This is a genomic window from Microcoleus sp. Pol12B5 (genome assembly GCF_036701335.1).
Classification (GTDB): domain Bacteria; phylum Cyanobacteriota; class Cyanobacteriia; order Cyanobacteriales; family Microcoleaceae; genus Microcoleus.
Genome location: NZ_JAUBQQ010000010.1, coordinates 1 through 52,356, shown reverse-complemented (window position 1 = coordinate 52,356; position 52,356 = coordinate 1). Strand labels below are relative to the sequence as shown.

32 protein-coding genes and 1 pseudogene are annotated in these 52,356 nt (G+C 46.5%); 19 read left to right on the top strand and 14 right to left on the bottom strand.

The genetic code is table 11. The features are described from left to right. From QUA24_RS07910 to QUA24_RS07900, 3 genes are all read right to left on the bottom strand, one after another. Positions 1-1,529 (bottom strand): calcium-binding protein (locus QUA24_RS07910; protein WP_333228636.1); only part of this gene is annotated, 1,529 nt, incomplete at its 3' end. 34 nt (positions 1,530-1,563) lie between these two features. Further along, positions 1,564-4,791: an Ig-like domain-containing protein gene (locus tag QUA24_RS07905; RefSeq protein WP_333228634.1), complete on the bottom strand. Its 3,228-nt coding sequence runs from the start codon at positions 4,789-4,791 to the stop codon at positions 1,564-1,566. 377 nt (positions 4,792-5,168) lie between these two features. After that, positions 5,169-7,376, bottom strand: coding sequence for a recombinase family protein (locus QUA24_RS07900; RefSeq protein WP_333228632.1), 2,208 nt, complete (start codon positions 7,374-7,376; stop codon positions 5,169-5,171). A gap of 52 nt (positions 7,377-7,428) precedes the next feature. Here QUA24_RS07900 and QUA24_RS07895 point away from each other — a divergent pair, with 52 nt between their 5' ends. Continuing rightward, positions 7,429-8,793 carry a proton extrusion protein PcxA gene (locus QUA24_RS07895; RefSeq protein ID WP_333228630.1) on the top strand — a complete coding sequence of 455 codons (1,365 nt, stop codon included), beginning with the start codon at positions 7,429-7,431 and terminating at the stop codon, positions 8,791-8,793. A gap of 506 nt (positions 8,794-9,299) precedes the next feature. Here the strand turns inward: QUA24_RS07895 and rodA are convergent. The 3 genes from rodA to QUA24_RS07880 form a co-directional block, all read right to left on the bottom strand. Further along, positions 9,300-10,559 (bottom strand): rod shape-determining protein RodA, encoded by a 1,260-nt coding sequence (gene rodA / locus QUA24_RS07890; protein ID WP_333228628.1) that lies wholly within the window; start codon positions 10,557-10,559, stop codon positions 9,300-9,302. A 332-nt stretch (positions 10,560-10,891) separates the two neighbouring features. Next, positions 10,892-11,239 (bottom strand): VOC family protein, encoded by a 348-nt coding sequence (locus QUA24_RS07885; RefSeq protein ID WP_190661613.1) that lies wholly within the window; start codon positions 11,237-11,239, stop codon positions 10,892-10,894. 69 nt (positions 11,240-11,308) lie between these two features. Next, the gene (locus QUA24_RS07880; protein ID WP_333228626.1) at positions 11,309-13,711 is read right to left on the bottom strand and encodes a tetratricopeptide repeat protein; all 2,403 of its coding nucleotides are present in this window, start codon (positions 13,709-13,711) and stop codon (positions 11,309-11,311) included. 214 nt (positions 13,712-13,925) lie between these two features. Between QUA24_RS07880 and QUA24_RS07875 the strand changes: the two genes are divergently transcribed. The 3 genes from QUA24_RS07875 (at position 13,926) to QUA24_RS07865 (ending at position 15,570) form a co-directional block, all read left to right on the top strand. After that, positions 13,926-14,132 (top strand): NfeD family protein, encoded by a 207-nt coding sequence (locus QUA24_RS07875; RefSeq protein ID WP_333212178.1) that lies wholly within the window; start codon positions 13,926-13,928, stop codon positions 14,130-14,132. Between the two features lie 29 nt (positions 14,133-14,161). Continuing rightward, positions 14,162-14,344: an NfeD family protein gene (locus tag QUA24_RS07870; RefSeq protein WP_333212176.1), complete on the top strand. Its 183-nt coding sequence runs from the start codon at positions 14,162-14,164 to the stop codon at positions 14,342-14,344. 593 nt (positions 14,345-14,937) lie between these two features. Then, on the top strand, positions 14,938-15,570 hold the full coding sequence (locus tag QUA24_RS07865) for a polysaccharide deacetylase family protein (RefSeq protein ID WP_333228624.1): 633 nt from the start codon (positions 14,938-14,940) through the stop codon (positions 15,568-15,570). 282 nt (positions 15,571-15,852) lie between these two features. Here the strand turns inward: QUA24_RS07865 and QUA24_RS07860 are convergent, their stop codons facing one another. Further along, the gene (locus QUA24_RS07860) at positions 15,853-17,061 is read right to left on the bottom strand and encodes a lipid-A-disaccharide synthase-related protein (RefSeq protein ID WP_333228622.1); all 1,209 of its coding nucleotides are present in this window, start codon (positions 17,059-17,061) and stop codon (positions 15,853-15,855) included. 122 nt (positions 17,062-17,183) lie between these two features. Here QUA24_RS07860 and QUA24_RS07855 point away from each other — a divergent pair, with 122 nt between their 5' ends. The 9 genes from QUA24_RS07855 (at position 17,184) to QUA24_RS07815 (ending at position 36,550) form a co-directional block, all read left to right on the top strand. After that, the gene (locus QUA24_RS07855; RefSeq protein WP_333228620.1) at positions 17,184-18,347 is read left to right on the top strand and encodes a GuaB3 family IMP dehydrogenase-related protein; all 1,164 of its coding nucleotides are present in this window, start codon (positions 17,184-17,186) and stop codon (positions 18,345-18,347) included. 501 nt (positions 18,348-18,848) lie between these two features. Then, positions 18,849-19,172: a thioredoxin gene (gene trxA, locus QUA24_RS07850; protein WP_006631199.1), complete on the top strand. Its 324-nt coding sequence runs from the start codon at positions 18,849-18,851 to the stop codon at positions 19,170-19,172. Between the two features lie 189 nt (positions 19,173-19,361). Further along, positions 19,362-20,429 (top strand): LOG family protein, encoded by a 1,068-nt coding sequence (locus QUA24_RS07845; protein ID WP_333228618.1) that lies wholly within the window; start codon positions 19,362-19,364, stop codon positions 20,427-20,429. A 372-nt stretch (positions 20,430-20,801) separates the two neighbouring features. Further along, on the top strand, positions 20,802-22,007 hold the full coding sequence (locus QUA24_RS07840; protein WP_333228616.1) for an urease accessory protein UreH domain-containing protein: 1,206 nt from the start codon (positions 20,802-20,804) through the stop codon (positions 22,005-22,007). Next, positions 21,982-22,455 (top strand): hypothetical protein, encoded by a 474-nt coding sequence (locus QUA24_RS07835; RefSeq protein WP_333228614.1) that lies wholly within the window; start codon positions 21,982-21,984, stop codon positions 22,453-22,455. The genes QUA24_RS07840 and QUA24_RS07835 overlap by 26 nt, the downstream gene beginning before the upstream one ends. Positions 22,456-22,728: 273 nt before the next feature. Next, on the top strand, positions 22,729-24,171 hold the full coding sequence (locus tag QUA24_RS07830) for a cytochrome ubiquinol oxidase subunit I (protein WP_333228612.1): 1,443 nt from the start codon (positions 22,729-22,731) through the stop codon (positions 24,169-24,171). Between the two features lie 8 nt (positions 24,172-24,179). Further along, positions 24,180-25,193 carry a cytochrome d ubiquinol oxidase subunit II gene (cydB, locus tag QUA24_RS07825; protein ID WP_333228610.1) on the top strand — a complete coding sequence of 338 codons (1,014 nt, stop codon included), beginning with the start codon at positions 24,180-24,182 and terminating at the stop codon, positions 25,191-25,193. 435 nt (positions 25,194-25,628) lie between these two features. After that, a complete protein-coding gene (locus tag QUA24_RS07820) occupies positions 25,629-31,010 on the top strand; it encodes an AAA family ATPase (protein ID WP_333228608.1) in 5,382 nt (1,793 codons plus the stop codon). A gap of 164 nt (positions 31,011-31,174) precedes the next feature. Beyond that, positions 31,175-36,550: an AAA family ATPase gene (locus QUA24_RS07815; RefSeq protein WP_333228606.1), complete on the top strand. Its 5,376-nt coding sequence runs from the start codon at positions 31,175-31,177 to the stop codon at positions 36,548-36,550. Positions 36,551-36,636: 86 nt separating this feature from the next. On the opposite strand, the gene QUA24_RS07810 is transcribed toward QUA24_RS07815, so the two are convergent. After that, positions 36,637-38,859 (bottom strand): PAS domain S-box protein, encoded by a 2,223-nt coding sequence (locus tag QUA24_RS07810; protein WP_333228604.1) that lies wholly within the window; start codon positions 38,857-38,859, stop codon positions 36,637-36,639. 412 nt (positions 38,860-39,271) lie between these two features. After that, positions 39,272-40,750: a leucyl aminopeptidase gene (locus QUA24_RS07805; protein WP_333228602.1), complete on the bottom strand. Its 1,479-nt coding sequence runs from the start codon at positions 40,748-40,750 to the stop codon at positions 39,272-39,274. Between the two features lie 338 nt (positions 40,751-41,088). On the opposite strand from QUA24_RS07805, the gene QUA24_RS07800 reads away from it, so the two are divergent. Further along, the gene (locus tag QUA24_RS07800; RefSeq protein WP_333228600.1) at positions 41,089-43,290 is read left to right on the top strand and encodes a transglycosylase SLT domain-containing protein; all 2,202 of its coding nucleotides are present in this window, start codon (positions 41,089-41,091) and stop codon (positions 43,288-43,290) included. 231 nt (positions 43,291-43,521) lie between these two features. Here the strand turns inward: QUA24_RS07800 and QUA24_RS07795 are convergent, their stop codons facing one another. Further along, complete coding sequence (locus tag QUA24_RS07795) at positions 43,522-44,019, bottom strand: pentapeptide repeat-containing protein (RefSeq protein ID WP_333228598.1); 498 nt, start codon at positions 44,017-44,019, stop codon at positions 43,522-43,524. A gap of 109 nt (positions 44,020-44,128) precedes the next feature. Here QUA24_RS07795 and QUA24_RS07790 point away from each other — a divergent pair, with 109 nt between their 5' ends. After that, on the top strand, positions 44,129-44,497 hold the full coding sequence (locus QUA24_RS07790; RefSeq protein ID WP_333228596.1) for a phage holin family protein: 369 nt from the start codon (positions 44,129-44,131) through the stop codon (positions 44,495-44,497). 4 nt (positions 44,498-44,501) lie between these two features. On the opposite strand, the gene QUA24_RS07785 is transcribed toward QUA24_RS07790, so the two are convergent. Further along, positions 44,502-45,299 carry a cobalamin biosynthesis protein gene (locus QUA24_RS07785; RefSeq protein WP_333228594.1) on the bottom strand — a complete coding sequence of 266 codons (798 nt, stop codon included), beginning with the start codon at positions 45,297-45,299 and terminating at the stop codon, positions 44,502-44,504. Between the two features lie 120 nt (positions 45,300-45,419). Between QUA24_RS07785 and QUA24_RS07780 the strand changes: the two genes are divergently transcribed. Continuing rightward, positions 45,420-45,782 (top strand): hypothetical protein, encoded by a 363-nt coding sequence (locus QUA24_RS07780; protein WP_333228592.1) that lies wholly within the window; start codon positions 45,420-45,422, stop codon positions 45,780-45,782. 50 nt (positions 45,783-45,832) lie between these two features. On the opposite strand, the pseudogene QUA24_RS07775 reads toward QUA24_RS07780, so the two are convergent. Continuing rightward, positions 45,833-46,075, bottom strand: a pseudogene (locus QUA24_RS07775) (TetR/AcrR family transcriptional regulator); the annotation flags it as partial. A gap of 75 nt (positions 46,076-46,150) precedes the next feature. On the opposite strand from QUA24_RS07775, the gene QUA24_RS07770 reads away from it, so the two are divergent. Further along, on the top strand, positions 46,151-46,513 hold the full coding sequence (locus QUA24_RS07770) for a hypothetical protein (protein WP_333083391.1): 363 nt from the start codon (positions 46,151-46,153) through the stop codon (positions 46,511-46,513). Between the two features lie 84 nt (positions 46,514-46,597). Here QUA24_RS07770 and QUA24_RS07765 read toward each other — a convergent pair whose 3' ends face one another. Further along, positions 46,598-47,215, bottom strand: a complete 618-nt coding sequence (locus tag QUA24_RS07765; protein WP_333083393.1) for a TetR/AcrR family transcriptional regulator — start codon at positions 47,213-47,215, stop codon at positions 46,598-46,600. 282 nt (positions 47,216-47,497) lie between these two features. Between QUA24_RS07765 and QUA24_RS07760 the strand changes: the two genes are divergently transcribed. Beyond that, positions 47,498-49,093, top strand: coding sequence for a pitrilysin family protein (locus QUA24_RS07760; protein ID WP_333228590.1), 1,596 nt, complete (start codon positions 47,498-47,500; stop codon positions 49,091-49,093). Positions 49,094-49,251: 158 nt separating this feature from the next. After that, positions 49,252-50,733, top strand: coding sequence for a pitrilysin family protein (locus tag QUA24_RS07755; RefSeq protein WP_333228588.1), 1,482 nt, complete (start codon positions 49,252-49,254; stop codon positions 50,731-50,733). A gap of 726 nt (positions 50,734-51,459) precedes the next feature. On the opposite strand, the gene asnS is transcribed toward QUA24_RS07755, so the two are convergent. Beyond that, the coding region (asnS, locus tag QUA24_RS07750) for an asparagine--tRNA ligase (protein ID WP_333228586.1) at positions 51,460-52,356 on the bottom strand (897 nt) is incomplete at its 5' end.

Below are 52,356 nucleotides of genomic sequence, written 5' to 3'. Positions count from 1 at the left end.
GTGGTTGCTGGTGTAGGAGTTGTGGTTGCTGGTGTAGGAGTTGTGGTTGCTGGTGTAGGAGTTGTGGTTGCTGGTGTAGGAGTTGTGGTTGCTGGTGTGGGACTTGTGGTTGCTGGTGTGGGACTTGTGGTTGTCCCGGTTGTGGGACTTGTGGTTGTTCCGGTTGTGGGACTTGTGGTTGTTCCGGTTGTGGGACTTGTGGTTGTTCCGGTTGTGGGACTTGTGGTTGTCCCGGTTGTGGGACTTGTGGTTGTCCCCTCAATGGTGAAGGGATTGTCGTTTACGCGCGGTATTTGAGCTGTAGTGAACCTAGATTCATCTAGCGAGTTCGATCGAACATCAATCAACACCGCCAAAAATTCCCCAGTTCGCCTGTCCCTAATAATCGTGTTGCTTGAATTCGAGCCTTGGCCCTGGAAAATTTCTAACTCTGTAAAGTTGAGACCTCCAGCTAGACCGATCGAATCTCCCGCATTAAAATCTCTAATTACATCAGCATCGCCGACTTCGCGGCCGCCAGTAGTAAGAAACCCGTTGCCACCAGGCGACGTGCCCACCCTACCGAGAACAAAGATATCCGATCCGTCGCCTCCTGTCAGAGTATCCGAGCCGCGATCGCCCGAAAGAATATCATCCCCAGCATCTCCAGACAAAGAATCATTGCCGTCGCCCCCGAAGATCAGGTCATCACCCTCGCCGCCATCACCAGTATCGTTACCAACACCGCCGGTGATGACATCCCCGCCCTCCTGGCCCAACAAAATATCATTGCCCGCAGCGCCGATCAGGCAGTCATTACCCGTGTCGCCAAAAACAGTGTCACTGCCCTTGTCGCCCAAAATCAGGTCGTCCTCCCCACCACCGCGCAGACAGTCATTGCCTTTACCGCCGTACAGCGAGTCGTTGCCTTCAGCACCCAAGACAAGATCGTTGCCCTGGTCGCCAAAAGCTACGTCACCGCCCTCGTCGCCAGAAACCAAGTCATCGCCTTTGCCGCCCCGCGCCGTGTCATTGCCACGCCCGCCCTCAACAATATCTTTACCAGCGCCGCCGTTGAGAGAATCGTTACCGTCTTCGCCCCTGAGTAGATCGTCTCCGTCCCGACTCAGAAGCGTGTCGTCGCCGGCCCCCCCGGAAATCGTGTCATTGAACAAGCTGCCGATTAAATAGTTACTGCCGTCATTTGCGACAACTAAGCCATCGACAAAAAGTGGCTCTGGGGGAGGCGTGGGAACTGTCACAGGTGGCCGCGGCACAGGCGTGACCGAAATGTCCGGGCCCGTCCCCATCATCATCGGCGGCTCCGTCCCCGTCATCATCGGCGGCTCCGTCCCCGTCATCATCGGCGGCTCCGTCCCCGTCATCATCGGTGGCTCCGTCCCCGTCATCATCGGTGGCTCCGTCCCCGTCATCATCGGCTCCGTGCCCGACGACGGCGTAGGCTGCGGCACCGTCCCGCTATCCAAACTATCCTCGTTCTCATCGGGTAGCCGCCCTTCGAGAAAAATTAGTGGTACTGCACCTGGCATTGTTCCGCCTCCTTGCGACGCTACTCAAAAACTACTAAATAAACTTAAAGTCAGATGCAGTAATGACGGTGCTGAGTGCTCCCGGCACTGTAGGAATAGAATTCAACACTGCCAAATCGAAAGCTGGGAGACTGTCATCTGCCACATTCGGGTCGAAGCCGAGAACGTACTTGTTAAAAGTATTGTTCAGGTACACAAAGAAAGCTCCCGTTTGGCTCGAACCGTTTTGATTCTTCAACACTGCATTTATTGCTTGAGCGTTGTCAAATTTAGATTCAAACAAAATGACTGATTGCTTGCTAATGTTGTCGCCGCTAGACCCGATATTCCTGACGATAAAACTGGTGAAATCGAGAGTAGTTCCTGAGTTGGTTAAACCTGCGAAATTTGATGACCTGAACAGAAATCTGTCGGTTTCGCTGCCGTTAGCGTTAAAGTCAGCAATCACGTCCACGCCTTCGCTGGGAGTTTCGTAGTAGAAGAAATCATTGCCAGCATCGCCCGTGAGCAAGTCAGAACCGTTGCCACCGCCCAAAATGTCATTGCCTGCACCGCCGGAAAGCGAGTCGTTGTCATCGCCTCCCAATACCAAGTCATTGCCGAAGGCGCCGCTGAGACAGTCGCTGCCGGCACCGCCGTCGAGAGTGTCGTCGCCCGCTTGGCCGTCGAGGGAGTCGCTGCCGGCCTCGCCCAACACGTAGTCATTGCCGGAACCTCCTAGTCCCGTGTCGTTGCCTTCTCCACCCAAAATCGTGTCATCGTTGTCGCCGCCCAAGATGGAATCGTTATTGATACCGCCGTCGAGCAAGTTTCTGCCCAATCCACCGTCTAGGATGTCGTCGCCGGCACCGCCGTCGAGGGAGTCGTCGCCAATGCCACCAAGTAAGGTGTCAATCCCGGCGCCACCAAGTATCGAGTCCTCGCCGGATTCTCCCAATATCGAGTCATTGCCTGTTCCGCCGTCAATGGTGTCGTTGTTGTCACCGCCCAAGAGGTTGTCATTGTCTATGCCGCCGAACATCACGTCGTTGCCGAGTCCGCCGATCAGCGAGTCTATGCCGTCTTCGCCGTCGAGGGTGTCGTTGCCGAGTCCGCCGTCAACGGTGTCGTTGCCGATCGCACCCACCAGCGAGTCGTTGCCTGCTTCACCGAATAAGAGGTCGTTGCCACCACTGCCGTCCATGATATCGTTGCCCTCGCCCCCAGAGAGGGTATCGTCGCCGGCCCCGCCGAGGATGAAGTCGCTGAGGTTGCTGCCTGTAAAGCTGCTGGCCGGGAGTGCGCTGCGATCGACAATATTATCTACCACCGTGATGCTGAAGGATGCCGGCCCGATAGTTGCAGACCCGTCGGAGGCTGTAAACGTGAAAGTGTCGCTGCCACCTGCTGCCAGCAAGTTGTATTTGACGATGTTGTTGTTGATATCGTCTTGGGTGAATTTGCCGCCCACGTTGAGAAAGGTGCTACCCCTTTGGACAAAACCTCTGGTAGCATCGGGGGCTTTAGTAATCGTGTAAACGATTTCCAAGGGGCTGTTGTCAGGATCTGTGATTAACAAATCGGCGGCAGTAATTGTCTGGGTAGGATTACTTTTGGCAACCACCACACCGTCGTTAATTATTAGCTGCGGGGGGCTACTGACGTTGATGGTTACTACCGCCTTACTTGTGCCGCCGCTGCCGTCTGAGATCGAGTAGCTGAAGCTGTCAGTACCCGAGAAGCCCGGATTCGGGGTGTATTTGAATACGCCGCCGCCCACGGGAACCAGGCTCCCTTTGTTTGCTGGAGCAAAAGTCGTGACAGTCAGAGCGCTTTGTTCCTGGTCAGTGTCGTTCAACAGAACGTTGAAACTGAGTTCTTGACCCGCAACCGTAGTGAAGTTATCGTCAACTGCTCTTGGAGGTTGGTTAAAGATGGGCGTCGGGAACGTCGGCGGCGGACTTCCTGTCGGCGTCGGACTTCCTGTCGGCGTCGGCAAATTCGGCGTCGGGAACGTCGGCACCGGCTCGTCTGGCGTCGGACTGGTTGTCGGTGTCGGACTGGTTGTCGGTGTCGGACTGGTTGTCGGTGTCGGACTGGTTGTCGGTGTCGGTAGGGGAAGCGGAGTTGCGCTGCCGGGAACTGTGGGGGCAATTACAAATGAGCTTCGCCCTAGGGTTCTGCTGTCTACTCCGGGCAATACTGCTAAAAAGTCGCCGCTGACGCCGTTGCGAATAATCGTACTGCCGGCTTTGGTCTCAGTGCTTTGGAAGATTACCAAATCTTCAAACTTGAGGTCGCCACTTAACCCGATTAAATCTTCACCTTGGCGAAAGTCTGTGAAAATGTCGGCATCAGCGAGATCGGGGCCGCCTGTGGTGATAAATGCCGCGTTAGTGCCGTCGCTGCTGCCGCTGGGGGAACTGAATGCACCGATGACGAAGACATCTCTGCCTTCGCCTCCTGCCACTACGTCTTTGCCTGCTTCGCCCCAAATAACGTCGTTGCCAGCACCGGCGTCCACGATGTCGTCGCCGTCACCGCCGAATACTATGTCATCGCCGTCGCCGGCAAAAATTGTGTCCCCGCCGGCGTTTCCGTAGAGCCAGTCGCCTCCTTCGTTGCCAAATAGCAAGTCTTCGCCGTCACCACCGAAGAGCGAGTCGTTGCCTTGGTCGCCCCACAGAATGTCGTCGCCTCGATCGCCCAAAAAGCTATCGTCGCCAGAACCGCCACGCAAGCTGTCGCTGCCTTTGCCGCCGTAAGCCGTGTCTCTGCCTTCGCCTCCGATTACCGTGTCGTTGGCGTCATTGCCATAAAGCAGGTCAGGGTTATTTCCCCCATCGAGGGAGTCGTTATCTTTGCCTCCGTACAGGGTATCGAGTCCTGAACCGCCATCAAGAACGTCGTTGCCTTCATTGCCGAACAGCACGTCGTCATCGTCGTTGCCAAATAGTAAATCGTCGCCTCCGACTCCTTGCAAGGTGTCGTTGCCTTGCAGCCCGGAAATCACGTCTGGGCCGGGACTGCCAGCTAAGGAGTCGTTGCTTTCAGTGCCGCGGACTACGCCGCCGATGATTCCGGGCGAGGTACCTTGGCCTCCGCCCAATGTGTCGTCTATGCCACCAAAGGTGTCGTCCCCGGAGGGAGGTGTTGGAGTCGGAGTCGGAGTTGGTTCTGGCGTCTCTGGTTCTGGCGTCTCTGGTTCTGGCGTTTCTGGTTCTGGCGTCTCTGGTTCTGGTGTTGGAGGTGGTATAATTACTAATGGCACTGCACTTGGCATTATTTTGGCTCCTTTAAACGACGATCCCGATTTACTTTAAGAACTGATTAGTATCAGTTTGTTGCCACCAATCTGGCTTAAAATTGATTAATAACCCCATCATTTCTAACATACTAAATCAAAACTGCCACGGCTATATATATTTTTTAAGCGGGACATCTTTTGATCTCAAAATATTAATGATTGCACGTTTTGATGCCTATGTTGGGTATACTTTAATATCGCGCCAGTTCGAGAGAACCTAGAAGTCGGGCTTGGAGTGAGCCCGGTGTATTTATCCAGAATCAGAAAAAATAAAAATCTTCGCCGTCATAATTTTTTCTTTCCGAATGTCGAATGCTGAATACAGATTTGCCTTTTGCCTGCAGAACCGAAGGTTATGCTGACTGCTGACAAGAAACAGAGCTGTTAATTAGGGGCAGAAGCGGCCCGGTTTGTTCTTGTCCACTGACGGATAGTTCACTGTGGCAAAGGTAAAGCAGGGAACAGCGACTTAACAAATCTAGCAGAATTCGCCGCAGTCGCTGTTGGTCGGCCGCCGTTTCCTCTTCGGTTTCCCAGGGACGCCCCTGTTGCGATCGCAAAAATAAGGGAGCGCCAAACAATGTCGCCGCACCGCCGCTCAGCCACAGGGGCGAGCCAGCATCCAGCCAAAAGTGCCATTTGTGGGCGCGGCGGCTGCTGCGGTACTGGAAGATGTTGGCGAGGGTGACGGCTCTGGCTGCTGGGCCTTCTGGACGCACTGGAAAGGGGTTGGCGGTGACGGTTCCTTGGCGCAACAACTGGATGAACCGGGCGATGGTTTCTGAGTCGCCGCCGTTTGTTGGTTCTACGCGCTGCATTCGCCCGTTGATTTCCCAGTAGTGGGTGGCGGTTTCCATTAACTCGCGCAGGGCTGCTAGCCGATCGTAGGGGAGGTATCTGTCGTTCATGAGAAATTTCTGGATGGCTCGATCGAGCAGGGCAATTGGGCTCGGCAACAGCCGCTCCTGCTGTTGCGATCGCTGTTGTTCGATCCACTCGACAATGTGCTTGTAGGCCCCGGCTGCTCGGTGTCCCAGTCTGTCCCACCGGGGAAAAGCTGTAATTTCCAGCAATTTAGGTTGATCGCTATGTGGACAAAAACAGTGATCGGCGATTAAACCTGCTCTCACTTGGTCGATCGATTTTTGATGGTGAATTTGAGATGTTAGATTGAAAGTCGAGTTAGAATCTTCTGTTTCTAATGAACGGTGTTTCTGGCTGCCCAACACTACTAGCATTTCGGCGGCGCCGTCTCGATCGACTAAACGGCCGAGTCCCGGATAAACTAAGGCTAACAAAGTGAGTAAAGCTCGAATCTCTGGGGTAGTCGAGAGGGGACGCTGATCGTTGAGAGATACGGCGGCGATACCATCTCGCGCGAGAATTTCCGTTAAACTGTAACGGGCGATCGCATCCATCCCAGGGGCAATTACAGCGATTTCCTGCGGTTCCACGGCTTGTGACTTCACCGCATCCACGATGATTTCGGCGGTTTCTCGCAGCAGTTGAGCCCTGGAAGTGGTTTGGAGCGATCGAACTGATCCGGGCAAACTCAAGCCTAGAGGATAAAAACCCTCAGAATTAACTGCTAAACTTACCGCTAAATCTCCAATCTCTGGGGCTAAACCGGCTTTTTCGTCCAAATTTACCACGCTTTGACAGCGGTCTTCGAGTCTGGCTAGGTATTCCGTGTCAGCCCCCAAGCCCAAACGCACTCCTCCCTCTGGATTGTAGGAGAACGCCCCCGCTGCACCTTGGTCGAGCATTCGATCGAACAAATGGCGACTTATCGCCGGATAATCGTCAACATCGTCTGCGATCACAGCTTGATATCTAGAGGCCAAATGCTGCTGATAAGTCGCATCCGGCAACAAATCGCGCCAGTAGAGTTCGCAAACAATCCCGTAAGTCAGGAACCCCCGCGTCAAGCACCATTCCCGCCACCTTTCCAGCAACTCTCTCATGCTAGTCCACAGGTTGGTCGAGCCACCGTCACCAGCAAATCCCTGTTCTAGAATGCTGGGAATCTCTTCTCTCGGCGTACCGCTGACAGCAGCAAGTTGTAATAAGTCTAGTGTTCGACGCACCATTCGGTTTGGACTTACCCCTGTTTTTTGCAAAATCCCTTCGTCTTCGCGACGCCAGAGTCTCGCGGCAAGTTCCAGTTCTGTTTCAGGTTGCAGCCGTAGGGGAAATTGAGCCCTCAAATTCAGCGACTGAACTAGCAGGGGCCAAAATAACAATACCTCCTGCTCAAAAAAACCGAAGGGCGTTGTGGAGTGAAAGGTATATTTTCCTTCGGTAGCGACGGCGATGCGATCGGCCAATTCTAGCCGGTTGTCTCCGTTAGCTGCTAAGACTAAAATTGCTGGGGCAGTTTGTCCAGCCCGCCGCCGCCCGGAACTCGATCGCCCTGAAACTGTTGCAGGAAGAGGCTTGACAGTTTTGCTCCAAATGCAGAACTGCTCGACTAAACGAGTGGTTTTGCCGCTTCGGGCAGATCCGACAATCCAAATTGAATCTTCGGTGACCGTTCTCAATTTATGTAAATTTGTTACCATACCGTGAATACTTTAATCACTAATGTCTACAGCCAACTAACCAGCTTTAGCTATGAATACTTCTCCGTGGAACAGGATTGTAAAATATCTCTACAGCCTTCACCAATGGTATCGAGAAACCCCTGAGAGGGCTCTAGAACAGGCCTACGATGCTGCGTTAGCAATTAAGGCGATCGAAGATGAGCATTTTGGCGGCCAAGGAATCTCTGAGCGATCGGGAGATTACGGACAAAGCACCCTGTCTTACTTTAAATCCGAACTGGAAAAATACCTCAAGGTCATCCAAACCCGGATGGTTGAGTTTAATGCTAGCCGTTCTTTTTTGGAACTGCCGGAGCGAGTGGGGGCTAAACCCAAAACGGGGCGCAGCGCTGATTATTACCAGCACGGATTACATCTCAACAATAAAGATAGAGCCTCCCTTATATTTGAGAAGCTAGAGTTTATTGATGGAGTCATCGACAAGTATATTAATAATAGTAGATCAACGGCAATTGTTCCGGTTGTCAGTTCGGTAAATTTGCAGGCAAAATCTACAAATAGCAGTTCTCCACCTGACCCCAAAAATAAAGGTTCAGCTAATTCTGTTCAAATTCACGATGGTGAGGTTGACACTAACTATGAAGAAGTCAATTTATTACCGCGATCGCTTTTGGGAACTTTGAATCGAATCACTAAAGATTTAGACCCTGGAGCTGAAAAAGAAGTAGTCAAGAATTTTCGCAATTCCAAAGTCAAAACAATTATTTCTCTCAGATTTATTTTGCTTTTGATTTTGGTTCCGCTGTTGACAAATCAAATTTCAAAAAACTTTCTAGTCGGTCCGATCGTTGATCATTTTAGAGGTCAAGAAAATGCTTCACTTTTCATAAATGTTAACCTGGAAGAAGAAGCATTCCAAGAACTGGAGAGATTTGAGCAGCGCCTCAAATTTGAAAGGTTAATAGGCACGGCTCCCTCGCTTTCTTTAGAGGAAACGGAAAATAAGATTGCTGAAAAAGCAGTTGAACTAGCGGAGGAATACCGCGCTGAAAGTGGGGGAGCTATTAAAAATATTTTTGCCGATTTGATTTCCTTGATTGCCTTCGCTGCGATTATCGTCACTAACAAGAAAGAGATTGAGATTTTAAAGTCTTTCATGGACGATGTGATTTACGGTCTCAGCGACAGTGCGAAAGCTTTCGTAATTATTTTGTTTACAGATGTGTTTGTCGGATTTCACTCGCCACACGGTTGGGAAGTAATTCTCGAAGGTTTATCGAGGCATTTGGGACTGCCAGAAAATAGGCAGTTCATATTTTTGTTCATTGCAACGTTTCCAGTGATATTGGATACGGTATTTAAGTATTGGATATTCCGCTACTTAAACCGGAGTTCGCCTTCGGCTGTTGCTACGTACAAGAATATGAACGAATAATTAGAGGCGAAGGAAGTTCGGCAACTGATTATGTAACGGATGTAACGGATGTAACGGATGTAACGGATGTCAGGAAGCAGAAAGTTCGGCAACGGATTCGCTCCACGGATGTAACGGATGTCAGGAAGCAGGAAGAAGGAAGAAGAAAAAAAGATGTAATAATAGCAATGGTTTCAGGCATTGATAAGGTCCTCAGTAGGGCATTCACTGCACACATATTTGCTGACCCATAGCGCATAAAACCATTTATTGTTTGCGTCACGAGTGGTTGAATTAAGTCGATATACTTAAGCTGTTGGGTCTCTAAATTTTATTTGGGGGCGGGTTCTTGCGCTCACCCCACAAGAATTTTATCAAACTTGACTTTCCTAAAGGCTCGGCTCAGGAAGCGTAAAGTTTAGATGTGGCTAGGTCGATCGACAAAAAATGCGATCGCCCGCAGAATTTCTCGAAAGAAATCAAAAGGGCGATCGCATTCCCAAAACTCATTAGCCATTACCAATGACCTAATTCCAACGCTTCTTGCGCTGTCGCTGGCTGGCCACCGCCTCCACCAGCCCCAGGGCGAGAAAATTACTCAGCAGCGACGCATTCCCGTAACTTAGGAAAGGCAGCGGAATGCCCGTAACCGGAGCCAAGCCAATGTTCATCCCAATATTGACGAATACCTGAAAAATCAACATTGACAGTACGCCGATTGCCAGCAAAGAACCAAAATTATCGTTAGCAGTTTGAGCGATCGTCACCAACCGGAAACAAATTATCCAGAACACCAATAACACGCCAATACAGCCAATAAAGCCCAATTCTTCGCCAATAGCTGAAAAGATAAAGTCCGTATGCTGTTCGGGAATAAAGTTAAGCTGAGTTTGCGTTCCCTGAAACAAACCCCGGCCCTTCAGTTCCCCAGCGCCAATAGCAATCCGAGATTGAATCAAGTGATATCCGCTGCCTAAAGGGTCTTTCTCGGGGTTTAAAAACCCTGTTAGACGCATTTTTTGATAATCCTTGAGCACATTCCAAAAAATATGTCCGAGGTGTCCAGAAACAACGTTCACCAACACAGCACCGAAAGTCCCCAACCAGGGCCAAGGCAGGGTTCGCCAAGCAATAATACCCGCAACAACTACCCAGGCTATCCAAATCGGTGTAGACAGGTTATTGAAGAGAACTGAGATGAGAGGAGAGAATAGCAATATTAGCCAGCCGGGATTGACATTACCCCAGTAGAACATCCCCATTGTGATTGCGCCGAAGACTAAGGAAGTACCTAAATTTGGTTCAGCAAAGATCAATCCCCAGGGTACAGCCATAATCGCCAGCATCCTCAACATATCCCGGACTGTGGGGACATTCTTCTCGTGCAGGAGAGCTGCTAAAGTGATAATCATGCCTACTTTGGCAAATTCTGAGGGTTGCAGGTAGAAGCCGCCGATGTTGATCCACCGCTGGGCACCGAGCCCTGTAGTACCGATAAAACGCACTGCGATCAGCGACAAATTGATTAATATGTAAATCGGCCATTTCCACTCAAGCAGTATTTGGTAGCGACAGCGGGAAATGATGATGGCAAGGAACAAACCGACTGCCCCAGTTACCCAGTGTCGCCACCAGTCGATCAGCCCCTGGTTGATTTCGACGCTGCGGATCATGATTCCCCCGAAGATGGTGAGGGCGATGCAAGTGCCAAACAGCCAAGGGTCTGCTTCTTCCCAGGGTTTGAAGATTGATTTCCAGCGGTTTCTGACTTGTATTCTCTGCAACATGAGGATTTTAGATTTTAGATTTTAGATTTTAGATTATCGAGCCGATTTTCGGAAGTTGTGGATATATTTCGGATTCACAGCCTGCACCTTACTTGAGAAGCCTCGGTGTTAGTACCTCAGATTATTCGGGGAGTTGTAGGGATGTTCCGGGAACGGAAGAAGGAACGCCAAACCGGGTATCTGGGTATTCTATTTTTTCTGTGCGCTTACTTAATTTAGTTCGCCATCGCACGTGGTCAGAAACCGGGTTTTTGTCGAGAAGACGGGTTACAACTCCCCGAAACCGCTAAAAACCCGGTTTCTTGGGTTTTGATTCGTAAGCCCTAGAATCGTCAGGCCGGTTCGTAAAGGTACTCAAAGCCGTTCCCATCTGGATCTCTGCCGTAGAAGGATGCAGTACCGTCGCGGTGTTCGTGAATGTGGGTGACGGAAACACCATCGGCTTTGAGTTGTTCGTAGGCGGATTCCATTTCGGTACGATCATCAAATACAAACCCAAAATGCGGCCCTGCTTGGTCGTAACTCGGACTCAACAGCGCCAATCCATCCTCTCCTGCTTTCAAATAAGCCCAGTCTGCATCTTTCCAAACTAACTCCATACCCAAGTTGCGGTAGAATTCAGCAGACTTCTCTATGTCTTGCACGCAGACGGCTACGTGTCCCAATCGTTTTAGTTTCATATCTACAAAGTTTATGGTTGTTCTTTCATTTATTGTATCTATTTTCTGATTTTTTGCTCGATTAATTAGCTATTTTTTCTGTTTTTTTGTTACGGCTAACTGTACTTTTTCTACTTGTTTGCTGGCGTCCATTTCGCTGAACAGTTGAATGGCGCGCTCAAAATTTTCTTGACTTTTCTCGATGTTACCAAGTTTTTGTTCTGTTAGTGCTAGTTGATAGCAAGCTTCGGCTCGGTCTAATTTAGCGCTGGTTCGATCGAGTATTTCTATTGCTTCTGTATGGTGCTGCAGGGCTTGGTCAAATTCTCCCTGTTCTCGGTACAGTGCTGCTATACCGCTGAGAGCCTTGGCTTTTATGGTGGTGTACTGGTTTTGGTCGGCTTGGGCGATCGCTTGGCGGTACAAGCTCAAAGCTTTCTCTGTCTCTCCCAGGTTTTGATAGGTGGCGGCGAGAAAAACTAACTTGTATCCCGTACCCACTAACTGACTGTTTTCCCGATCGGCATAAAGTTTTTCTGCGAGCTCTTCCGCCTCTTTTTTGGCTCCGATACAGGAGTTGAGGAAAGCTAACCCGACATTGATCGAACAGCTATTAATCTCGATTTCGTCCCGCGAAGTTTTCAGCTTAACAAATATCTCCATAGCTGATTCTAATTCGCCCATTTCTATTTGACAAAAACCTATATTAATTGCAGCGTTAACTTTCCAGAATTCGAGATTAGCTTGTTTGCCGTTTTCAGGCTCGCTGCTTTTCGCTATAATTTGCAAAGATTTAGTTGCTTTTATTTCTGATATTTGATGGCATTCTATGGCTTGATTTATTTCGCCTAAAATCCGGTAGCAAATGCCTAAAATACTGTATAAGCCGCTCAAATAGTAATCAGAAGTCACATTGTTGACGATGCGAGTAGTTGCTGAAATTATTGGCTGCAAGAAACCTAATTTGTAGAGCGCTCTACCGAGCTTGTAATCTTGGGCAAACTGGATATTGATTTTTTTGAGGATGACGCTCGCGGCCTGCTCGAAACAGCTAATTGCCACATAATGATAGTAAGCTTCAAAAGCTTTCAGGGCATCTTCTACAGTTTCAATATCTTCAACACTCTCTGTCCAGAAATCGGCTGCTTTGCGATTGGCACTTTCCCAGTCTCCGGGCGAGAGCCGATCGACCGCTTCTTCCCGAATTGCTGGATGCAGCCAGTATTCGCCCTTCTGAGACTCAACTAGCGATCGGTGCAACAGCGATTTAATGATTTGTCGGCGTCCGGCTTCGGGCACGTCCCACAGCAAACACAAAAGTCCGTCAGTAGGGACTGTCGGCACGTCTTGATAGCGGTAACAGCCCAAGCGACACAGGAGTTGATAGGCTTCGGCATCGAGTTCTTGCAGGCGGTTAAACTGACTGGTAACTAAATTTTTTAAGTCTGTTTCAAGGAGCGGATCTTCGCTGTTTTCTAGCCAGTAAGCTGCCATATCTCCGTCAAAATCTTCTCGGATCGTGCCGCAAATAATGCCCATTGCTTTGGCATTACCCCCGTAAACTTTGTGCATTTCCTTGAGGGCGACATCATCTATATTGATATTGCGGGCGCTAAAAAACTGCCGCCAAACTTCAACTTCCAATCCAGGAAGCAGGTAGTGTTCGACGGTGACATCCGAATCGCACAGTCGATCGCGACTGGTAATCAGCGTTACCGACTGCACCGCTGCGTCAGCCAAAACTCGCAACAGTTCCACGTAAAGCCGATGGGGTTCAATAAACTTACCTTGTCCGTCGAGTGCGGCTTCCAAATTGTCAATCAATACGCCGACTTTGTGAGTCTGAAGCTGCCGCTTCAGTCGCCCCAGGGTGACTCCAAAGTCTGGCCCTGGTTCTTCCTGAAAGTCTTGCTTGAGCCATTCTTCGATCGCGCTTTCCAAAGCTGTAATATTCTCTGTCTCTTTTGCCATCAACAGTTCAATTACTCGATCAAACCCTTGAGATTTGAGATACTGTCTGGCCAAAGTCGTTTTGCCGATACCGCCGGCACTTTGGATGACAATCACTTTTGCACCTTGGGCGACAAGAGTATTGAGATCTTCGATCGCCCCGAATCGGCCCAAAAAATTCGGGTTTTCGATTTCCAAATCCGCATCAAGTCCGAGAGATACTTGTGCCGGAACAGTTTGTCCCGACTGCGGTTCTACTTTCGAGTAGCTACGCCAATAGCGCTCTACAACCGCTTGAAGGTTGTCTCTTTTGATTTTTTCTCCTTCTCCAAACAGCGCTGAAAGTCGCTTCCACAAATTAGAGGCAGCATCCTTAACAGTCCCTACTCCATACCCTTCACTATCTGCAACCTGTTGGTACGTCCTGCCTTGCACGCCTTGCCAAGCTTCGCGAAAGATCGCGCTGTCAAGGTTGTCGAGAGTTTTCAGGTTTCGAGCCACAAGTAACGAGTTGGTAAAATCCAGTGCACGATCGGCTTCCATTTAGTCACCAGGTTTAGCGTTACCCATCTGACACAACTTTAACAGACTTTTTCCGACTCGCTTACACGCTCAAACAGTGGACTTGTATAGACTTTTACCGACTGACACGGCCGAGGTTGGCCGGGGATACTGTTGAGTGTGGAGGGGAAGTTGACAGACAAGCTTCTGACATCCGCACCGATCGAGTCGAGTTTATATTTGGGAGCAAGCAGCGATGTCTATTAACGATGTTGAAACAGCGATCGTAGATGAACAAATTCGCCCTCAAGAATGCGGCCGGGTTCGTTTCCAAAACAGTTGGTGGCCGGCGAAGTGCGATCGAGACATGACTTTTGAACCCGGTGAGGTGGTTCGCGTCGTGGGGATTGAAAATATTACTTTGATCGTTGCAGCGTCGTTTGCGATCAATGCTGAAAGTTAAGGCAAATCTACAATCGGGAGAAAGTAATCATGACTGTCAGCCATTTAGAAAGAGCGATCGTTGAAGAAGAAATTAAACCCAATCAGTCCGGCAGTGTGCGATTTCAAAGCAGTTGGTGGCCTGCCAAATGCGTTCGAGAAATAACTTTGCAACCCGGTGAAATAGTTCGCGTCGTGAGACTTGAGAACATTACTCTGATAGTTGAAGCGTAGTGGGGAAGTAAGGAGTTAGCGAGTCGAGCTATAAGTTGCTCGCATCTCCAAGTTCCGCCAAACTTGGTAGTATGAACCCAAAATCATGATTTTCGACTATTTGGAAAAAGCGATCGTAGAAGAAATTCCGTCTGACAAATGCGGATTCTTCCGCTTTTAAAGCAGTTGGTGGCTTGATTGGGTGCGATCGAGGCATAATTTTTACACTGGCGAAACTCGTTTAGGTGGTGGGAATTTACAAGATTACTTTGCTGCTGGAGGGTATGGCTTGAAGTATCGGAATTTGCGATTGCGCTGCCATTTAGGTGGATATCTCTTCAAATCTCTTCACAGGCGCGATCGCTCTTCTCACCTCTGTTTGCTTCGATATTTTAGCGTAGAAACTCAACAATAAATCTCCGTCGGTAGTAGTGCTGATTTTTTTTTGCAGACGGGACAAGCACGATCGATATTAATGCCATCCGCCGCAAATTGTGGTAATCTAACAACAATCCACTTTCATTCTCTATCGAGTGCGTGCAGCTATGCGAATCGCTAAAAAAATACAAAAGTTTCTGCTTTTCATAATAGCGTTATTTTTCGCAGTATCGCTGTTGATTAAAGTTACTAAATTTCACAATTATTTCGGCATCAACCGCGCCGATACCGACGTGAAAGTTGTTGCCCTCACCTACGATGACGGGCCCTATCCTCCCTATACAAATCAGCTTTTAGATATCTTAGACAGCTATCAAGTTAAAGCAACTTTTTTTGAAATCGGTCGCAATATTGAGAAACATCCAGAAATCGTGAAAATGATTGTCGCGAGGGGAGATGAGTTAGCCAACCATTCCTACTCTCACAAAGATATGATGTTTAAACCCCAGGAATTTTTGCTGTCTGAGATTGAAAAAACAGACAAACTTTTGCAGGAAGTTGGGGTTAAGCAAGACAGTATTAGTTTTCGGCCACCTTGGGGTCGGCGATTTGTAGTTTTGTCTTACTTGCTATCCCAAATGCACAAAAAACTGATTATGTGGGATGTGGATTCCCACGATTATGAAAAAACACTCACGGCGGAAGATATCGCAAATCGGGTGATTGACAATGTGCGATCGGGTTCGATTGTGGTGATGCACGATGGCGGGGGAGATCGCTCGAAAACCCTAGCAGCAACTGAGATGATTGTCAAGGATTTGCAGTCGAAAGGTTACGAATTTAAAACTGTTTCTGAGTTGTTGAAATAGCAGTAGGGTGCGTCAGCCACAATTATTTTTGCGAGAAATCAACAATCTCGTACTGACGCACCAGGAAATAAATGGTGCGTCAGAATTAGACTTTTCGTGGCGCTTGAAAATTTTAAACCTGACCGAAAGCATCCAGGATATAAGCCTCCGGATTCATTCCGAAAGCAGACTCAGGATCCAGAAATAAAAAACCTGTATCCGATGAAACTTGCCCCCCGAATTTATCCCTGGGGTCAATGCTTCAATCTAAAATCTAAAATCGATTGACGCACCCTACTACAATCAATAGCCAAGATAGTTTGCCACATAATTAGCAATTTTTATGCTGCCGCCCGATCGCCCCATTCTCTCTAAACCATTTTGAATGCAACTGGCTAAATATTTATCATCTTGTAAAGTGCGATCGACTGCCAAAGCAGCTTCCTTGATAATATCAGAATTCGCTGGTTGTGTGCCAATAACCTGCACCGAATCACCTAAAAGCCGATTTTGAGCCTCCGCAAATCTATAGGTAAAGGCAGGGCCGTTTCCCGGTACTGCAATTACAGGTTTTCCCAAGCCCACAGCTTGTTCGACAGCAGTTCCCGTCATCCCAATTACTAAACTCGACTGCTGCAAAATATCGGCAAAAGCATCGGCTGAACACATCACTTCGACTAATTTTTGTTCAGAAAAAGACCGTTTGATTGCTGGAAACATGAGCTTGCCCGATCGCATTTGCCATGCAGATAGCGCCGCAATATCATCTAATTCAGGCATCAAAGCTGGAACTAAAGCAGCCCGAAACTGCACCGGTACAGTAGAGTTACTAGCAATTTCTTTAACCAGTTCCAGCAGCAAAACGAGGTTGTCGGTGGCTTCCGGGAGGCGAGAACCGGGGAGAAGGGCGATCGTCCGAACTCCGGGCGTTAACTGCAAATCTTTGCCCGTAGAATTGAGGTTGTCCATGACAGGATTGCCAACAAACTGAGCTTTCTTTAAACCCTGTCGGTTTAAGTCAGCAGCAGTCAAAGCATCTCTAGTAAAAACTGCCAGACATTTCTCTGAGCAAAGCAACTGCCACAAGATTAAACCCAAATTGACTCGCCCCTCGTAATAACTAGAATGGGCAGATAGAAAAATTATATAGGGGCGGTTGCTGGCATGGGCGATCGCCCCGGCGACAATATCTCCAGTCGCCACCACCAAATCGCAGCGGCGCGAATGCGTCCAAACAGCTTGCAATTGCTGCCAAGTCAAAGCAATCAGCCCCGCCCCAATATCTTTGAGGAAAAACAGGGGATTCATGTAAAAAACTCCCCCAGACGGCATTTGACTGGTGGGCCCAATAATTGGCACGGTCGATCGGCGGTAAGCAGCCCCGTCACCGACAATCGGTATCGCCGAAACATCAACATCCGCGCCAGATACTCTCAAAGCTTTAAGAATTTGACAGTTAATCGCGTCTTCCCCGTGCCCGTTGCTGAGGAAAAGTATCCCCTTCGATTTCATATAATCAGAATACAATCAGAATCAGTGCCGAGCTTTTTTGAAAGACAGCCGTGCGATAGCTAAACTCGGGCGGGCTAACTTTTTGTTAGTCTAATTTAAATACATTGTGGAAGTGAAACAGCGTGAATATTGAAATTGGGCGGGGCAAAAGCGCTCGCCGAGCTTACGGCATAGATGAAATTGCGCTTGTACCCGGACAGCGCACCCTCGATCCGAGTTTGGCAGATACCAAGTGGCAGATTGGCGGGATCGATCGAGAAATCCCGATCATCGCCAGCGCCATGGATGGAGTAGTCGATGTCCGCATGGCCATTTTGCTGTCGGAATTAGGAGCAATGGGCGTGCTCAACCTAGAAGGAATTCAAACCCGCTATGCCGACCCACAGCCAATATTAGAGCGCATCGCCAGTGTGGGGAACCACGAATTTGTTTCCCTGATGCAGCAACTCTATGCCGAACCCATCAAGCCAGAATTAATCGACCTGAGAATTAAAGAAATTAAAGCAGGAGGAGGGATTGCCGCCGTCAGCGGTACACCAGCCGGCGCGAGCAAATACGGCCGGGCGGTTGCTGAATCTGGAGCCGATATATTTTTTGTGCAAGCAACAGTAGTCTCGACAGCTTTCCTTTCCCCTGAAGCGATCACGCCTCTAGACTTAACTCAATTCTGTCAAGAGATGCCGATCCCAGTAATTTTGGGCAACTGCGTGACCTACGAAGTCGCCCTGAATTTAATGAAAACTGGCGCTGCGGGCATTCTCGTGGGCATTGGGCCGGGGGCTGCTTGCACATCTAGGGGCGTATTGGGTGTCGGTGTGCCCCAAGCCACAGCGGTAGCAGACTGCGCCGCCGCGCGGGACGACTACTATCGTGAAACTGGCAAATATGTGTCGGTGATTGCTGACGGCGGTTTAATTACCGGCGGCGATATCTGCAAGTGCATTGCCTGCGGTGCCGATGCAGTGATGATTGGTTCGCCCTTTGCCAGGGCCGCCGAAGCTCCTGGCCGCGGCTTTCACTGGGGGATGGCGACTCCCAGCCCGGTTTTACCGCGAGGCACTCGCATTCGCGTGGGGACTACGGGTACTGTGGAGCAAATTTTGCGGGGGCCTGCGGTGCTAGATGACGGTACGCACAACTTGCTCGGAGCTCTGAAAACTAGCATGGGTACCTTGGGTGCTAAGGATATTAAGGAGATGCAGCAAGTGGAAGTGGTAATTGCTCCTTCTCTGTTGACTGAGGGTAAAGTCTATCAAAAAGCTCAGCAGTTGGGCATGGGTAAGTAGATTTACTGATCGAATACCAGCATACCTTGACAAAATTTGTTCCACAGTCTCGAAATTTACAGAATATTGTGGAATTATCGAGAAGGAGATGTCACAATAGAAGAAGCGGAGACGAATGTTTCCGTTCACTCCTCACACCACACTCCGCCCGGACTACTGTTCGGGCGGTTCCTTTTTTGCCGGAAATCTTGCCTCTTGCTTACTAGATACAGGACTGAGGCTTTTCGCTCCGGAGAGGGTAGGAGGGGGAGAGAGGGAGAGTCTGGGAGTGGGAGAATTTTTCTTCTATATAAGTGCATTCTGCCTTGGGAAACATAAATGTCTTGGGAAACATAAGAGCCTTGTTCCTTCAGAAACCTTGTGCTTTCTTCCTTCTACCGTCTTCCCTCTTCCTTGTACCGTCTTCCTTCAGAAGCCTTCTCTTAAAATCGTTGACGCAAGTGGTTACACTTTTTGCTAGACTTGTTATCCGAGAAATAGTATTTACAAGGATGGCTAGGGATGTCAGCAGCCGCGCAAGTAACCGACTCTACCTTTAAGCAGGAAGTGCTCGATAGCGAAGTTCCAGTTCTAGTGGATTTTTGGGCTCCCTGGTGCGGGCCCTGTCGGATGGTGGCACCCGTCGTAGACGAAATTGCCCAGCAATATGAAGGGCAGGTCAAGGTAGTAAAAGTTAATACCGACGAGAATCCTAACGTGGCCAGCCAATACGGTATCCGCAGCATTCCGACGCTGATGATATTTAAGGGCGGTCAACGTGTGGATATGGTGGTAGGGGCAGTTCCGAAAACTACTCTGGCCAACACTCTAGAAAAGTACATTTAACTGAACTGCGAGCGGTTTCGCGCTGTTCTTGTTGGGCCGCGAAAGCTAACTCGCTTCAGAACCGGGGCAAAGCTACGGGAAAAGTTATTAGTGGTCAGCAGGGCAATTTGCTGGTGGCTATTGGCTTCTAACTTTGGCTTGCCCCTTAATTTTTGGTAGCGACAATTTGTTATCGTTTCGGAAAAATTCATGATTCGTTCTGAGTCTGGTCAAGGTTTTGAGTCCCTCCAAGCTGAATTGATCGATTTGCTCGATCGCTTCCCAATGTTAAAGCACTCTGAGTGGATCGAACGATCGCTCTCTACAATAGTGCAAATGGCCGGAGAGGATCTCGATCGCCTAGACTGGAAGATTCTGGCTGCGTCGCTCCGAGATATGGAGAGCGCTTTTGAGATGTTTTATCCTTACCGACACGTTCGCAAAATTGTGATTTTTGGTTCGGCGAGGGTGTCACCGCAATCGGCAGAATATTTGATGGCCAGAGATTTTGCCCGGGCGATCGCCCAGCAGGGGTTTATGGTGATTACTGGCGGCGGCGGAGGAATTATGCAGGCGGGGAACGAGGGGGCGACTGCTGAACGTTCTTTTGGGCTGAACATTCAGTTGCCTTTCGAGCAGAGTTCTAATCCTTTCATTGCCGGCGATCCCAAATTGCTCAATTTTAAATATTTTTTCACTCGTAAGTTATTTTTTCTCCGGGAGAGCGATGCTTTAGCTCTGTTTCCGGGTGGTTTTGGCACTCTGGACGAGGCTTTTGAGTGTCTGACTTTGACTCAAACTGGCAAGTTCGGGCCGGCTCCTTTGGTATTGATCGATCGACCGGGAGGAGATTATTGGCACGATTGGAATTATTTTGTACAAAAACAATTGCGCGGCAGGGGTTTGATTTCAGCCGACGATCGCAGCCTGTATACGATTACGGACGATATAAATGTCGCTTGCGAGGCGATCGGCAGTTTTTATCTGGTTTATCACTCCTGCCGCTACGTGCGCGAAAAATTGGTAATTCGCTTAAAAACTGAGCTTTCTGATGAGAATGTCGATCGGCTAAATGCTGATTTTAGCGATATTGTTGTCACCGGAAAAATTGAAAAAAGTCAAGCTTTGGAACCGGAAATAGGAGACGCAACTTTCGATATGCCGCGCCTGACATTGCATTTCAACCAGCGGGATTTTGGGCGGCTTTATCAGCTAATTGCTGCTATTAATCAAATGGGTGCAGCTTCGCCGACGGCGGCCCATCCAGAAAAAAAATAATTGTTAGTCAACAGTCAACAGTCAACAGTCAACAGTTATTAATCTGTAGAGGCGGGTTTCACGAGAAATATTTGTAACTAACTCAGTGGATAAATAAACCCTCCCCTCTGATTGAGATAAATTTGACCACGAATTTTTTGATGGTACAAGCCCCCGCATTTATCCGTGGAATCAATCTAAAATCGAAAATGGAAAATCCTCAAGCCCCCGCATTTATCCGTGGGGTCGCCTCTAAAATCGAAAATCGAAAATCGATTGACCGACTGTCTTTTGACAAAATCGATAGGCTACATTTATGATAGTCAACACTCATAAATAATCAATCAGCAGTAAAAAAACTAATACCTAATGACTGCTGACTACTAACTCAAAATGCTAGACCTGCTGCTAATTGCAATTTTGGGATTTCTCGGCAGTTTCGGTCACTGCGCTGGGATGTGCGGCCCGCTGACAATGGCGTTTTCTCTTTCTAATTCCCGCAACGATAAATTAGCTGCTTTTCGCTTTCATTTGCTGCTAAATTTGGGGAGAATTACTGCTTACGCTTTGGTTGGTGCTGCAATTGGCGGAGTGGGTTCGGTGTTAATTGCTGGCGGACTTTTGGCAGGTACGGGTAGCGAATTGCGGCGGGCGATCGCACTTCTGACGGGAACGATGCTGATTTGGTTCGGAGTAGTGCAAATTAAACCGAACTTGCTGCCGGGATTGCCGCTGCTGCACCCAATGTCGCACGATCGAGTCGGACAAGCAATGAACAAGCTTTCGGCGCAAAAAAACTGGTGGGTGCCGGTGGGTTTGGGTTTGCTTTGGGGTTTGATTCCCTGCGGTTTCCTCTACGCAGCGCAGATTAAAGCGGCGGAAACCGGAAACCCGGTTTTGGGTGCGGCGACGATGCTGGCTTTTGGACTCGGCACGCTGCCAACTATGCTGGGAGTGGGTTTTTTTGCTGGCAGATTGAGCGCAAACAGGCGGAGTCAACTGTTTCGGATGGGTGGGTGGGTGACGATATCGATCGGGATTCTTACCTTGTTGCGAACCGATGAAATGGTTGATTTTACTGGCCACGCAGCGCTGCTGTGCTTGATGCTAGCACTGTTGGCGCGTCCGGTTAGCAAGTTTTTGCCGCAACTGCTGCGCTACCGGCGCGCTTTGGGTGTGGGCGCGTTTGTCCTAGCAGTCGCCCACACGTTTCATATGCTGGATCATACGCTGAAATGGAATTTTGACGCGCTATCTTTTATGTTGCCACAGCATCAGTTGGGAATGGCGGCTGGGATGACGGCGCTGCTGTTGATGTTGCCGGCGGCGGTTACAAGTTGCGATCGTATTCAAAATTATTTAGGCAAGCTGTGGCGAAAGCTTCACCTGTTAAGCGTTCCAGCTTTCTTGCTGTGCGCTGTACACGCGGCACTCATCGGTTCCCACTATCTTGGCGGTTTTGAATGGAAGTTGCACAATCAACTGCTGACAGCCATGTTAGCGGTGGTTGTGGTGTTAGTTATGTTTGTGCGATCGCGCTTTTTTTGGTCACTTTTATCACTAGAAAATTTCTATGTTTCCCCTGTCAAACAAAAGTAAAAGTTTAGGATTGTTAGTATTTTTGGGAGTGCTAGTAGAAGCAACAATTCCCAGTGCGTCGCAGTTAAACTCGATTTCAGTTTTGGCGCACGAAGTCGAAGTATCGGGAGATGTAGCCGCTACCTTTCACCTAGAACCCAACCACAATCCCCGCGCCGGACAGCCTGCTAGAGTGTGGTTTGCGCTGACTCGCAGGGGCGGTCAAATTATCCCGCTAGAGCAGTGTAATTGCAAATTGGCTGTTTATCCTAAAAATCATAAAGAGGGGGATAAGCCGCTGATGCAGCCGCTTTTAACCGCCATATCTGCCGAGAAATATCAAGGGATTCCGGGAGCTGATATCGTGTTTCCCAAGGCTGGAATTTACGAACTAGAATTGAGCGGGACAGCCAAAAATAAAGCTAATTTTAAACCCTTTAAACTGACTTATACAGTCACGGTTCGCTAAGATAATCTTTTCCTCACCGAACATAAATCTTGTAGGGCGGGTTCACCAACAATAAATGCCTCAAACCCACAATCTCATAAACCCGCCCCCACCCGACGGCAAATCATAATCTACCTATTTTAACATACAAAAAAAAACAACCGAAATCTATATAAAACCTTAAAAGTTGCCCACTCTACAAAATGTCACAAATTTTTACATTACATTATAACCAGTGTCAATTCTAGAACTCGTGCAAGCTAACCTCTCTTGAACTGACTAAAGGACATAAAGATGGATATCTTATCTAACACCGTGGCGCTATCACGGATGCAATTTGCGCTAACCGCCATATTCCATATGCTGTGGCCAGTTCTGACTACGGGAATGGGAATTTATCTGGTAATTGTTGAAGGAATGTGGCTGAAAACTCGCAATCCCGACTACTACCATCACGCTCGTTTTTGGTCTAAACTCTACGTCCTCAACTTCGGTATTGGAGTAGCTTCAGGAATTCCGATGGAATTTCAGTTTGGCACAAACTGGGCACCATTTTCGGAAGCGGTTGGTGACTTTTTTGGCAGCATTTTAGGCTTTGAAGCTTCAATGGCATTTATGCTAGAAGCTGGCTTTTTAGGCATTATGCTGTTTGGTTGGGAGCGCGTTCACCCGATCGTCCATTATTTCGCTACAATCATGGTAGCCTTCGGCGCTAACCTATCCACAGTCTGGATTTTAGTCGCTAACTCTTGGCTGCAAACTCCTGCAGGCGGAGAAATGGTCAATGGCAAGTTTATTGTCAGCGATTACTTTCAAGCAATTATGAACCCGTTCGCATTAAACAGCATTCTCCATATGTTTTTTGCGACGTTAGAAACTTCGCTGTTTGTCATTGGCGGCATTAGCGCTTGGTATATTATTAATAAGCGCAACCAAGCGTTTTTTTCCAAGTCTTTAAAAATTGCCATAGCGACAGCAATCGCCGTTGCACCTTTGCAGATATACATCGGACATTTGAGCGCTGAACAAGTTTATCACTATCAACCCACTAAATTAGCAGCAATCGAAGCTAAGTGGGAAACTTCACCAGCGGGAGAGTCAGCCGATTGGACTTTGCTAGCTTTGCCTAATGAAAAGGCCCAAAAGAATGACTGGGAAATTAGCGTACCCAATGGCTTAGGATACGTTCTGGAATTCAGACAAAAACTCTCCGAACCCGTACTAGGTTTAAAGGAATGGAAACCAGAAGATAGACCGCGAATGGTGGGTTTAATCTACTATTGTTTCCGCATCATGTCCGGCATTGGATTCTTTTTTTTAGGACTGATGCTGTTCAGTATAATTCAGTGGATGCGAGGCAAACTTTCGGCTGAAAATATTAGCAGTCAACCTTGGCTAATGCGCGCTTGGGTATTAGCTGCTCCCCTGGGATATATTGCTGTAGAATCTGGTTGGATTGTCCGCTGTGTCGGCAGACAACCGTGGGCTTTATACGGGCAAATTCGCACTGCTGACGCGGTGTCAAACATCCCCGCCACCAATGTTTTAACTTCTCTCAGTTTCTTTGCCGCTGTTTACAGCTTTTTGTTTGTTTGTGCCTTGTATTTTGGCAGCAGAATTATCCGCCAAGGGCCTAATTTAAGTCTGCCTGTGCCCGGTTTAGACAATGAACCTGCAATCGAAAGTCAACCCGGAGAACACATTCCAGATCAACGTCCCGTAGAAGCACAACAATAGGATATTTTATGCAAGCTTTGGAGCATTTTCTCCCACAAGTTTGGTTTGTAGTTTTGGCTTTGTTCCTATTGCTTTACGTCATGCTAGATGGTTTTGACTTAGGAGTAGGCATTCTGTCTCTGACTGCTTCCGACGAGGAACGCAGGGGCATTTTAATGACGAGTTTGGGCAACGTTTGGGACGCGAACGAAACGTGGCTGGTTTTAATGGGTGGCGCTTTATTTGGCGCATTTCCACTCGCTTACGGTACGATTTTGACAGCGCTGTACATACCGATTTGCATGATGCTTTTTGGTTTGATATTTCGGGCTGTCGCCTTTGAATTTCGCGAGCATTCTAAGCGCAAGTTACTCTGGAATTATGCCTTTGGTGCGGGCAGCTTTTTAGCAGCTTTAGCTCAAGGATTTGCCTTGGGTGCGGTGCTTGAGGGCATTGCGGTTGATGAAGCCGGTCACTTTGTAGGTTCTACTTGGGATTGGCTGGATTGGCGATCGATCTTGGTTGCTTTGACGCTGATTCAAGGCTATGTTTTGATCGGTTCAACCTATCTAATTATGAAAACGGAGGGCGAACTGCAAACAAATCACTATCGCACGGCTAAAATTGCGGCGGTGACAACTTTAATCGGAGCGGTTCTAATTACGATCGCCACTCCGATTTTTTATGACAGTGCTAGAGCCAGGTTGTTCGAGAAACCGCTAGTTTATGTCTTTGCCACGATTCCTTTGTTGGGAGTGCTGTTGGTGGGGCTGCTGCTGAAAAGTCTCGCAAACAAAGAAGAACGCACGCCGTTTGTCTGGACGATTCTGATTTTTTTGCTTACTTTCATCGGCTTGGGATTGATTGTTTTTCCCTACATTATTCCCTCACAAATCACGATTTACCAAGCCGCAGCTTCGCCCAGCGCCCTGGTATTTATGATTGTGTTCATGGGCGTTCTGCTCCCGATTATGATTTTTTACAACATCTACAATTATGTTGTGTTTCGGGGTAAGGTTGTCGGCGGCCACTACGGGGAATAAAACATAATACAACCGCAGATGCAGGCAAATATACGCAGACAGTATCAAGTTTATATACTGGTTAATCTGCGTATATTTGCGGTTAAAAATTACAAATAATTGTTTTATGATACCATCACAACTTACGAAACTATACTATACATACTATAGAGCCAATAGTGCAGAATAGGGAAAAGAACTGGTTGAGAATTAGCGATCGCACCTCATGTGATTTGAGATTTGAAATTTGAGATTGAACTCACGGATGAGTCCGGGGGCTTGTCACCAAATTGCTTGATTGTCAAATAATAGTTGATAAACATAGGGAAAAAATTACAGTTAATTCTGTACCTAGCAAGGGTGCAGAGTTTGCGATCGCTATCTTTGTCAAATAATAAAATACAATGGAATAGAAGGTTTTAATTTAACTGTTTTATAATAAAGGGTTAATAAGTTATGGATGCGATCGCAAATTTGTCAGGTTATGAAATTACAGAGAAACTTTATGTAGGTACACGTACCTTAGTCTATCGAGGCATCCGTACCCGTGACCAATACCCAGTCGTCGTCAAACTGCTGCGAAACAAATACCCCACCTTCAACGAGCTCGTCCAGTTTCGCAACCAATATACCATTGCCAAAAATCTCGACTTCCCTCACCTCGTCAAACCCCTGACGCTGGAAGTATACCAGAATAGCTATGTCCTAGTAATGGAGGACTTTGGCGGAGTATCCCTATCTACTTATCTCAAAACCGCAACAAATGAAACCGAACCATCTCAAGTTTTACCTTTAGCAGAATTTCTCCAACTCGCCATACAACTAACAGACATTATCCACTATCTATACCAAAAGCGAGTCATTCATAAAGATATTAAACCCGCTAATATTCTCATTAATCCAGACAGCAAACAAATCCAACTAATTGACTTTAGTATTGCCTCCCTCCTACCACGAGAAACGCAAGAAATACAGAATCCCAATATCTTAGAAGGAACATTAGCCTATCTCTCTCCCGAACAAACAGGGCGGATGAACCGAGGCATTGACTATCGGAGTGACTTTTATTCCCTGGGTGTGACTTTTTATGAATTGTTGACAGGAAGGTTGCCATTTATCTCCGATGATCCGATGAAATTGGTGCATTTTCATCTCGCCACACGGTCGAAACCGATCCATGAAATAAATCCAGAGATACCCGTAATTTTATCGCAACTTGTCAGTAAGCTGATGGCCAAAAATGCCGAAAAACGCTATCAGAGTGCATTAGGACTCAAGCACGATTTAGAGATTTGTTTAGGTCAGTTACAAAAAACAGGCCAGATAGAATATTTTGAACTCGGAAATCGAGATATTAGCGATCGCTTTACTATCCCCGAAAAGCTCTACGGTAGAGAAAAAGAAGTTGAGCAACTATTAGCTGCCTTTGAGCGAGTCAGCACAGGTAGCACCGAAATGATGCTAGTAGCAGGTTTTTCGGGAATTGGGAAAACCGCCGTTGTCAATGAAGTTCATAAACCGATTGTCCGTCAGCGCGGTTATTTTATTAAAGGCAAATACGATCAATTTCAACGCAACATTCCCTTCAGTGCCTTTGTGCAAGCTTTCCGCGACTTAATGAGTCAATTGCTATCAGAATCGGATACCGAACTGCAAACATGGAAAACCAAGATTTTAGCAGCAGTAAGAGACAACGGACAAGTCTTGATTGACGTGATTCCTGAGTTAGAACGTATAATTGGCGCTCAACTTCCTGCAACAGAATTGTCAGGAAGTGCCGCCCAAAATCGCTTTAATCTGCTCATGCAGAAATTCGTGCAAGTTTTCACGAGCAAAGAACATCCTTTAGTGATGTTTTTGGATGACTTGCAATGGGCGGATTCAGCCTCCCTGAATTTGCTACAATTGTTGATGAGGGATACAGGATATTTATTAGTATTGGGGGCCTATCGAGATAATGAAGTTTCGCCAGCGCATCCATTTATCTTAACAGTGGATGAGATAGTTAAAACTGGGGCAACAGTTAATACGATTACTTTGCAACCCTTAAGCGAAACTGATATGAATTTGTTGGTGGCGGATACGCTGAATTGCGAATCATCACTTGCCCAACCTTTGACAAAATTAGTCTATCAAAAAACTCAGGGAAATCCTTTCTTTGCCACTCAGTTTCTCAAGGCATTACATGACGATCAGCTAATTAGCTTTAATTGGGAGATTCGGCATTGGCAGTGTGATATTGCCCAAGTCAAAACCTTAGCTATCACTGATGATGTCGTTAAATTCATGGCTTGGCAATTGCAGAAGTTGCCGCTAGAAACTCAGGATGTTCTCACATTAGCTGCTTGTATTGGCTCGCAGTTTGATTTGAATACGTTAGTAATTGTCAGTGAGAAATCGGCTGGAATGACGGCGACGGCTTTATGGAAAGCATTGCAAGAAGGTTTGGTGATTCCCACGACCAAAATCTATAAGTTCTTTACGGAATCGGATAGCGATGAAGTTTTCAAGGCTTCAGCTAATCCCACTTATCGATTCTTACACGATCGCGTCCAGCAAGCCGCATATTCACTCATTCCCGATTCACAGAAAAAAGCAACTCACCTCAAAATCGGACAATTACTTCAGCAAAATTTTTCAAAAATAGAGCAAGAAGACAAACTGTTTGATATTATCGGGCATTTGAATCGGGGAATTGAGTTAATTACCCAACCGAGCGAACGAGAAGCCTTAGCTAAACTGAACTTAGAAGCCGGTTGTAAAGCCAGAAATTCTACCGCCTACACAGCAGCTAGAGTTTATCTGCAAACAGGCATTGATCTACTAACAGCCAACTGCTGGCAAAGGCAGTATGAATTAACCCTGAACCTCTATGTTGCTGCTGCTGAAGCTGCCTATTTGAATGCTGACTTTGACGGCATGGAAGAGATAGCAGTACAAGTGTTGCAAGCAGCCCAGACAATCTTAGACAAAATCAAAATTTACGAAATTCAAATCGCTGCCCAGACAGCACAAAGCAAGTCACTAGAAGCCATTGCAGTAGCAAGAGATGCACTCTGGCAATTGGGGATTGAACTACCCACTGCACCTGACGAAGCCTTGATTAGCCAAGCGCTACAAGCCGTTGCTAGCCAACTCCAAGGTAGAACGATTGAGGAACTGGTGGATCTGCCTGTGATGAGTGATCCTCAGACTCAGGCAGCTATGCCAATATTGGCCATGTTATTTGCACCCATTCTCCAGGGAATTCCCGGCTTAGTGCCCCTACTTAGCTCCACCATGGTAAGTTTATCGCTCTCCTTTGGGAATGCACCCGCATCAACAGTAGGCTATGCGATTCACGGGCTTGTATTAAGTGCCTTTTTGGGAGAGGCAAAAACGGGTTATAGCTTTGGTAAATTGGCACTCTCATTGCTCGATCGGGTCAATGCACGAGAATTTAAGTGCATTACTCATAATATGTTTGGGGCATTTATTCAGCATCATCAAAATTCTATGAGGGCAGGGATACCAACCCTGAAAGAGGGCTTTATAGCTGGCATGGAAGCTGGCGATTTTCTTAACGCTGGCTACAACATAGCTACTTACAGCTACATCAACTTTTACGGTGGGGTAGAACTGGATACTTGGGAACCGGAACTTGCAGGCTACAATGCTACCTTGGCTCAAGTGAAGCAATATTCTGCTCAGACTTATTTGCGTATGGAGCAGCAGATGTTGCATAACTTGAGGGAAGTCGTGCATCAGCCGGATTGCTTAATCGGAACTGCCTATGATGAAACGGTGATGATTCCTAAGCACTATCAGGATCATGAATTCAGTGCGATCGCCCTTATCTACGTCTACAAACTACTGCTTGCCTATTCCTTTGGTAATTATCCGGCTGCTCTAAACTACATTAGCTCAGCCAAAGAGTGTGTGATGGCATTATCAGGATTGGTTCATGTTCCCATTTTCCATTTCTATGCAGCCCTGACGCATCTGGCGCTCTTCCCCACACATCCTGAAATTGAGCAAGCTGACATTCTCGCCTCTGTGGAAATCCATCAAACGACTCTGCACCAATGGGCGCAAAATGCTCCCATGAATCATGTGCATAAATGGTATTTGGTTGAAGCAGAACGGCAGCGGGTTTTGGGCAATAAAGCAGATGCACTGGACATGTACGATCGTGCTATCCAACTCGCTCAAGAAAATCTATTCATCAACGAAGAAGCTCTCGCCAACGAACTAGCAGCCAAATTCTACTTAGAATGGGGCAAAGAAAAAGTAGCTCAAGCCTACATGATTGAAGCGTATTATTGTTATGCCCGATGGGGAGCTAAAGCCAAAATTGAGGATTTGGAAAAACGTTATCCTCGCCTACTAGGTATTATCCTTCAACAACCTCAATCCTTTAGTTCATTAAAGGAAACGATCGCCCGCGGAACAATTACTTATAATACCAACTCTTCTAGCAGCCACTCGAATTTTCTAGATTTGCCTACTCTGATCCAAGCCTCTCAAGCCATTTCTGGGGAGATTGAACTAGATAAACTTCTGACTACTCTCCTAAAAATAGCGATCGCGAATGCTGGCGCCACTAAGTGCGTCTTATTGCTCAAACAAAAACAGTATTTACAGGTAGCGGCTCTTGTAGCAGAGGGACAGGAACCTAAGCTATTACCATCAATACCTCTAGAATCTAGTCAGGATGTAGCAATTAGTTTGGTTAACACTGTCAAGCGTAGTTTGAAACCTGTGGTAATAGTTGATGCTAGGGTAAGTTTCCAGGTTGCGAGCGATCGCTATATTGAACAGCACCAGCCGATCAGTGTTCTTTGTATGCCCATTCTTAATCAAGGGCAGTTGATAGGAGTTTTATACCTGGAAAATAACCTGACGGTTGGGGCATTTACGAGCGATCGCATTGAAGTGCTAAATTTTCTGGCTTCTCAAGCTGCTATTTCTTTAGAAAATGCCCGTTTGTATCAAGAATCTCAACAAGCATTTACCGATCTAAAACAGGCACAGATAAAAATAGTTCAAAGCGAAAAGATGTCAGCATTGGGAAACTTAGTGGCTGGGGTTGCCCACGAAATTAATAATCCAGTTGGTTTTTTGGTTGGTAATATTCAACCCGCCTTAGATTATATCAAAGATTTGTTTGGATTGCTCGATTTGTATGAACAAAAATATCCGCAACTCGATCCAGAGATTCAAGAAGAAATCGAGAACATCGATCTGGAATACATCCGGGAAGATTTACCGAAATTAATAGGTTCGATGCGGGAAGGGGTGAAGCGGATTCGGGATATTAGTACCAGTCTACGGACATTCTCCCGTGCCGATACTAACTATCCCGTAGCTTGCAATATCCACGATGGCATCGATAGCACCATTATGATTCTGAAACATCGCCTCAAGGCTAACGATACTCGTCCAGAAATCAAAGTGATTAGGGAATATGGGAATTTGCCACCCGTGGAGTGTTATGCCGGACAGTTGAATCAAGTATTTATGAATTTGTTAGGTAATGCGATCGACGCTTTGGAGGAATCAAATCAAAGACGACCTTATGCAGAAATCGCTAATGAAATTACTATTAAAACCGATATTTTTCGGGACAACAAACAAGCGAGAATTTGGATTAAAGATAACGGTGCGGGCATGAGTGAAGCTGTGCAAGAGAAAATTTTTGATGAGTTATTTACTACCAAGGAAGTAGGGAAAGGCACGGGATTGGGTTTGGCGATCGCACGGCAGATTGTGGTTGAGAAACACGGCGGTACAATCGAGGTAAATTCTGTATTGAGAGGAGGGACGGAGTTTACAATTTTATTGCCGATGAAAGGATAAGACTATTATCTTGATAGAGCGCCATCTTTCTCTTCAAAAGTGAAAAAGAATAAAAGCGGTAGAGTCTGTCGCTTGGGGATTTCGCAGTTTTATTTTCCTCAGACTAGACCAATAAAAGTGTATAATTAGTTACAATAGTCAATGTCTGAGATGGGGTGATCCAGATGAGTGCAGCAGTGGATTTGACGAAGCGAGTTTCAGGATATCATCTGGTTGAGCAATTATACTGTGGTTCCAGAACCCTAGTTTTTCGAGCCATTCGAGAAACAGATCAGCTTCCGGTTGTCATTAAACTATTAAATCGAGACTATCCCAGCTTCAGCGAACTGCTGCAATTCCGCAACCAGTACACCATCGCCAAAAACCTACGTCTGCCGGGAGTCGTTGAACCCTACAATTTAGACTCCTATCGCCACAGCTATGCCCTAGTAATGGAGGATTTTGGGGGCATTTCTCTGCGAGACTACGCCCAAGAGACCTCGCTGACTCTGGCAGAAATATTGGAAATTGCCATTCAAATAACTGACATCCTTGACGGACTGTACCGAAACCGAGTCATCCACAAAGATATTAAGCCAGCTAACGTCCTAATACATCCGAAAACGAAACAAGTCAAACTGATTGACTTTAGCATTGCCTCCCTACTGCCGAGAGAAACTCAAGAAATTCAAAATCCCAACGTTTTAGAAGGAACCCTCGCCTATATTTCTCCCGAACAAACTGGACGAATGAACCGAGGCATCGACTACCGCACCGACTTTTATTCTCTGGGAGCCACTTTTTACGAACTGCTGACAGGAAAACTGCCATTTGAATGTGACGAACCCATGGAGTTGGTTCACTGCCATATTGCCAAACAACCTCCTTCAATAAACAGCAAACAAATCCCGCAGGTGGTTTCGGATATTGTCATGAAGCTGATGGCAAAAAATGCCGAAAAACGCTATCAAAGTGCATTGGGATTGAAGCATGACTTAGAACGGTGTTTGCAGCAGTGCCAAGAAACTGGAAAGATTGAAACTTTTGAGTTAGGAACGCGGGATGTATGCGATCGCTTCCTGATTCCCGAAAAACTCTATGGTCGAGAAACCGAAGTACAAACCCTGTTGAATGCCTTTGATCGCGTCGCAAATGGCACATCAGAATTAATGCTAGTCGCTGGGTTCTCCGGCATTGGGAAAACGGCTGTAGTCAACGAGGTACATAAACCGATTGTCCGGCAACGCGGCTATTTCATCAAAGGCAAATTCGACCAGTTTAACCGCAACATTCCCTTCTCGGCATTTGTCCAAGCCTTCCGCGATTTTATGGCACAATTACTGAGTGAAAGTGATGCCAAAATCCAAGAATGGAAAAGTCAAATTCTCGAAGCGCTCGGTGACAGCGGACAAGTCATTATTGAAGTCATTCCCGAACTAGAACTGATTATTGGATCACAACCCCCAACCCCTGAATTATCGGGGATGGCTGCTCAAAATCTCTTTAATTTGCTCTTCCACAAATTCATTGCTGTCTTCACCACAAAAGAGCATCCATTGGTGATATTTTTGGATGACTTACAATGGGCGGATTCGGCATCGCTGAAGTTAATGCAATTGCTCGTCAATGAGTCGCAATTGGGTTATCTGTTGCTGCTGGGAGCCTATCGGGATAATGAAGTATCACCAGGCCATCCCCTGATGTTGACCCTAGATGAAGTGAGGAAGGCAGGAACCACACTCAACACTATTACATTAGCACCGCTGGATCAAATTAGTTTAAATCAATTGGTAGCAGATACGCTAGTTTGTTATCCTGATTTGGCACAAACGCTGACAGAAATAGTATATCAAAAAACTCAAGGTAACCCATTTTTTGCGACGCAGTTTCTCAAAGCATTGCATCAGGATGAATTGATTAATTTTGAAATAGAATCGGGACATTGGCAGTGCGATATTAGCAAAGTGAGAGAGGCAGCGCTCACTGATGATGTGGTGCTATTTATGGCGCAGCAGTTGCAAAAAATGCCAGCAACAACTCAGTCAGTTTTAAAATTAGCCGCTTGCATTGGTAACCAGTTCGATCTGGCAACATTGGCAATTGTTTCAGAGAGTTCGGAGACGGAAACCGCAACCGCATTGTGGAAAGCTTTACAGGAAGAGCTGATTATTCCCCAAAGTGAAGTTTATAAATTTTATGTAGGCCCTCAACAGGCGATTTCTGAAACGACTACTCAAACCGTTGCCTATCGTTTTTTGCACGATCGCGTCCAACAAGCGGCTTATTCTTTGATTCCCGAAGAAGAACGCGCGATCGCCCATTATCAAATCGGGCAACTACTCCTGCAACAAATTTCAGCGGAAGCCAGAGAAGAACGCATTTTTGAATTAGTCAATCAGTTGAACTACGGAACCATACTGGTTGTAGAACAACAGGAAAGGCAGGAACTCGCCCAACTCAACCTCACTGCTTGCCACAAAGCCAGAGCCGCCACTGCCTATCAAGCCGCCCGCGAATATGCCACAGTGGGCCTGCAACTGCTGGGAACAGACGCTTGGGAACGGCATTACGAAATGACCCTATCCCTGCACGACTTAGCTGCCGAGGTGGCTTTCTTGGCGGGCGATTTTGAGCAGATGCACCAGTGGATTGAAGCGGTGATTCATCATGCGAAAACACCTTTAGAACAGGTGCAAGTTTACCAAGTTAAAATTCAGGCATTGGTCGCCCACAATAAATTTGTCGAGGCGATCACGATCGGTCAATCCGTCTTCCAAATGTTAGGCGTAAACCTACCAAATGAACCAACCCTAGACGATATTCGGCAGTTGAAGGAAGAAATTGATGTCTTAATTGAAGGTCGCTCTATTGAATCATTCTTTGATCTGCCGAAAATGAGTGACCCTCAGCAATTAGCCATTATGCAAAATGCGGCTCGCCTAACACCCGTCTGTTATATGTCCGGCACCAAGCTTTATTTCCTGGTGGTGGCGCTGCAGGTTAAGTTGTCCATCCAATTCGGCAATAGTCCGGTTTCAGCTTTTTGCTACGTGGGTTACGCCTTCCAACTGAGGATGCTGTGGGGCGACATGACAATGGTGCCTCAGTTTGGGCAATTAGGATATCAACTCGCCTTAGAACCCGATGCCAAAAACATTCGAGCTGCAACCGCCATGTTAATGGGGGCATATGTGGGTTGTTGGACGATCCATCTGCAAGAAACGCTGCCTATTCTTCTCGATGGCTATCAAGCTGGATTAGAAACAGGCAATCTAGAATTTATGGGCTACGACGCTCAGTTGTACTGTTTCAATGCTTATTGGTACGGTCAACCGCTGGCTGAACTCGAACCGCAAATTCAGGCTTATTACCAACAGTTGTGCGACCTCAACCAATTGACGGCAGCAAACTGTGTGTTGGCGTACTGGCAGGCGGCTCAAATTCTCTTGGGTGAGTCAGAGGAAGAGATTCCCCTACGTCAGGATTTATACGAAGAAAAAGTCTTGGATGAGGCCAAAGTCGATTTTTACCGACTATCCTTCTTCTACTTGTATCGATTCACCTTGGATTACTGGTTGGAAGACTTTCCGAAAGCAGAACACGATGCCGCTCAAACGCGACATTACTTGGCTGGAGGGATGGGAAGTATTGTTGAACCGATCTTCTATTTCTATGATTCTCTGAACGTGCTGGCGACTCCTGGTGAATCGATGTCTGAGTCAGAGCCGCGATGGCAGCGAATGCTAGAAAATCAAGCCAAGCTAAAAGATTGGGCAGATTATGGCCCCATGAATTACTTGCACAAATATCATTTAGTTGAAGCCCAAAAGTATCAACTCCTCAATTGCAAAACAGAAGCTCTAGAATTTTATGATTTAGCAATTCAAGGAGCCAAGGAAAACGGTTATATCCAAGAGGAAGGATTAGCCAACGAACTCGCGGCCAAATTCTACTGGGAATGGGGTAAAGAAAAAGTGGCTGCCAGCTATATGCAGGAGGCATATTACTGTTATGCCCGTTGGGGTGCACTAGCCAAGGTTCAAGACTTAGAACAACGCTATCCGCAGTTACTTCATCCCATCCTGAATCAGCCCCAACTTCGCTTTAATCCTCTAGAGACGCTGGCAACGATTAGCCACTCTTCGCAGACTTCCAGTAATAGCAGCACAAGTATTTCCGATGCCCTTGATTTCGCCTCTATTGTGCAAGCTGCTCAAGCTTTATCCAGTAAAATTCAGCTTGATGAATTGTTCGGTAGCCTCAACCAAATTATTTTAAAAACTTCAGGGGCAGAAACTTGTGCTTTGCTACTCCCCTATCAGGATGAATGGCAAATCCGGGCAATAACTCACATCAATCCAGATAACGAGTTACCCAAGACCTTACTGCAAACCCAACCTCTAGATAGCTCTGTGGGGATTCCACTTAAGCTGATTTATTATGTCAAAAATACCCTGCAAACTGTCGTTATTGAAGGTGGCAAGACCGATATTCCGGGTTTAATGAATGACTGTACGCTCCAGTATCACTCTCAGAGTATACTATGTACTCCGATTCTCGATCGCGGGAACTTAGTTGCGATACTCTATCTCGAACATAGCTCGACAAAAGGAGTGTTTACTCGCGATCGGCTCCTCGTCCTCAACTTCCTCTGCACTCAGGCTGCCATTTCCTTAGAAAATGCGCGACTGTATCAGCAAGCGCAGGACTATGCCCACCAGGTTGAACAATCTCAACTGCAATTAGTGCAGAGCGAAAAAATGTCGGCTTTGGGCAATTTAGTAGCCGGGGTAGCCCATGAAATTAATAATCCAGTCGGTTTTATTTCTGGGAATATCCATGAAGCGATCGCCGCTGTCAAAGATCTGACCAAATACCTGCAAGTCTACCAAGAAAAATTTCCCCATCCTGGGGATGAAATCGAGCAAATAGCAGAAGAACTTGATATTGAATATCTCGTAGAAGATTTACCCAAAATGTTGAATTCGATGCAAATCGGGTGCGATCGCATCCAAGGTATCAGCACCAGTCTTCGCACCTTCTCCAGAGCAGACAAAGACTACAAAGTTCCTTTCAATATTCATGACGGAATTAACAGTACAATTTTGATTCTCAAACACAGATTGAAAGCGAACGAACAGCGTCCAGCGATTGAAGTTGTGAAAGAGTACGGCAACTTGCCATCAGTTGATTGTTTCCCCGGACAATTAAATCAGGTGTTTATGAATATATTGGCGAATGCGATTGATGCAGTGGAAGAATCAAATCGCGAAGCAGGTTTAGAGAAGATTAAAACCCCAGCTAATTGCATCACGATTCGGACAGAAAGGAAGTCTTCTGAGTGGGTGACGATTCGCATTTATGACAACGGCCCAGGGATATCCGATGAGATAAAAGGTCATATTTTTGACCACTTATTTACAACCAAAGGTGTAGGGAAAGGTACAGGGTTGGGTTTGGCGATCGCACGGCAGATTGTAGTTGAGAAACACTCTGGTATGCTAGAAGTCAACTCAACTTTAGGTCGAGGTACAGAATTTACGATTTCACTGCCATGTTGATTATTACCTTGGTAATTTATAGCCAATTTTTGGATTTTTTTTGAAAATGGATTTTTTTTTACAGCCCACTTGACAATCGCACTAATTCATAAAGGAATTTCGATCGCAAATTCCGTACCTTCTCCTACGGTGGAACGGCAGCTCAAGGCTCCGGCGTGTTTTTCCGCGACAATTCGGTAACTGATGGCTAACCCTAAACCAGTGCCTTTTCCCATCGGTTTTGTCGTGAAAAACGGGTCAAATAATCGGCTCCGCACGTCTTCTGTCATGCCGATCGCATTATCGGCAATGCGGATACAAATACTATTTTCGTTCAGGGCTTCTGTGCGAATGCTAATAGTTGGTTTCCAATCGTCGCCGACCGCCGCAGATCGCCTTTTTTGGTTGCAAGCATCTTCCAAGGCGTCAATACTGTTGCTAAGCAGATTCATAAATACCTGATTGAGCTGACCTGCATAACATTCTATTAAAGGGAGTTGACCGTAATCTTTGATTATTTTTATTTCGGGATAGTCGCCTCTGGCTCGGAGTTTGTTGTGCAAGATTAAGAGGGTATTGTCTATGCCTTCGTGAAGGTTAGTAGGTTTTTTTACCGAGTCGTCTAAACGGGAGAAGTTTCGCAAACTCAGAACTATTTCGCGAATGCGATCTGCTCCCATTTTCATCGAAGATAATATTTTTAGCAAATCTTCTATCAAAAACTCTAAATCGATATTATCAATACATTGTTGAATTTCTACCGCTGGCTGAGGATAGTGTTTTTTGTAAAGTTCCACAAGCTGCAACAAGTCTCTGATATATTGGCTAGCATAGGAAATATTGCCGTAGATAAAACTGACAGGGTTATTAATTTCGTGAGCTACTCCAGCTACCATTTGACCGAGACTTGACATTTTTTCGGTATGAATTAGGTGAGCTTGAGTTTCTCGGAGTTCTTTGAGAGCGATTTCTAGCTGCTGGGATCTGTTGTTGGCGATCGCCTCGGAGAGCCGCAAAGCATCCTCCGCTGCTTTGCGCTCTGTTATGTCAAAAATGGCGCCGTTGAGGGATAAAACTTTACCGTCTACATTGAAAAGGGCTTGACCTTTCTCTACAACCCACCGCACATTTCCGTCGCAGTGAATTAGGCGATATTCGATGATGTAAGGTTGTTTTGTTTTAATAGCCCGATCGATAATTGTCTCGATATGCTGCACGTCATCGGGATGAACTATACTCGGAAAAGCCTGCACCGGTTTTTGCATAAAGTTAGCTGCGGGATAGCCGGAAATAGCTTCTATGCCACTGCTGATAAAAGTTAGGCTCGATCGCCCAGCAGCACTACATCGGTAAACCGCACCGGGAATGCTAGAAACTAATGACCTAAATTCTTCTTCCCTTTCTCGCAAAGCTGCCTCAATCCGCTTACGTTCGCTAATGTCACGAGCAAACGCGCACTGATATTCTTTGCCGTTAAATTCCAAATGATCGATCGTAATTTCTACCGGAAAAATGCGACCGTACTTAGTGACGTGGTGAACTTCAATATTAACCGAACCGCAGCGTTTTAAGACTTTCCAGTGCAAACTCCAAGCAGTTTGGGGAAAATCTGGATTGATGTCGTGTACTGTCATCGAAAGCAATTCTGCTGCAGAATATCCCAATGAAGTGCAAGCAGAGTCGTTGACGTACAAAAATTTACCGTCCGACCCGATCCAGAATACCGCATCTGCCGATCGGTCGATCGCAAACTGAGTCAGTTGCAACTTTTCCTCAACTCGGTGGCGATCTGCAATTTCTTTTTCTAACTGTTCGTTAAGCGAATTGATATCTAAAGCGCTATCGACAATAGTATCAGAAGGGGAAAAATTGAGTGATGGTTTTGCCAATTCTCCTTTGTGGATATCATGCTGGTGATGGTTTTTTTCTACCTGTTTTAACGGCAGTTGTTGAAGATTTTCTTTGTGATTTAAACCAGAATCTGCAAGTGCTTTCGGCATGAGGGCGAAAGCGACTGCGGCTAAAAGCAAAGAAATCAAAGCACTTGCAGCTTTGAGAGTTACCGACAGCCAATATATGGAATGCCAAAGCGTCCAAACTTCCGTCAATTTAGCAGCGCCCCAGGCAAAAAAAACAACGGCAAACAGCCGGAAAATCTTGCGCTGAGAACCTTGGCGGGAAAAATAAACTAAAGAGAGGGCGATCGAGCAATAAGCCAGTGCCGTCAGGGAGTCAAAAACAGCGTACAGTCGCAACTCCGGTATCGCGTTGCAGCCGAGTGTGGAAGATACAGCAAGTGTTGAAAAAAAAATTGTTAATTGTTCTTGCATAAAGTTCAAGAAAAAAATTATCTGTACCAATGCAAATCAGATCAAATCTAATTATTTGATTTTGGCTAGTGAAATATTTACATAATTATATACTTTTTTCATTTTTTATGAAACAGCTATTTTGTAAAGGAATGTCAAAACTGTCTCGGTTAGGCTTTGGGAGCGAAGGTTTCCCGAAGTATGAGCCATGCCGAGCGTCACGGCTAGCAACGCTTACGTTGCTCCCTGTGACAGAATAAATAGGTTCGCCTACTGATTGCTTCAGAAACATTTAAATTGTTAATGATCGCTATTAAATTTTCTTTTAGATTACTTAAGCAGTGAGCCAGGGGTTTTTAACCCCTGGCTCACAGATGGACTAGCAGACTTTTAAAACAGAGAAAATCTCAATTTTTCCGCTGGAAATCCACAATTAAGCGCCGCCGAGCGCCCAATGCACCAAAGTCCGAACTCCAAAACCGGTAGCCCCAGGGCCATTGTAGCCATTTTCTTTGTCAGTCCAAACCGGGCCGGCAATATCTAAATGCGCCCATGCAGTATCCTTTACAAACTGCTTCAAAAATAGCGCCGCCGTAATCGAACCGCCGGGACGTGGGCCTGTGTTTTTCATGTCGGCGTGCAATGCTTTCAAGCCCTCAAAATATTTTTCTTCCATCGGCATTCGCCAAAATTTTTCGCCTGCCAATTCTGATGCCGCGACTATTTCGGCTGCGACGCTATCTTGAGGACTCCACAAACCCGCGATATCGTCGCCTAAAGCAATTACGCAGGCCCCGGTTAGAGTTGCTAAATCGACAATCGCGTCAACTCCCAATTTATCAGCAAATACCAAAGCATCAGCCAGGGTTAAACGACCTTCAGCGTCGGTATTGTTGACTTCAATTGTTTTGCCGTTGGAAGCTGTAAGGATGTCTCCAGGGCGCATAGCGCGGCCGCTGATCATGTTTTCAGTGACGGCGCTGATAAAGTGAACTTCCACATCGGGTTTGATGTGTCCGATCGCCTTTGCCGCTCCCAAAGTAGCCGCAGCGCCACCCATATCTATTTTCATCATTTCAATGCCACTGCCCGCACCTTTGATGTTCAAACCGCCAGAATCAAAGGTCAATCCTTTGCCTACAATTGCTATTTTGCGGCGCGGTGTGCCTTTGGGTTTGTAAGTTAAATGAATGAATTTGGGGGGTAAATCAGATGCTAGTGCTACGCCTAGAAAGGCTCCCATGCCTAGTTTTTCGCAGTCTTCCCGCTCCAGTATTTCTAATTCTAAACCGCATTCGGCAGCCAGACTTTGAGCAGTTTCTGCCATGGTAATCGGGGTGACAAAATTTGCAGGCGCTGCGACTAATTCGCGTGCTAAAATGACTCCGGCAGTGATTTGACGGGCGCGGACGATCGCACTTTCTGTACCGGCAAAACCGAGCAAATGAATTTGTTCGATTTGCGGGCTTTTGTCTTCCTGTTCCGATTTGAAACGGTTGTCTTGATTCAGAGAGAGTTCTACACCTTCGGCGATCGCGCTTGCTGTAACATCCGGCGCATTTTTCCACACCGGAAAGCTAATTCCGAGGGTTTTGCATTTCTCTTTTTTGGCTAACTTGGCGCAAACGCCTGCTGCTTGCCGCACGGTGTCTAATTTTAAGTCCTCTGTTTTGCCCAAACCGACGATCGCAATTTTGCGAATGGGATTATTGCCGCCGACGCGGGTGATGGCGCTCGTACCCACTTTGCCCTTAAAATCTACTTCCAGTAGCAGCTCTTTCAAAGTACCTGCAAGCTTTTCATCTAATTGTGCCAGCTCGCCGGTGAGTTCCAAGCCGTCCTCAAATAGACCAATTGCCAGGGCGTCTCCGGTCCAAACAGAGCGGGGCGTATCGGTGACTAGAAATTCCATGTTTTGATTTACACTTTAGATTTTAGATTTTTGATTGTACTTTGCAGTGAGTGGTTTGTGGTTTTTCGTTGGTGCGGGTAAATAGATTGATCGCACAAATTCTTCACTCCACATCGAAATAAATTCTGCTACTATATCAGCCAAGTCCGCCTGCGATCGGATCTTCCACCAATCTCAATCATCTGTGTGGGGGTGGGCTGTCCGTTTTTGCCCCACTATTAACATTTATTTCTCGTTGAACAGGCATCCTGCCTGTGATGGCGTGGAACACCCATCCTGTCTGTGATGGCTTTTGACAAACGATCGGTTCTTTATATCTTATTCTCTTAAATTTTCCCATGCTAAAACGACGCCGGGCCCGATTTTCTGTTTTAATCAGCGTTTCAGTTTGCGTTATTGCGATCGGATCTTTGGTTGCTGCGATGAAATGGATGGGTTTGGGCTCGGTCCAGAAGGCCGAGCAGCCACTGAATGCAGCGAATTCCGAATCGCAAGTCAAGATGCTGGTATCGCTATCACCGATCGAGCGATCGGCGAAATTAGTTGAACTCGCAACCAGTCAGTCTGCAAGTACGAACCCGCAGCAGGAAATCTCCCCTCAAAGCCGCGCCCGCTATCTGCTTGCCAGCGATTTAATCCAGCAAGGAAATGCGGCCAAAGCATTAAAGTTATTGGATAAATTAGAGCAAGAATATCCGGTTTTAGCTGCTCACATTGCCCTAAAAAGGGCGCAAGCTTACCAATTGAGCGGCGACAAAGGCAAAACTCAAAAAGCTTGGGAGGAACTGCTCAAAAACTATCCGAGCGACCCGGTAGCAGCGGAAGCTTTATATATTTTAGGGAACTCAAAACCGGAATATTGGCAACAGGCAATTACTGAATTTCCGGGTCATCCCCGCAGCGTAGAAATTGCCCTCCGCAAGTTAAAAGAAAATCCCAATCAGCCGAAGTTGATGCTGCTCGTAGCAAAACACGGTCATTATGTCAAAGATTACGGGACAATTTTGGAACAACTGGTGCAGCGAAACAGCGCCGGTTTGAAACCGGAAGATTGGGAAGAAATTGCCTTTGGCTATTGGGAAAAACAAAATTACGGCAAAGGAGCTATTGCTTACGGGAAAGCTCCCCGCAACGCCAAAAATCTTTACCGCAAAGCTCGCGGTTTGTGGCTAGACGGAAAAATCCCGGAATCGAGAATTGCCTATCAAGAATTAGTGCGGGAGTTTCCCGATGCCGAAGATACTGGTTTGGGTTTAATTCGGCTGTCGCGGCTGAGCGAACCGAAAGAAGCGATCGTTTTGCTCGATCGAGTTATTAGCAAATTTCCCAATTATGCCCCCGAAGCTTTGTTAGATAAATCCCAACTTCTCGACAAAGCACGCAGTGGTCAATCCGCCTCAGATACCCGGAAGTTGCTCTTGACAAAATACAATAATTCTGATAAAGCAGGGGAATTGCGGTGGACGATCGCCCAGCAGTTTGCCAAAGGCGGAGATTTAAAATCAGCTTGGCAGTGGGCGAGAGAATTAACCACCCACAATCCCGACAGCGAACAAGCTCCAGAAGCCGCATTTTGGGTCGGGAAATGGGCACAGCAACTCGGTCGGCAACAAGACGCCAAGACTGCATTTGAGTACACTATATTACGCTATCCAGAATCATATTTTGCGTGGCGATCGGCTGTACTTCTCGGCTGGCCAGTCGGCGACTTTACCACAGTCCGAGATTTGTCTCCCAATGTAGTGCGGCCGCCTCAGCGCCCCGAACCAACCGCCGGTTCTCCAGCATTGAAAGAACTCTATCAATTAGGTCAAGATAGAGATGCTTGGACGCTCTGGCAAATAGAATTTATCGACCGCGTAGAGCCAAGTATTGCCGAACAGTTTACCGACGGTTTAATGCGAGTTGCAGTCGGAGACAATTTAGACGGTTTATGGATGGTTGGGAGTTTGCGGCAGCGCGATAAACTAGATGATAGAACCCAATACCTCGAACTCAGACAGCAACCGATTTATTGGCAAGCACTTTATCCTTTTCCTTACTTAGAAACCATTGTCAAATGGTCGAAAGAACGCCAACTAAATTCAGTATTAGTAACAGCATTAATTCGGCAGGAATCGCGGTTTATGCCCGCTATCAAATCATCAGTTGGCGCCACCGGTTTAATGCAAGTAATGCCGGAAACAGCAGCTTGGGTTGCTGGACAAATCAGCCTCAAAAAGTATTCATTGGAGAATGTGGACGACAACGTTAAACTTGGTACGTGGTATTTAGATCACACTCACGACGAGTACAAGAATAACTCGATGTTAGCTGTGGCGAGTTACAATGCCGGGCCAACTGCAGTAGCAGATTGGTTGAAGAGGTTTAATTTTAGTGACCCGGATGCTTTTGCGGAAAAGATTCCGTTTCCTGAAACGAAAGGATACGTGAAATCGGTGTTTGAGAATTACTGGAATTATCTGCGGATTTACAATCCAGAAGTTAATCAGTTAATGAGTGAGCATTATGCGGCTGCTCAGAAAAAAGCAAAGCCTTAGTAAATTTGGTTTAGGCTGTCAGGAACGGGCGTGAGAACCCGTTCCACAAACAAATTTATTTGCTGTATTTATTGATTGTGGGGTGGGCTTCTAGCCCGCCCTAAACGGGTTCTCCGGCCCGTCCCACAACCAAATTTATTTTGTGTATTTATTGATTGTGGGCTGGGCTTCTAGCCCAGAACAGGCAAGATGCCCGTTCCACAAATTGAAATTATGGGATTGTAAAATAAATCAGCGGCATCCCAAGGAATCACGAGTAGAAATCCCTGTTTGAGAATTAATACCGCTGGCTTTTGTGCACAATTCTTTAACTTGTGAGCCGTCCATAATTGCGTCGGTAAAGTCAGCCCCAGTGATATCAACTCCGTCAAAAGTAGAACGCAGCAAAATTGTTTCCGCTAAAATTGCATCACTTAAATCGGCATTAGTAAATTTAACTTGATCAATCATTGCATTAGTTAAATTGGCGCCGTGCAAATTCGCCTGAGTCATCACCGAAGCGCTCATAATTGCTCCCCGCAAATCGGCATTAGAAAAATTAGTCAAGTCCATATTAGCGTTAGAAAACTCAGCGGCCCGCAGCATTTGACCGGAAAAATCGCGTCTTGTCAGTTCGGCGTTGCTAAAGGACAACGGCGGAGCGTAATATTTAGATTGAGCTTGGGCTGGCTGCGGCAGGATGAAGATAGTTAGCGCCAAGAGCAATGCTGCTAGTTGCCGGATTTTCATAAATCTGATATTCTCGCAAGGTGGATATTTCGTAGTGTATCCCGAACTTTGGTCGATCGACTAAACAGGTACAATCTTAATTAATAGTGATGGGGATGGAAAAAAAGATATGCTAAGTTTTTTCTTAACTTGGATAGTAGCAGCGGTGTCGCTGATCATTACCGCTAACATTGTACCAGGTATTGCGGTGGTTAGCTTTCCGGCTGCGATGGTGGCTGCTGTTGTTATCGGATTGGTGAACGCGGTTGTCAGACCGATTCTTACATTGCTGACGCTGCCTTTGACCATTATTACTTTAGGTTTGTTTTTATTCGTTGTGAATGCAATTTCGCTTTCCCTGGCTTCGTGGTTGGCCGGTGCGTTCAATATCGGCTTTGCTGTTAACGGTTTTTGGCCGGCTTTGTTTGGTTCGATTGTTTTGTCATTCGTTTCTGGGGTGATTGGTCGATTTGTGAATGCCAATACTTTGTCTCAGTAATACATTATCCCAGATACTCGATCGCGGAAACTGCAACCGCTACTGTTACCGCAGAACCCGCCCTAACCTCTCCTTGTGAAAGGGGGGGATTTTTGTTGCGAAATATTTGTTTAGGGACTAAAAGCCTTTCACGGGCGGGTAGGATACCCACGCCACAACCAGATTCACTCTTTGTGGAACAGGCATCTTGCCTGTTGTGGAGAATGGTACAAGATATCACTTCGATCGCACAAAGTGCCGCAGCTTCTGCTACACTAGGCGTCCCGACTTGTTTGACTACAATATTTGAAGGATTGGGGACTTCTACGGAACTTAAAATGTCAGCAGCAAAGGTTTTTAACGGCCAATTTCGCTCTTGACAAAGTTCCAGCAAGCCGACTTCACCTGCTTTAGTGTCTATTGTAGCAATACCTGCGATCGAACTTTCCGCTAAATGATAACCGCGACATACATTTTGAATCGCAGTTTCGATTAATTCTCGCCCTGTTCCGCGTTCGCAACCTACCCCTATCCACAACACTCTTGGATGCCACTGAACCTTTGGCAAAGCAGATTCCGGCGAAAATCTTCTCTGGGTGAAACTAATCCAAATTCGGGCTTTGATAGTTGATAGATTTTCGCCATCCCAATACAAAGAATGTTTTTCGGGCAGGCTGTTGTGCCACAAAGTAGAACCAACTTCTTGAATTACTTCGACAGTTTCCCCTCTAGCAAGAGCCGCCGCCACTCCTGTCCAGTCACCTTCGCCCCGGCTCCAACCGCTGGGAATGTCTAGCATATCTAAAGTAAATTCATCGCTCATTATTCAGTTATCTATTCTGTAGTTTCACTGCGACCGCAATCTAAAAAAAAACTTAACACTCTGTTGAGTGAAAATTTTGGTACAATTGTAGCACAAACTACAAAAAACCCAACATTTAAGATGGTAGAACTAAATCAGTTACTGTTAGAGTTTGAAAGCAACCTCAAATGGGAAGGAGTTACACAAAAATGGATAGAGCGCCGGGAAAGTTGGGTGAGCGATGTTGCAGCATCAGTTAACCTGACATATCTAGCAGAATTGCTAGTTGAATTGGAATCTAACTTGCAGTGGGAATCTGTGGATATTCAGTGGCAAGAGCGTCGAGACCGTTGGGTAGAAGAATGTCTGGGAGCATCGATTGTTCAAGAAGTATCAAGTTTAGTGCTGGAACTTGAAACCAATACCAATTGGAAAGCTGTGACAGATGAATGGCAGCAAAATCGCGAGAAATGGGTGCAGGAAATGCACAAGTTTAACGAGTAGTTTCGAGGGTTAAGAGCCTGCAAATATGCGTTTCCTGGCTCTAAAATTTCCTAATGACTAATCACTAATTCTTGATATTTCAGCAAAATCCCATTCAGAAAAATATCTGCGAGTCCTTCAGCCATTTCCTGCATTTGCGACCGAGAAGCATTCGGCTTCATAATCGTATTTTGACTGAAGGGCGCGACTGCAAACATTCCCAAAAATACCTGAGCGACAATCTTCGGATTCATCTTTAGATAAACTTGTTTTTCCATCGCAGTTTTCCAAAAAACCTTAGCCACATCGCTCATTATAAAAAACCAACAGTCTAAATGAATAAAATTTGTACAATCCTAGCACAAACTGCAAACAAGACCAAATTTAATATGGTAGAACTAAACCAATTACTGTTAGAGTTTCAATCCCACCTAAACAGGGACGCAGTGACGGAAGAATGGAAAGAACGTCGCAACTGTTGGATGAGCGAGGTGTTAGCAGCAAATGACGAAAAACACCTCGCCAAATTGCTAGTTGAATTAGAATCAAATTTTCAGCGAGAAGCAGTACAAAGTCTCTGGAAAATGATCCGTGAAAGTTGGGTAGAAGAATGTCATATAGCATCGACGCTAGAAGAAGTATCAAGTCTCTTGCTGGAACTTGAAAGCAATACAACTTGGGAAGTAGTGACGGATGAATGGCAGGATTATCGGGAGAAGTGGGTGCAAAAGATGTACGAGTTTATAGAGTAAGTGGGTAGTAGTGACTACTTATTGGTTATTGGTTATTGATTATAATCACCAATAAGTAACAACCAATAAATAACCCATAACTAATTATTCATCTTTTAGCAAAACCCCATTCAGAAAAATATCTGCGAGTCCTTCAGCCATTTCCTGCATTTCTTGCGGAGAAGCATTCGGCTCCATAATCGTATTTTGACTGAAACCCGCGACTGCAAACATTCCCAAAAATACCTGAGCGACAATCTTCGGATTCATCTTTCGATAAACTCCTTTTTCCATCGCCGTTTCAAAAAAAGCCTCAGCCACATCGCTCATTTTTCCGATGACTTCCAACTGAATTCTGTCGCGCAAATCCGGGTGAAATTGCGCCTCCAAAAAACACACCCGCATCATGTCGCTATTCTCGCGGATATTCAGCATCCGCCGCCGCATCACCTGAGCCACTGCTTTGTAACTGCCCATCTCACTCAATTCAGTCAGCAAATCCGTCAGCAACTCCACCCATCCTTCCGTCGCCACCTCAATCAAAATCGCTTTTTTATTATCAAAATGCCGAAATAGCGTACCCTCGGCTACCCCCGCCGCCGCTGCTAAATCACGAGTTGTCGTGCCGTCGTATCCGCTGCGGGCAAACAACCGCTGAGCTGCTTGTAAAATTCGCTTCTTAGTTTCTGTTTCAGAAGGAGGAGACTGATTAAAAATTCGCATGGCTTTGCAATCGGTAATTGGCAACTTGGAACTACGGGTTCGGGACTAAATGGCTAAATAATGTTAAGTTTTAAGTTGTGCGCGGCTTTTATCCCAAACTTAAAACTCCTCGCCGGGCTCCAGACCCTTTTTGAGATTTGCTGTATCAGCCTAACATCTGCGGCGCAACAGATCGCTTATGCCTCCAAAAATCTTTATCCTTAGAAAAGAATGCCTGGCCACCGAGCACAAACATTTTTTTGTTTGACAATCCAAAATCTAAAATCTAAAATCTAAAATCGAATGACCCCGCAGTTCCAAAAAACCCGTGAAGCGAAGCTATCCCGTAGGGAATCGCCCGTGAGCAAAACTCGATTCATTGCCTCCCTGCTGGCCGCTGTACTGCTGTGGTGGGGACTTTCTCCCGAAATCGCCCTCGCCCGCCCCAACCCCGCTAGCGGCTCCCAAGCAGTCTCTGTTCAGCCATCGCTCGATCGAGTAATCAGCCAAGTCAGCGAATTTAAGCTCGACAACGGCATGAAATTTATCGTACTCGAAAGGCCCAGAGCGCCCGTAGCATCGTTTCTGATACACGCCGATGTCGGCGGCGCAAACGAACCCGACGGCCAAACCGGAGTCGCTCACTATCTCGAACATTTAGCCTTCAAAGGCACGCCAAAAATCGGCACTACCGACTACCAAGCCGAAAAGCCGCTGCTAGAAAAACAAGACCAACTCTTCGAGCAAATGCAAGCAGCCAAGGCCAGCGGCAAAACTGAAGAAGTCGCCCAATTAAAAGCAGAATTTGACAAAGTTGAAGCCGAAGCTTCGCAATTTGTCAAGCGCAATGAACTCGGCAAAATAGTGGAACAAGCAGGCGGAGTCGGACTAAATGCCGCTACTTCCACCGACGCCACAATGTATTTTTACAGCCTTCCAGCTAACAAGTTAGAAATGTGGATGTCGCTGGAATCCGAGCGATTTCTAGAACCAGTATTTCGGGAATTTTACAAGGAAAAACAGGTAATTTTAGAAGAGCGCAGGCTGCGAACCGAGAATTCTCCGATCGGACAAATGGTTGAAGCTTTTGCCAACAAAGCTTTCTCTGTTCATCCCTACCGCCGCCCTGTAATTGGCTCCACTGAAGACATTAAAAACCTCACCCGCAGCGACGTGCAGAAGTTTTTCGAGACTCACTACGTCCCCAGCAAGCTGACTGTGGCGGTGGTAGGAGACGTGAAAGCTTCGGAGGTGAAGCGACTAGCTCAAATTTATTTCGGCCGTTACAAGGCCTCACCAGCGCCTCCAGAATTGCAGATTGTCGAACCTCCCCAAACGCAAACGAAGGAAGTCACGCTGAAATTAAAAACTCAACCTTGGTATTTGGAAGGGTATCACAAACCGGCGATGAATCATCCCGACAATGCCATTTATGAAATGATTGGTTCTTTGCTCAGCGATGGCCGCACTTCTCGGCTTTACAAATCTTTGGTAGAAGAGCAGCAATTGGCGCTGGCTGCTCAAGGTTTCAGCGGTTATCCGGGGGAAAAGTATCCGAATTTGATGTTATTTTACGCTCAAACTGCTCCGGGCCGCACGGTTGATGAAGTGGCTGCAGCTTTGAGCAAAGAAATCGATCGCCTGAAAACTGAGCCGGTTTCTGCTTTGGAATTGGAGCGAGTGAAAACTCAGGCAAGAGCCGATTTGTTGCGATCGCTCAATTCTAATATGGGCATGGCATTTGCGCTGGTTGACTATCAAGTGAAAACTGGTTCGTGGCAAAATTTGTTTAAGGAATTGGATGCGATCGCCGCTGTTACTCCCGCTGACATTCAGCGTGTCGCTCAGGCAACTTTCCGCCCGGAAAATCGCACGATTGGAAAGCTTTTGCCGCTGTAAAGAAGTCAGTTGACTGTTGTCAGTTGACTGTTGTCAGTTGTCAGTTGTCAGTTGTCAGTTGGCAATTGTCAGTTATCTGTTGTCAGTGGTGAGCTTTTCCGCAAACAGCCAACAGCGAACAGTCAACATTTGTCAGAATGTATAACTTAGGAGAAAGAATGAAAAGGACTAAATTGAGACTGAAAAAAGTAAAGTTATTTCTGCTGTCGCTTTGCTTTTTTACTGTTTCACTGGGCACGTTTAATTTGTTACCTTCCTTTGCGGCGGCACCCAAACACTACGACGAATTAACATTTCCCCCGCTGGCAGAAATTAAACTGCCTAAATACACTCGCTTCGAGCTGAAAAATGGCATTCGGGTGTATCTGATGGAAGACCGGGAACTCCCGTTAGTCGGGGGAACGGCGCTATTTCGCACGGGCGAGCGTTTTGAACCTGCCGATAAAATTGGATTGGGAGGTTTGACGGGAGAAGTGATGCGAACTGGTGGCACTAGCCGGCATACGGCTGATGAATTAAATCAGTTGCTAGAACAGCGAGCAGCTTCGGTAGAAACGGGGATTGATGTTAGTTCTGGCAGCGCTAATTTTAGTGCTTTAGCTGAAGATTTGGAACCCGTATTTGACTTATTTGCAGAAGTGATTCGGGAGCCAATATTTGCTAAGGAAAAGTTGGATTTAGCGAAGAACCAAACTCAAGGTGCGATCGCCCGTCGCAATGACGATCCTGACGGTATTACCGGCCGCGAGTTTCAAAAATTAATTTATGGCGAGCGCAGTCCTTACGCGCGCACGGTAGAATACAAAACCCTCGCCAATATTTCCCGCGACGATTTGGTGAGTTTCTACCAGAAATATTTCCATCCCAAAAATATGATTTTGGGTATTTCTGGCGATTTTGATACAGCTAAAATGCGATCGCTCGTCGAGCAAAAATTCGCCAACTGGCAACCGAGTCAAAGTGCAGAAGTGCCTGCACTACCAACCGTATCGCCAGCAAATAGGGGCGGCGTATTTTTGGTAAATCAGCCGCAATTAAGTCAAAGTTACGTGCAAATGGGACATTTGGGCGGAATGCTCAGCAGTCCAGATTACGGTGCTTTGGATGTGATGAATGGGGTTTTGAACGGTTTCGGTGGCCGTTTGTTTAATAACGTGCGATCGCGCCAAGGCTTAGCTTATTCAGTATACGCGGCTTGGAGTCCGAGATATGACTATCCGGGGGTGTTTGTCGCAGGAGGCCAAACGCGATCGGATGCCACAGTACCATTTATCCAGGCAATTCGCGCCGAGATCGATCGTATCCGCACCGAACCAATTACCCCGGGAGAATTAGCTTTTGCTAAAGATTCCACCCTAAATTCTTTCATCTTCAAATTTGAAAATCCCAGTCAAACTTTGTCGCGATTAATTCGCTACGAATACTACGGTTATCCCGAAGATTTCATTTTTCGCTACCGCCGCAGCATCGAAACAGCAACAATTGCCGACGTGCAGCGCGTAGCCAAGACTTACTTGAAACCGGAAAATTTGGTAACATTAGTAGTGGGAAATACGGAGGCAATTCAACCGCCGTTATCGAGTTTGGGAACTTCAGTCAAAGTGGAATCGGTTGATATCACAATTCCCCCAGCGACTTGATCATGATTAGCTTGACGCACCACCCTCTTATGTGGTGCGTCACTATGAGATTGTCACCCTAATTTGTTAATTTTTGATGGCGATACACCCTACGGCTATTTTGCGGAAGAACTCTATTACTAAGGCTTGGGAATACCAAAACTACCTAACTGACTAGAGTTGGTCACATCAACCCATACTTGAAATTCAATTATTGAAGGTTTGACGGTAATTTTTCTCCGTCATACCAAAACCTTTATTTGTCTGGATTACCTCACACGGAGCGAAACTGACTGCTTAGTTAACATTAATGATAGTTCCTAAAAAATCGCCTTCTGGAGTGTTATAAAATTCAATGGATAGCCCCTCAACAGGAGGATAAGACATAAGCGTAGAAAATCCACCGAAACCACACTCTTTATTTACACAAATTAGAATAGACCAAAGGTATACTCCAAAATGTGTCCCATAGATAGCTGTATCTGATGAACTCATTATTATCCCCTTTTATTTAAAAATGGACAAGGTAGCAGATATTGTATTATATGCCCACCATTCAGAGTTAGTCTACCGTTGTGGCGATCGCTTTCAATTACCAGCTTGTTCAGGCTCGGAGCGTAAATGGCTAGACAGTTACCCATGTCGGATAACTGTTCTGGGTTAACCTACCACAAAATAAGGTGTTTGTAGTGAGGACTTTATTCCTTATAAAACACGATAGGAATAAAGTCCTCACTACAACCTCAACTAAAAATCAATAGTCAAAGGCGCTCTCGGAAATGGAATCACATCCCGAATATTCCCCATGCCCGTCATAAACTGCACTAACCGCTCAAATCCCAAACCAAACCCAGCGTGAGGCACAGTACCGTAGCGGCGCAAATCCAAATACCACCACAATTCCTCCTTATTCATACCCTGCGCTTCCATGCGCCGCTCCAACACATCCAGCCTTTCTTCCCGCTGTGAACCGCCGATAATTTCCCCAATATTAGGAGCCAAAACATCCATTGCTCGCACGGTTTTTTCGTCATCATTTAAACGCATATAAAATGCTTTAATCCCGACGGGATAATCGCTGACAATCGTCGGCTTTTTAAACAAGTCCTCAGCCAAATAACGCTCGTGTTCCGACTGCAAATCTAAACCCCAACTTACCGGGAAATCAAACTTTTTGTCTGCTTTTTCCAAAAGTGCGATCGCCTCGGTATAAGTAATCCGCTCAAACTGATTATTAATGATATTTTCAGCAGTAGCCAAAACCGTTTTGTCAATGCGCTCATTGAAAAACTCCATATCTTCCCGGCAATGCTCCAAAACGTATTTAAAAATGTACTTTAAAAACGCCTCAGCCAAATCCATATCTCCCTGCAGATCGCAGAAAGCCATCTCCGGTTCAATCATCCAAAACTCAGCCAAATGTCGCGAAGTATTAGAATTTTCCGCTCGAAAAGTCGGGCCAAAAGTGTAAACATTGCCGAAAGCCATCGCCATAACTTCCGCTTCCAACTGACCGCTAACTGTTAAATAGGCGCGCTTTCCAAAAAAGTCTTTAGCATAATCAACATCTTGCGAATCAGTGCGCGGCACATTCTTTAAATCAAAGTTGGTAACGGCGAACATTTCCCCCGCACCTTCGCAGTC

Coding starts and splice junctions, on each gene's coding strand:
- QUA24_RS07895 (WP_333228630.1), top strand. CDS start 7,429: ATGAATACTTCTCCGTGGAACAGGATTGTAAAATATCTCTACAGCCTT.
- trxA (WP_006631199.1), top strand. CDS start 18,849: ATGTCAGCAGCCGCGCAAGTAACCGACTCTACCTTTAAGCAGGAAGTG.
- QUA24_RS07870 (WP_333212176.1), top strand. CDS start 14,162: ATGACTGTCAGCCATTTAGAAAGAGCGATCGTTGAAGAAGAAATTAAA.
- QUA24_RS07905 (WP_333228634.1), bottom strand. CDS start 4,791: ATGCCAAGTGCAGTGCCATTAGTAATTATACCACCTCCAACACCAGAA.
- QUA24_RS07795 (WP_333228598.1), bottom strand. CDS start 44,019: ATGAAAATCCGGCAACTAGCAGCATTGCTCTTGGCGCTAACTATCTTC.
- QUA24_RS07875 (WP_333212178.1), top strand. CDS start 13,926: ATGTCTATTAACGATGTTGAAACAGCGATCGTAGATGAACAAATTCGC.
- QUA24_RS07835 (WP_333228614.1), top strand. CDS start 21,982: ATGTTTCCCCTGTCAAACAAAAGTAAAAGTTTAGGATTGTTAGTATTT.
- QUA24_RS07820 (WP_333228608.1), top strand. CDS start 25,629: ATGGATGCGATCGCAAATTTGTCAGGTTATGAAATTACAGAGAAACTT.
- QUA24_RS07755 (WP_333228588.1), top strand. CDS start 49,252: ATGAAAAGGACTAAATTGAGACTGAAAAAAGTAAAGTTATTTCTGCTG.
- QUA24_RS07780 (WP_333228592.1), top strand. CDS start 45,420: ATGGTAGAACTAAATCAGTTACTGTTAGAGTTTGAAAGCAACCTCAAA.
- cydB (WP_333228610.1), top strand. CDS start 24,180: ATGCAAGCTTTGGAGCATTTTCTCCCACAAGTTTGGTTTGTAGTTTTG.
- QUA24_RS07760 (WP_333228590.1), top strand. CDS start 47,498: ATGACCCCGCAGTTCCAAAAAACCCGTGAAGCGAAGCTATCCCGTAGG.
- QUA24_RS07785 (WP_333228594.1), bottom strand. CDS start 45,299: ATGAGCGATGAATTTACTTTAGATATGCTAGACATTCCCAGCGGTTGG.
- QUA24_RS07900 (WP_333228632.1), bottom strand. CDS start 7,376: ATGGTAACAAATTTACATAAATTGAGAACGGTCACCGAAGATTCAATT.
- QUA24_RS07810 (WP_333228604.1), bottom strand. CDS start 38,859: ATGCAAGAACAATTAACAATTTTTTTTTCAACACTTGCTGTATCTTCC.
- QUA24_RS07845 (WP_333228618.1), top strand. CDS start 19,362: ATGATTCGTTCTGAGTCTGGTCAAGGTTTTGAGTCCCTCCAAGCTGAA.
- QUA24_RS07885 (WP_190661613.1), bottom strand. CDS start 11,239: ATGAAACTAAAACGATTGGGACACGTAGCCGTCTGCGTGCAAGACATA.
- rodA (WP_333228628.1), bottom strand. CDS start 10,559: ATGTTGCAGAGAATACAAGTCAGAAACCGCTGGAAATCAATCTTCAAA.
- QUA24_RS07840 (WP_333228616.1), top strand. CDS start 20,802: ATGCTAGACCTGCTGCTAATTGCAATTTTGGGATTTCTCGGCAGTTTC.
- QUA24_RS07805 (WP_333228602.1), bottom strand. CDS start 40,750: ATGGAATTTCTAGTCACCGATACGCCCCGCTCTGTTTGGACCGGAGAC.
- QUA24_RS07800 (WP_333228600.1), top strand. CDS start 41,089: ATGCTAAAACGACGCCGGGCCCGATTTTCTGTTTTAATCAGCGTTTCA.
- QUA24_RS07790 (WP_333228596.1), top strand. CDS start 44,129: ATGCTAAGTTTTTTCTTAACTTGGATAGTAGCAGCGGTGTCGCTGATC.
- QUA24_RS07860 (WP_333228622.1), bottom strand. CDS start 17,061: ATGAAATCGAAGGGGATACTTTTCCTCAGCAACGGGCACGGGGAAGAC.
- QUA24_RS07815 (WP_333228606.1), top strand. CDS start 31,175: ATGAGTGCAGCAGTGGATTTGACGAAGCGAGTTTCAGGATATCATCTG.
- QUA24_RS07765 (WP_333083393.1), bottom strand. CDS start 47,215: ATGCGAATTTTTAATCAGTCTCCTCCTTCTGAAACAGAAACTAAGAAG.
- QUA24_RS07880 (WP_333228626.1), bottom strand. CDS start 13,711: ATGGAAGCCGATCGTGCACTGGATTTTACCAACTCGTTACTTGTGGCT.
- QUA24_RS07770 (WP_333083391.1), top strand. CDS start 46,151: ATGGTAGAACTAAACCAATTACTGTTAGAGTTTCAATCCCACCTAAAC.
- QUA24_RS07830 (WP_333228612.1), top strand. CDS start 22,729: ATGGATATCTTATCTAACACCGTGGCGCTATCACGGATGCAATTTGCG.